Source organism: Parabacteroides gordonii MS-1 = DSM 23371, from assembly GCF_000969825.1.
Lineage (GTDB): Bacteria > Bacteroidota > Bacteroidia > Bacteroidales > Tannerellaceae > Parabacteroides > Parabacteroides gordonii.
The window spans coordinates 3,458,777-3,516,447 of record NZ_KQ033919.1 but is presented as its reverse complement, the minus strand read 5'-3'; the positions used below and the strand labels follow the sequence as shown (position 1 = coordinate 3,516,447).

General features: G+C 45.2%; 35 protein-coding genes and 3 tRNA genes (1 of these 38 cut by a window edge). 14 read left to right on the top strand and 24 right to left on the bottom strand.

The window, feature by feature from the left end:
- A protein-coding gene (locus HMPREF1536_RS13215; RefSeq protein WP_028729732.1) for a hybrid sensor histidine kinase/response regulator transcription factor crosses the window boundary here: on the top strand, positions 1-1,813 show its 3' end. 2,213 nt of this gene lie to the left of the window's left edge; 1,813 of the gene's 4,026 nt are visible here — the last part of the coding sequence; the start codon falls outside the window, past its left edge; it ends in the stop codon at positions 1,811-1,813.
- Between the two features lie 73 nt (positions 1,814-1,886).
- Here the strand turns inward: HMPREF1536_RS13215 and HMPREF1536_RS13210 are convergent, their stop codons facing one another.
- From HMPREF1536_RS13210 to HMPREF1536_RS13185, 6 genes are all read right to left on the bottom strand, one after another.
- Entirely contained in the window at positions 1,887-3,092 is a 1,206-nt protein-coding gene (locus tag HMPREF1536_RS13210) for a glycoside hydrolase family 88 protein (protein ID WP_028729733.1), read from the bottom strand.
- A gap of 6 nt (positions 3,093-3,098) precedes the next feature.
- The gene (locus HMPREF1536_RS13205; RefSeq protein WP_028729734.1) at positions 3,099-5,033 is read right to left on the bottom strand and encodes a heparinase II/III domain-containing protein; all 1,935 of its coding nucleotides are present in this window, start codon (positions 5,031-5,033) and stop codon (positions 3,099-3,101) included.
- A 181-nt stretch (positions 5,034-5,214) separates the two neighbouring features.
- Entirely contained in the window at positions 5,215-6,966 is a 1,752-nt protein-coding gene (locus tag HMPREF1536_RS13200) for a RagB/SusD family nutrient uptake outer membrane protein (protein WP_028729735.1), read from the bottom strand.
- Positions 6,967-6,979: 13 nt separating this feature from the next.
- The gene (locus tag HMPREF1536_RS13195) at positions 6,980-10,306 is read right to left on the bottom strand and encodes a SusC/RagA family TonB-linked outer membrane protein (protein ID WP_028729736.1); all 3,327 of its coding nucleotides are present in this window, start codon (positions 10,304-10,306) and stop codon (positions 6,980-6,982) included.
- Positions 10,307-11,064: 758 nt separating this feature from the next.
- Positions 11,065-13,101, bottom strand: a complete 2,037-nt coding sequence (lacZ4, locus tag HMPREF1536_RS13190) for a beta-glucuronidase LacZ4 (protein ID WP_028729737.1) — start codon at positions 13,099-13,101, stop codon at positions 11,065-11,067.
- A gap of 362 nt (positions 13,102-13,463) precedes the next feature.
- Positions 13,464-16,007, bottom strand: coding sequence for a TonB-dependent receptor (locus tag HMPREF1536_RS13185; RefSeq protein ID WP_028729738.1), 2,544 nt, complete (start codon positions 16,005-16,007; stop codon positions 13,464-13,466).
- 202 nt (positions 16,008-16,209) lie between these two features.
- Between HMPREF1536_RS13185 and HMPREF1536_RS13180 the strand changes: the two genes are divergently transcribed.
- The 3 genes from HMPREF1536_RS13180 to HMPREF1536_RS13170 are packed head-to-tail and all read left to right on the top strand — an operon-like array spanning position 16,210 to position 19,123.
- Positions 16,210-16,842 (top strand): SagB/ThcOx family dehydrogenase, encoded by a 633-nt coding sequence (locus tag HMPREF1536_RS13180; RefSeq protein WP_028729739.1) that lies wholly within the window; start codon positions 16,210-16,212, stop codon positions 16,840-16,842.
- Between the two features lie 53 nt (positions 16,843-16,895).
- The gene (locus HMPREF1536_RS13175; protein WP_028729740.1) at positions 16,896-17,987 is read left to right on the top strand and encodes a metallophosphoesterase; all 1,092 of its coding nucleotides are present in this window, start codon (positions 16,896-16,898) and stop codon (positions 17,985-17,987) included.
- An 11-nt stretch (positions 17,988-17,998) separates the two neighbouring features.
- A complete protein-coding gene (locus HMPREF1536_RS13170) occupies positions 17,999-19,123 on the top strand; it encodes a metallophosphoesterase (RefSeq protein ID WP_028729741.1) in 1,125 nt (374 codons plus the stop codon).
- An 80-nt stretch (positions 19,124-19,203) separates the two neighbouring features.
- Here the strand turns inward: HMPREF1536_RS13170 and HMPREF1536_RS13165 are convergent, their stop codons facing one another.
- The 9 genes from HMPREF1536_RS13165 to HMPREF1536_RS13125 form a co-directional block, all read right to left on the bottom strand.
- Positions 19,204-21,894 carry a glycoside hydrolase family 2 gene (locus HMPREF1536_RS13165; RefSeq protein ID WP_028729742.1) on the bottom strand — a complete coding sequence of 897 codons (2,691 nt, stop codon included), beginning with the start codon at positions 21,892-21,894 and terminating at the stop codon, positions 19,204-19,206.
- Between the two features lie 10 nt (positions 21,895-21,904).
- Entirely contained in the window at positions 21,905-23,044 is a 1,140-nt protein-coding gene (locus tag HMPREF1536_RS13160) for a glycoside hydrolase family 130 protein (RefSeq protein WP_028729743.1), read from the bottom strand.
- 61 nt (positions 23,045-23,105) lie between these two features.
- The gene (locus tag HMPREF1536_RS13155) at positions 23,106-23,801 is read right to left on the bottom strand and encodes a DUF3823 domain-containing protein (protein ID WP_028729744.1); all 696 of its coding nucleotides are present in this window, start codon (positions 23,799-23,801) and stop codon (positions 23,106-23,108) included.
- Positions 23,802-23,823: 22 nt separating this feature from the next.
- Complete coding sequence (locus HMPREF1536_RS13150) at positions 23,824-25,671, bottom strand: RagB/SusD family nutrient uptake outer membrane protein (protein ID WP_028729745.1); 1,848 nt, start codon at positions 25,669-25,671, stop codon at positions 23,824-23,826.
- Positions 25,672-25,683: 12 nt separating this feature from the next.
- Complete coding sequence (locus HMPREF1536_RS13145) at positions 25,684-29,070, bottom strand: TonB-dependent receptor (RefSeq protein WP_028729746.1); 3,387 nt, start codon at positions 29,068-29,070, stop codon at positions 25,684-25,686.
- Between the two features lie 105 nt (positions 29,071-29,175).
- On the bottom strand, positions 29,176-30,102 hold the full coding sequence (locus tag HMPREF1536_RS13140; RefSeq protein WP_028729747.1) for a FecR family protein: 927 nt from the start codon (positions 30,100-30,102) through the stop codon (positions 29,176-29,178).
- Positions 30,103-30,166: 64 nt separating this feature from the next.
- Positions 30,167-30,739: an RNA polymerase sigma-70 factor gene (locus HMPREF1536_RS13135; RefSeq protein ID WP_028729748.1), complete on the bottom strand. Its 573-nt coding sequence runs from the start codon at positions 30,737-30,739 to the stop codon at positions 30,167-30,169.
- A 196-nt stretch (positions 30,740-30,935) separates the two neighbouring features.
- On the bottom strand, positions 30,936-32,696 hold the full coding sequence (locus HMPREF1536_RS13130) for a S41 family peptidase (protein WP_028729749.1): 1,761 nt from the start codon (positions 32,694-32,696) through the stop codon (positions 30,936-30,938).
- 47 nt (positions 32,697-32,743) lie between these two features.
- Entirely contained in the window at positions 32,744-33,721 is a 978-nt protein-coding gene (locus HMPREF1536_RS13125; RefSeq protein WP_028729750.1) for an adenosine kinase, read from the bottom strand.
- Positions 33,722-33,839: 118 nt separating this feature from the next.
- On the opposite strand from HMPREF1536_RS13125, the gene HMPREF1536_RS13120 reads away from it, so the two are divergent.
- The 3 genes from HMPREF1536_RS13120 (at position 33,840) to HMPREF1536_RS13110 (ending at position 34,129) form a co-directional block, all read left to right on the top strand.
- Positions 33,840-33,913, top strand: a tRNA-Asn gene (locus HMPREF1536_RS13120).
- Between the two features lie 33 nt (positions 33,914-33,946).
- Positions 33,947-34,020, top strand: a tRNA-Asn gene (locus tag HMPREF1536_RS13115).
- 35 nt (positions 34,021-34,055) lie between these two features.
- Positions 34,056-34,129, top strand: a tRNA-Asn gene (locus tag HMPREF1536_RS13110).
- A 294-nt stretch (positions 34,130-34,423) separates the two neighbouring features.
- Here HMPREF1536_RS13110 and HMPREF1536_RS13105 read toward each other — a convergent pair.
- The gene (locus HMPREF1536_RS13105; protein ID WP_028729751.1) at positions 34,424-37,066 is read right to left on the bottom strand and encodes a glycoside hydrolase family 78 protein; all 2,643 of its coding nucleotides are present in this window, start codon (positions 37,064-37,066) and stop codon (positions 34,424-34,426) included.
- 267 nt (positions 37,067-37,333) lie between these two features.
- Between HMPREF1536_RS13105 and HMPREF1536_RS13100 the strand changes: the two genes are divergently transcribed.
- The 6 genes from HMPREF1536_RS13100 (at position 37,334) to HMPREF1536_RS13075 (ending at position 44,499) form a co-directional block, all read left to right on the top strand.
- Positions 37,334-39,700 carry a TonB-dependent receptor gene (locus HMPREF1536_RS13100; RefSeq protein WP_028729752.1) on the top strand — a complete coding sequence of 789 codons (2,367 nt, stop codon included), beginning with the start codon at positions 37,334-37,336 and terminating at the stop codon, positions 39,698-39,700.
- A gap of 64 nt (positions 39,701-39,764) precedes the next feature.
- A complete protein-coding gene (locus HMPREF1536_RS13095; RefSeq protein WP_028729753.1) occupies positions 39,765-40,847 on the top strand; it encodes a sensor histidine kinase in 1,083 nt (360 codons plus the stop codon).
- On the top strand, positions 40,837-41,904 hold the full coding sequence (locus tag HMPREF1536_RS13090) for a sensor histidine kinase (protein WP_028729754.1): 1,068 nt from the start codon (positions 40,837-40,839) through the stop codon (positions 41,902-41,904). Before HMPREF1536_RS13095 ends, HMPREF1536_RS13090 begins: the two co-directional genes overlap by 11 nt.
- Positions 41,901-42,620 (top strand): LytR/AlgR family response regulator transcription factor, encoded by a 720-nt coding sequence (locus tag HMPREF1536_RS13085; RefSeq protein ID WP_028729755.1) that lies wholly within the window; start codon positions 41,901-41,903, stop codon positions 42,618-42,620. The genes HMPREF1536_RS13090 and HMPREF1536_RS13085 overlap by 4 nt, the downstream gene beginning before the upstream one ends.
- Positions 42,607-43,365, top strand: coding sequence for a tRNA (guanosine(46)-N7)-methyltransferase TrmB (trmB, locus tag HMPREF1536_RS13080; RefSeq protein ID WP_028729756.1), 759 nt, complete (start codon positions 42,607-42,609; stop codon positions 43,363-43,365). Before HMPREF1536_RS13085 ends, trmB begins: the two co-directional genes overlap by 14 nt.
- Positions 43,366-43,389: 24 nt before the next feature.
- Positions 43,390-44,499, top strand: coding sequence for an Mrp/NBP35 family ATP-binding protein (locus HMPREF1536_RS13075; protein ID WP_028729757.1), 1,110 nt, complete (start codon positions 43,390-43,392; stop codon positions 44,497-44,499).
- A 99-nt stretch (positions 44,500-44,598) separates the two neighbouring features.
- On the opposite strand, the gene HMPREF1536_RS13070 is transcribed toward HMPREF1536_RS13075, so the two are convergent.
- Both HMPREF1536_RS13070 and HMPREF1536_RS13065 read right to left on the bottom strand, forming a co-directional pair.
- Entirely contained in the window at positions 44,599-45,900 is a 1,302-nt protein-coding gene (locus tag HMPREF1536_RS13070; RefSeq protein WP_028729758.1) for an outer membrane beta-barrel protein, read from the bottom strand.
- Positions 45,897-46,448, bottom strand: coding sequence for an RNA polymerase sigma factor (locus tag HMPREF1536_RS13065; protein ID WP_028729759.1), 552 nt, complete (start codon positions 46,446-46,448; stop codon positions 45,897-45,899). The genes HMPREF1536_RS13070 and HMPREF1536_RS13065 overlap by 4 nt, the downstream gene beginning before the upstream one ends.
- A 333-nt stretch (positions 46,449-46,781) precedes the next feature.
- Here HMPREF1536_RS13065 and HMPREF1536_RS13060 point away from each other — a divergent pair, with 333 nt between their 5' ends.
- Positions 46,782-47,681, top strand: a complete 900-nt coding sequence (locus tag HMPREF1536_RS13060) for an Rpn family recombination-promoting nuclease/putative transposase (protein WP_028729760.1) — start codon at positions 46,782-46,784, stop codon at positions 47,679-47,681.
- 454 nt (positions 47,682-48,135) lie between these two features.
- Here HMPREF1536_RS13060 and hutH read toward each other — a convergent pair whose 3' ends face one another.
- From hutH to secDF, 6 genes are all read right to left on the bottom strand, one after another.
- On the bottom strand, positions 48,136-49,626 hold the full coding sequence (hutH, locus tag HMPREF1536_RS13055) for a histidine ammonia-lyase (protein WP_028729761.1): 1,491 nt from the start codon (positions 49,624-49,626) through the stop codon (positions 48,136-48,138).
- Between the two features lie 2 nt (positions 49,627-49,628).
- Positions 49,629-50,252, bottom strand: a complete 624-nt coding sequence (locus HMPREF1536_RS13050) for a cyclodeaminase/cyclohydrolase family protein (RefSeq protein WP_028729762.1) — start codon at positions 50,250-50,252, stop codon at positions 49,629-49,631.
- Between the two features lie 43 nt (positions 50,253-50,295).
- Positions 50,296-51,546, bottom strand: a complete 1,251-nt coding sequence (gene hutI, locus HMPREF1536_RS13045; protein WP_028729763.1) for an imidazolonepropionase — start codon at positions 51,544-51,546, stop codon at positions 50,296-50,298.
- Positions 51,547-51,549: 3 nt separating this feature from the next.
- Positions 51,550-52,455 (bottom strand): glutamate formimidoyltransferase, encoded by a 906-nt coding sequence (ftcD, locus tag HMPREF1536_RS13040; RefSeq protein ID WP_028729764.1) that lies wholly within the window; start codon positions 52,453-52,455, stop codon positions 51,550-51,552.
- Positions 52,456-52,459: 4 nt separating this feature from the next.
- Positions 52,460-54,457, bottom strand: a complete 1,998-nt coding sequence (locus HMPREF1536_RS13035) for a urocanate hydratase (RefSeq protein WP_028729765.1) — start codon at positions 54,455-54,457, stop codon at positions 52,460-52,462.
- A 183-nt stretch (positions 54,458-54,640) separates the two neighbouring features.
- Positions 54,641-57,667, bottom strand: a complete 3,027-nt coding sequence (secDF, locus tag HMPREF1536_RS13030) for a protein translocase subunit SecDF (protein ID WP_028729766.1) — start codon at positions 57,665-57,667, stop codon at positions 54,641-54,643.
- Between the last annotated feature and the right edge of the window lie 4 nt (positions 57,668-57,671).

Here is a 57,671-nt window from a genome sequence, read left to right as displayed (position 1 = left end):
GACCGTACGCGAAAAGCAATATGATCCCAAGGTCGAACCGCAAACGATCCGGATGGGCATCGTTATCCATTCGCCGTTCTACGCCACTCCGCTGTTCTACCTGTTGTATGTATTGGTTGGCGGCGGACTGATCTACGGTTTCTTCCGTTTCAAACAATCGCAGTTGCTTCTCCGTACCTCGCTGGAGTTCGAACGGAAGGAGAAAGACAGGATCGAAGAACTGAACCAGGCAAAATTGCAGTTCTTCTCCAATATCTCGCATGAGTTCCGGACACCGCTTACGCTGATCATATCGCAAATCGAATTGTTATTGCAAAGCAGTTCGCTGGCACCATCGACCTACAACAAGCTATTGAAGATATACAGGAACACGCACAACATGCGGACACTGATCAGCGAGTTGCTCGACTTCCGCAAACTGGAGCAAGGCCATGTGAAACTGAAAGTATGCGAACAGAATATCATCCCGTTCCTGAAAGAGATCTATCTGTCTTTCTATGAATATGCATCCGGCCGTTCGGTGACGTATCATTTCAGTACGCAGCAGGAAGATATCAGGTGCTGGTTCGACCCCAAGCAGATGCAAAAGGTCTTTTACAACCTGCTGTCGAACGCATTCAAATATTCCAAGCCGGGTGCCGACATCGAAATGGTGGTCGAGGAAGACGAACAAACGATCATTGTCAAAATCATCGACAACGGGATCGGTATCAGTAAAGAGGATATCGACAAGATATTCGACCGTTTTTACCAGGCAGGCAACAACACTCCGGGACTGTCGCAACCCAGCACGGGCATCGGCCTCTCACTGACCAAAAGCATCGTGGAGCTGCATCATGGTAAAATACAGGTGGAAAGTACGCCGGGATACGGAAGTATATTCATCGTCCGCCTACCCAAAGGCCGGGCGCACTTCAAGGCGGATGAATGCAAGTTCGTCGAGCCGGAGAATGAAATGATACGCAACGAAATACAGCCGGAGACAATTATGAACGACCTTCCCGAAGATACTTCCGAACTGTCGCTGGCCGAAACCGGTGCCACTTATACCGTCCTACTGGTCGACGATAATGAGGAATTGCTTCAGATACTGAACTCGCTTTTCTCTCCGGTCTACAATGTCCTGTTGGCGCGGAACGGCAAAGAGGGATTGGAAAAGGCGAGAAGCGAGAAGCCGGATATTATCGTTAGCGACATTATGATGCCGGAAATGTCGGGGACGGAGATGTGCCTGAAGATCAAAAACGATTTCGATATCTGCCATATTCCGGTGATCCTGCTCACGGCACTCGGTTCTGCAGAGCAAAGTATAGAAGGGTTGCAACGCGGTGCGGACGATTATATCAGTAAGCCTTTCAATGCAAAGGTGTTGCTTGCCCGTTGCAACAACCTGGTACGTAACCGCATCATCCTGCAAAAGAAGTTCAACGAACAAAGGGATTTCGATACACAATCGCTGGCCAGCAACCCGATCGACCAGAAATTCATGGATACGGTCAACAAGATCATCGAGGAGAACCTCAACAATATGGAGTTCGATATGAATACGCTGGCAAAAGAATTGGGACTAAGCCGCAGCTCGCTGTACGCCAAATTCAAAGCGCTGACCGGAATGACCCCGAACGACTTCGTCCTCAACTGCAAACTGAAACGGGCAGCCACCCTGTTAATAAGCCGCCAGGATCTCCAAATCGCGGAGATCTCAGACTTGCTGGGCTTCGGCTCCCCCCGCTACTTCACCCGCTGCTTCAAGGCACAGTTCGATACGACACCGGTGGAATACAGGAAAAAGCAGACTCCCGATAACGGATAGGCACCGAAAAAAAATGGACAGGCACCGCTTCAACGACAAGTGCCTGTCCATTTCCTGTCAGATAGTTATCTGTTTATTTCCCTTCTATCTCCTTTTTACGTTTCAATGCTTCCATAAAATAGTAGTCGGCATAGTTCAGCGGAACATCTATTTCCGAGTTATGCGGGATACTGCCTACCGAGTGCATCAACAGGAAGTTTCCGTTTGTACCCAGGGCGGCACGATAGGCCGGAGAAGCCAACGAAGTCATTATACTGTCGGCATAAGCCTTATAATCAGCGGGATTCTCGACATCCAGCGTACTGATCTCATATAAGGCAGCAGCGATACAAGAAGCAGCCGAGGCATCGCGGGGTTCGTTCGGAATATTCGGGGCATCCATATCCCAGTAAGGAATAAGGTCGGCCGGCATAGCCTTATGGTTCTTCATGAAATTGAATGTTTTCAATGCCTGATCCAGATATTTGCGATCGCCGGTCTCACGATAACAAACGACAAAGCCGTAGATAGCCCAGGCCTGCCCGCGGCTCCAGGCCGACTCATGCGCATAACCTTGTGCCGTGTGGCGGTGACGTACGGAACCGTCTTTCAGGTCATAATCGATCACATGGTAACAGCTGCCGTCCGGACGGAAATGTTCCTGCAACGTACGGTCGGCATGGGCGATAGCTATTTTGTAGAAAGAAGAGTCGCCGGACAGGCGGGTTGCTTCGAACATCAGTTCCAGGTTCATCATATTGTCGATGATCACCGGACATTCCCAGCCACGCTCCGACTGCCATCCTCGATCCACATTCCACGACTGGATCACCTGCGGAGCTTCACGGAAGCGGGTAGACAACGATTTGGCGGCCTGCACCATCACATCTTTATAAGAAGGATCGGCTGTCAGGCGCAACCCGTTACCGAAACTGCAATTGATGATAAAGCCGATATCATGGTGCCAGGTAAGGTTCTTGGCCTCTTCTATCGCCCAGGTATATTTCTGCGCCAGCGGAAGCAAAGCCGTATCGCCGCTCAGTTCATACAGATACCATACGGAACCGGGGAAGAAGCCGCTACGCCAGTCGGCCGGGCCACAGTAATACACGGAACCGTCGGTCTTCAATGTCACCGGGTTCATGAATTTACCACTGGCTTCGATAACTTCTATTTCTTTACCGATCTGGGCACGGGCGAAATCGACATTCTCGTCAACAAAGCTCTTTTCTACAGTTTTAGGTGTTCCCCCGCAAGAGATCAGGAATGCGGAGAAAGCTAAAGCGATCCAATTTTTCATTCTTTTCTATTTATTGATTTGTTTGATTGTGTACACATACGTTCCGGACAAGGTCTTTTTCTTTGCTGTCAGAGAAAGACGGTAAATCTCTTTTCCCCATACAGTAGATAAACGCGGATCGTCCAGCGCAATTGTCTCGATAGAGGGTGTAAAGCTATTTTTATCATATTGCAGATTTGCCTTTTCACCGTTCACTTCGATGGAGACAATACCCGGCGTTGCTATATCCACATTTCCCCAGGTCAGGAAATTAATGCGGTTGAAGTCTTTCAGTTCATCCAGAGAGAACGAGTCTTTGATCTTCAGTTCTCCTTTATTCAGGACATAGGAGCGAACCCATTTCTTTACCCCGGCTTCTTCCGGATAGGCCGTAGCAATATTGGCGAAAAACGTACTGCTCTTCGGATGGAAAGAAACGTCTGTTGCCTTATATTTCGAGCCGAACGCCTGGGGGACACCGTTTATCATCGGCAGGTTATGGTAATTGCTCTGCATCGTCCAGATCGTATACCGCTCGTTACTGAAGGTCTGACGGGTATAAGTGCCTACACCGGCATCGATAATAATCGGGGTCGTATGCTGATAAAGCGAGAAAGTTCCGGCATCGTTATGGTTATGGCTTTCGTTGTTATAGCCGCCTTTTGCCGCAAAGAAAAGGCCGGACTTATTGGCCATATAGCAGAACTCGGTTTCAGGATACCAGGTATAAGCAGGTGATTCGTAGACGGGCTCGACCTCTTTCATTTCTTCCGCATAGAGAAGACTTTGTAACGTACGGAAGATGTCTCTGCCGGAAGAAGGTGCCTTCTGCCCCGACAGGCTATTCAGGTAGGCTGCATACTGCATCATCACCTCGCTACCCACCGCTTTTCCGTAACGGAAGATGATCGGTGCATCCCCTCCCCCTTTGGCGGAAGCATCTGCAAAGTTTACAACCCAGCCGTTCCCTACGTACGAACGGGCGATGTATTCACCCATATTCCTGATTATCGGCTGGTCGAAGAGGCTTACTTTCCCCCCGGTTCCATCGTAGAGCAACTGGAGATAGTCATACATCTTCCCGGCGGCATGTCCCCAGTAGGAAGGGCCTTCCTCGCAAGCTCCGTCGGAGTGGGTATAGTTGATGAATTTATCGACAGAGGTCATCGTACGGTAAACGGCTTTCGCCAGTTTTTCCTTATCATTCTCCAATAGCAGGAAGCATTGCAGCACATTGAAATTACACCAGGGGTTCCAGTTATTCACCAACATACCCGGTTTGTAGTTGAAGGCCATCCACCAGAAGCGGTCTTCGTTCATATAAGTATCGAGAATCCGCTCCTGCAACTCATGGCGCAGGCGTTTGGAAATAACGGGGTTTACCTTATCGAATTCAGTATGGAAGAAGTAGTACGTCCATGAAAGCAGCGATCCCAGGTCGCCGGCTGTCAAGTCGATCACATGCTCTTTATAGTCGGGCAAGGAGCGTGTAGAGCGTTGCGCACTCAAATGGGCGGATAACACCCAGGAAGTCATTTCACAGGATTGATACACCCCATTGATCAGTTGGTCGATAAAACGCCCTTTTCCCTCGGCCAGCTCCGCCATCAGCAGGTCGGCAATAGCAGTATTATTACTGCCGAACGGATCTTCCATGATCCGGCGGTTGCCGCTACGTTCGTATTCGATATAATCGGTTGCCTTTACGACTTTCCATTCGTAACCGAGCTGTTTCTCGCCCCGTTTGATATAGGCATCTTTGTAGTTGCCCAGTAGTTTGTCCCAAGCGGCACGGTCGGTATAATCAGGGTAAGGAACCCATTGCTGATCGGTGATCAGTGTTGATTCCAATTCAGACAAACCAGCAGATTGCTGCAATAAGTTACGTTCCACATAGGCATACATTTGTGTGGTTGCCAGGAGTAACAGGCAAAGGATGATCCGGTACTTTCGTGTTTTCATAGGTATTGTATTATCTCTTTTGACAAAAATAGGAAGATTAATCAGAAAAGAGCAGGGCTTTTTGTCCATTTCATAGGCATAAATAGTCCAGAACCGTATGTTTAAGTAATAAAGAAGGCCTTAACTCCGAATCCGCAGATTCATCATTAAGACCTCCATAATATATATCAGAAGAATAAAATCAATCTACCCAGCCACTATTCTGTGTCAGGTTGTTGTTCATCTGTATTTCAGATCTCGGAATAGCCCAGTTATACAGATAATCGCCACCCCAGGTGTAAGAAGCCTGCATCGATCCCCAGATTTGTTTCAGGCCGGCATTCTTTTTGAACTTAGTTTCATGCCAGGTCTTCCAGCGCATTTCGTCGAAGAAGTTAACACCTTCACCGGCAAACTCCCAACGGCGTTCGTTACGGATACGTTCACGCATATTATCCTGACCGGATACCTGGGTATACTGGTTGCTGTTCAAAAGAGCGACCTTGGCACGGGCACGCACCTTGTTCACCCATTCTACCGCTTCACTAGTCTTGCCCTGTTCATTCAGACATTCAGCCAGCGACAACACCACATCCGCATAACGGATAATAGGGATATCGATCGGAGAATATTCGCGGTTAGGTATCTCCGAAGCCCCTTCGGCAACGAACTTACGGAACAGATAATAGTAACGGTTGTTCGTATCCGTCTTCAAGTCGAACGGATCGGCGGTATCAAATCCTCTGTACGGCCAACGAAGCGTATAAGTATAGGAAGTAGCACCATTCGCCCCGAAATATTCGGCATACGGAGTAATAACAGTAGCCATCAGGCGCGGGTCACGGTTTTCGTAGGCTGCTTTGATTCGTGCCTCATTACCTGTTGCCAGATATTTAGACAGGTCGGCACCGTCTTCCGCCATCTTAGCCTTTTCAGTCTCCGTCATATCATCACGTAGGAAATAAACAGATCTTTTTGCCAGATCCATTGAATTATACCCCGGTAAATAATCATCCCAGTTGAACGGCTTTCCGTCTGTACATTCGTATGTTTCAACAAAGTCCGTGCTTACCAGATATGTATTCCAGCAGGAACCGAAAGAACTACGCGTACCATAACGGAAAGAGAAATTGTTACCATAGCCACTCTCACCAATACATTGCAAAGAGAAGATCATTTCTTCGCACTGCTCGTTCGCCTCCTTGAACAACTGTTTGTATTCACCCTGGAACAAGCCATAGCCCAATTCCCCTACTTTACGGAGATCGGCCTCAGCTTTCGCCCATTCGTTCATCCACATATAAACTTTACCGCGTAAAGCATAGGCAGCCCCTTTGGTAACACGTCCATAACCGGCATCGCCGGCAGGATATTTATCCGGTAGGTCGGGTGTATCGATAGCCTCTGTCAAATCGGAGATCACCTGAGCCCATACCTCAGCTTCAGTATTACGACCTTTCACCAGTTCATCCAATTCAGCCGGTTCAAGATAGATGGGGACTCCTTTATACATCATGTTCAGTCTGTAATAGAAGAAAGCACGCATAAACTTGGATTCAGCAGTCAGACGGGAAAGCTTCTCCAACGACAGAGGTGCTTTCGGTAAATTGGTAATAGCGTCATTACAACGGCTGATACCTTCATAATTGATTTTCCAGTAACCGGAGAACTGTCCGTCGCCGGTAGTTGCATTCCCCCTCAACAAGGAGTAGTTGCCATCACGGTAATCGGCCGAAACACCATAACTGTCAAATTTGTGCAGGTCACCGGCCACGTTCTCGGAACGAAGAACATTATAGATACCTGTCACACCCATATCCGCCAGGTTTTCTGTCGTCCACATGTTACCGGACGCAATCGAGTCGTATGGGGTCAGATCCATCAAGTCGCTGTTACACCCTGTCAACAGAGCGATAGAAGCGCCTAACAAACAAATATTCTTTATTAATTTCATAACTCTCTACGCTTTAAAATGAAATGTTAACACCAAATGCAAATTGTCTCAATGAAGTATATTCAGGGGTAGCTCCCAGTTCAGGATCCTGTCCCGGATATTTCGTAATATTGAATACGTTTTCGATAGAAACATACGCACGAAGGTTATCCGTGAAAAACTTCTTGGAAATGTGCGCCGGCACTGTATAACCGAAAGTAAGGTTCTTTAATTTCAGATAGTTACCATTGTACAAATACAAGGAAGATGTTTCCACATTCTGATAACCGCTTTCACCATTCACTAGACGTCCGTACTTAGCGGCCTGATTGGTGCGCGGATCAGACGGATTCTCCGGATTATAGAAATAATGGTTATTGGCAATATCAGTACCCAGCGCCACACCTACACGTGTAGTCGGTGAGTTATAACCGGTAGACGCCCCCCAATACAACTTGAATCCGGCAGCACCGGCCCAGTTCATAGAGATATCAAATCCTCTCCATGCGGCAGACATCTGAAAACCGAAGTTGAATTTCGGGTCGGAAGAGACTCCCTGGAATTCCTTATCGTCCGAACCTCCGTAGATGCCGTCACCGTTGGCATCGGCATAGATATAGTCGCCATACCAGATCTTATCCTTCGCAACCGTCTTGTTCGGCATAAAAGTATGGCCTGCATCGATCATCGCTTTCAGCCATTCCATATCGCTTTCCGTACGGATCATACCGTCTGTCGGGCCTCCGTTCACTCCGTCGGTCGCATATCCTTTTCCGGAACCTTTATATGGATTACGTACGTAGTATTCTTTCATGATACGGTCTTCAATAACCGGATTCACGGCAGAAGTACTGGAAGCTACATCTCCGATATTACTCTTCCATTCGCCGTTCTCATCATAACCGGCTACTAATTCTCCTTTATATTTCTTTATCTTATTTGGCGTGTAAGAAAAGTTTCCGCTAACGGAATAGCTGACTTCTTCAATCTGGTCTTTCCATCCCAACGACAGTTCGACACCTTTCGTGCTCATCTCCGCTATGTTCTTACGGGGAGCCCCTTTATTACCGGCTGTCAGATAAATAGAAGGCGTAAACAAGATACCGGTCGTATTCTTAACAAACGCATCCATCGTGAACGACAGGCGGTTGTTCAACGCATTCAGGTCGATACCGACATTGGTCATTTTCGATGTTTCCCACGACAACATAGAGTTGGCAATGGAAGTAGAAGCCAGACCGGAGATAAGTTTTCCTCCGAACGGATACTTACTACCGCCGTAGGTAGACTGATATTCATATTCCCCTACATCATCTCCCCCGTTATTACCTACCGAACCGTAAGAGACACGAAGCTTCAGGTTATCCAGCCAGTTCTTGGTGTTTATCATAAAACTTTCTTCCGAAATACGCCAGGCAGCCGAGAAAGAAGGGAAAGTACCCCAACGGTAATCGCTATGGTAACGGGCATTACCGTCATGACGCAAATTCGCTTCAAACAAATATCTGGACTTATACGCATAATTGATACGTCCGAAGAAGGAACGGCTGGCACGGTCGAAAGCACCACCACCCACACTGACCATTTCCGTAGCAGAACCGGGCGTATGGATACTCGAGTCGATCAACCCTTTCTTTGTTGCATTACGGGTATCCCGTTTGTAGTAATACTCTTCATAACCTGCCAATGCGCCCAGATCATGATCGTTATTGATCGTAATGTTATAACGCAATATGTTCTGCAATGTATAGCTATAATCAGCACGGTTATAGAAATAAGTAGTCATTTCAGACGGTTCGGTTGCCGGAGACATAATAGTGCCGTCGCTAAACTTCACCTTTTCATACGGATTCGTCCAGGTCTGGTTATCTTCCCAATACCGCTTATAGTTCAGGTTGAAATCCCATGACAACCCTTTTATCGGAGAAATACGCGAATACAAGGTCGTGTTGAAGTTCGTCTTCTGCTTTTTACCATCCTGTGCATTCAGGAAAGCCAGGATACTGTTGGCAGTGGCACTTTCTTCCGAAGCTTCCGGGTAACCATACTGTCCGTTCAGTTCCGGATACAGACCGGGAGTTGTCTGGCGCAGGTAGTTGTTGGCATTGTCGAAGTTTCCGGCTTCTTTATCTTCCTGGGAAGCAAAGGTACGCGTTCCCACTGTCAGCCATTTAGTGACATCCGCCTCTATATTGGCACGCAGGGAATACTTTCTGATACCGGTATTATCTACCAGACCCGGATTATCCAGATAACCGGCAGACATCAAAATACGAAGCTTCTCCGTACCACCGTTCACAGATACATTATGATCGTTTATCAAACCATGCCCGAACAAAGCTTTCTGCCAGTCGGTATTCGGATAAGCGATGTAATTAGGTACGCCGTTCTCGTTCAATCCATTCGGATCTTTCGACTTTTCGCGCCACAGGTCAATCGTGCTCTGGGCAAAATGGTTCGGCTGGCCGATGTTTTCGAACGACTCGTTCAGCCATTCCATGTAATCGGCATAATCGGTCACCTGGTCAATCAGGTTCGTCGGCTGTGCATAAGAGATACGTCCTGAATAAGAAACGGACAGCTTACCGGCTTTCCCTTTCTTGGTTGTGATCAAAACGACACCATTCGCTGCACGTGATCCATAAATAGAAGAAGAAGCGGCATCTTTCAGGACTGAGATCGACTCGATATCCTGCGGATTAACAAGGTCCATAGATCCTTCGACACCATCGATCAGCACCAGCGGATCCTGATTGTTCAACGTACCGACACCACGGATACGGATCTTCGAACCGTCGCTACCCGGCTGTCCTGAATTTTGCATTACCTGCACACCGGCACTCAATCCGGCCAGGGCATTCGATACATTCGTGATCGGACGCGACAAAGCCTGATCCGCGAAATCGACGGAAGAGACAGAACCGGTCAGGTTCACCTTCTTTTGTGTACCATAACCCACGACAATCACTTCGTCCAAAGCCTGTGAGTCTTCCTTAATCTGAATAGTAAAAGAGGTTTGGTTGCCTACCGGGATTTGCTGCTCCGTGTATCCGATAAAAGATACCACCAATACAGCGTTCGGAGAGACATCTAAGGTGAACTTACCGTCCATATCGGTAATCGTTCCGTTCGTTGTTCCCTTCTCTACAACGTTGGCACCGGCAATCGGGCCCATGGCGTCTTCAACTGTTCCGGTTACCTTCTTTGTTGCTTGTTGTGGCGAAGCGACAAAAACACCGGACTCCGGTACTTCTTTCCCCGGATTAGCAGGATCGGCCGAAGCCACTCCTACCGATGTCAGGAACATAGTAGTCCCTATGAACATCTTAGATAAATAAAAACGATTAAAATCCTTTGTCATAATAACACCAGATTTAGTTAATGAATAAAATGTGTTTGCGCACACCGATACCGGTCAAATACCGCCGTGCATTACTCTTGGTTTTGTTCGTTACTATGCATAAAAGGAAATAGTTCTTAGTGAACTCAATCATTTTTATTCCTATACATCGGTTAAGAAGCATTATCAATTCGAAGAGTGCCCTAAAGACAAAATAATCATAGTTTCAAGGTGATTCTAAGACGTATTTATTCAGCATTATAGATGGACAGAAAAGAAAAAGACAACCTATGCTTTGGCTTGAAAAATTAAGGTATTATCACATTTTCATCGGTTGATAAAAAGGAACTGAAGGATGATTTGGAAGATAAAAACAGACAATCTTTTCTACCCGGTATCCGAACGCAGGTAGAAAAAGCGGTAAATTGAAATAAACAGGAGATAATAAACCATTAAGCAGGCTATCTTGTAGATTATTAGCAAGAAAGATACGATTATTCATTATGTTAAAACTCTATCTGTGGACAATTAGTGCACATCAATCAGACTAATTTATGTGCTCCCCAACTCCATGATACCTTATTTTTGCGTCCGTAATGTTCGACTTGTTAAAAGATCATAGTTCACTAAGAACTATGATACCAAATAAAAAAGGAGCAAGGCATCATTTATCAGAAACCTTACTCCTTAAGCGTTTACGGTCAAAAGGAAGTATGCTACAAATATATAAATCTCCTTACTTTCTTGACCGGGATATCATTTGAGTAGAAAACACCTCTCTATTTACAATTCCAGATCACCTGATCCGTTATACTGTTTTTCTTCTGTACAGACCGAACTTCAATCGTATTATCGCCTTCCGTCAGGTTTACGCTATTCCAGATGAATGTGGCATAATTGTCCGGCCCCTGCCTGCCAATGCTTTTGCCGTTTACGAACAGTTCCAGTTGCGGCAGGTTGGAGAAGACCATTATATCGGTCACTTTTGTATCGCGGTCGCGGTGGCGACGGTTAGCGATATAGACGAACTGGTCGTCTTTATTCCAGTTTGCTTTGTAATAGTAGAAAGCATCCTTTTTCACCTTACGGTCGAAAGTAACCAGTCCTTTGTCGTTGATCCCCGGACGGTCGCCTTCCGTGCGGTGAGCGGCTCCGAAGTCAAACAGGTTCCAGATAAACGAACCCCAGACAAACGGGCGTTCGGCAATCGCTTCCCAGTTTCCCATGTGATAGAACGTCTGGAAGTTCTCCGGATGCCACCAGCCAGAAGCAACGCCCGGCTTAACAGAATCCTGCTGGTGATAGATACTTGCCCCTGCCCCGTATTCGCTGATACCGATCTTATATTCCGGATGCGCGGCATGGTTAGCATCCAGCCATTTTCCCATATCGGAAGGCGAACCGCCGTACCAGCCGAAATACTGGTTCCAGGCAATCACATCGGTGATCTTGCTGATATCGCTATCGTACGACAGGAAGCTGGCAGCCGTAGTCGGGCGTGTCGGGTCTTCCTGGTGTGCCAGGTCGTTCAGTTCCTTTATATATTCGATCGGGTTATCACCGATAGTCTTCAGTTCGTTAAATAATCCCCAGAAACAGATCGACGGGTGGTTGTAATGCTGGCGGATCAGCTCCTTCAGCTGTTCTTTTCCGTTAGCACGGAAAGCAGGCAGGTCGTTATAGCCTCTGTCCAGATAACCGCCCGGACCGATAAAAGGTATTTCCGCCCAAGTCACAATTCCATATGTATCCATCAGGCTGTAGAAATAAGTGGCTTGCGGATAATGTGCCAGGCGAATGGCATTCGTTCCCATCTCAGCAATGATCGCTGCATCCTCTTCGTGATGTTCCTTATATAAGGCGTTCCCTCTTTCGGCGCGATCCTGATGACGGCACACGCCATGCAACTTCAGATGTTCCCCGTTCAGGAAGAACCCTTTTTCCGCATCCACATGATAAAAACGCAGGCCAAGGGGTTGAACGACCTTGTCGATCACCTTTCCGTCTGCCATCAACGTAACTTCCGTCCGATACATGAACGGATCTTTCCGTCCGTTCCACAGGTGAGGATTCTTTATGGAGAAGTCGAAACCGGCCGTATGCGTCTGTTTGGCGTCGACAGTAATGTTCATATCCTGTTGTTGTACGATCTTATCGCCATCCAGTATCTTTACATTTACCTGCACCGGTCGCCCGGCAGACGAGCCGTTCGACAGCAGTACTTTCGCCCGCACATCCGCCTGTTCCTTCGTCACCTTGTTCTGTATGAGATAGACACCGGGAGATGCATAATCGGTCAGCGAGATGTTGACAGGATCGGTAATGATCAGATTAACATCGCGGTAGATACCTCCGTAAAAGTTGAAATCGCCCACCAGCGGCATAATGTCCAGTTGCAGGGCGTTGTTTACTTTCACAAGGATTTCGTTGTCGGCACCATATTTCACATGGTCGGTGATCTCGAACACAAACGCTCCGTAACCGCCACGATGCTCACCCAGACAAACCGAGTTAACGAAAACGGTAGCGATGGTGTTCACCCCTTCAAAGCGCAGGAAAAGACGTTTGCCTTCCCACTCCGGCTTAACAAATAGTTTTTTATCGTAATTGCCCATTCCGCGATAATAATCCTGCGTACCGATGAGGGCATCGCCGCTGTTCCATGTATGGGGCAGGTCGACACGCCGACCGCTGTTACGCTGTACCTGATGCGAGAAGCGGAAGTTCCAATCATTATTCAATAATATTTCTTTACGCGAAGCAAAGAGAGATGTACTAAATAGCAATAGTACCAGACAAAAGACAGTGTTTCTCATATTACTTATTTCTAATTCGTATCACAAAGATAGGTTCTAAAACGGAATTCTATTGGCACAAATAGTCTAAGATGAGGTATATTATTGTCCATCCCCGATGATTTAGGGCTTTTCATTGAGGGAACTGCTCCTCTTATGTACGTATCGGCAGTTTGTTTCACTATGAAGAAACACTTGTTTCTCCCAGGTGAAACAGTTGTTTCACTAGCATGAAACACTTTCAGGGTGCATACTTTTACCACTCATTACAGGCATCCGGTTGAAAAGGAAATGGCTATGGTTAAAATTAGTTGCCGGGTAAAGCAAAAAAAGGTCCGGCAGGAAAAGCTGTCGGACCTTTGAGTTTATATCGCCGGAAGAGATTACATAGCTTGTTCTCCGCCACCACCTTGGTTGTTTTCGCCACCACCTTTCGAGTCGTCATTGCTGATACCACGGCGTACTTTCTTGATCTGTCCCTTCATCGTACCGAAGCGGTAAGAGATGCTGAAACGGAACTCGCGGGCACTGCGCCAGTTGGTTGAGACATCGCGGAAATCAGCACCAGTTGTCGTCGTTTCCATCTTCATAGTCTTCCAGAACGGGTTGTTGGCTCCTACTGAAACAGACAGTTTCTTTTTCAGGAAATCTTTGCTGACATTCAGGCCGGCAAAATAGAAAGGAGACCTCTCTCTCTGCAATTCAATCCACGGACTAAAATAACCTCCATGTAAGTTGATACGGAAATCTTTCGGTAAGGTAAACTGTGTTCCGGCAAAAACACGTCCACTAACACCATCTTTTTGGAGATTCAAAGTAGGAGCTTTCAAATCTGTATAATCAATCCCCCCGTTCATATAGATACGGAACCAGGTATTCGGCGACCAGTTTCCATACAAGAACATGCCTACCTGTTGCTTCTTTCCGATGTTGTCATAGGTATTCCACATAGCACCATTATACTGTGAACGGGGATCATCAGGTTTAAAGTCTGCCACAAATGAATAACTTTCAATCGGATTATTAACAAAAGTATAGCTTAAGCTGGCATTGATACTGAACTTCTGAGTAAACTTACTGAAGTTCAGGTTCACGTTATTACTCTTTTCCGAGTCCAGATTAGGATTACCCTGAGATATATTCTGTGGATTAGCATCGTTGATATACGGGTTCAAATACCAGATACCCGGTCGCTGAATACGCATATTATATCCTAACCGGATCTGGGTCGACATATCTAATTGATAAGTCAATGTTGCATTCGGAACCAGATCAAAATAGTTTGAGTCGAAATTCAAATCCGGCTTCAAGGCATACTTGGCATTCAGGCTTGTGCCTTCACCACGCACACCAGCTTTGATACCGAACTTATCCAAACGCACCAGATAACCCAGATAAGCTGAATAAATATGCTGCGTATGACGGAACTGACTGTTGTCTTTTTTCTGGTCTACCCAAATATCAGTCGCGTCGTCATAGATCTGTTCCAAGGTGTTACTCTTATTCTGGCGATTGATATATTTCACGCCGGCTTCAAGGGTTTGCTTCTCGAAAAGAGGAGTTGTATAATCTACCTGTCCGGTATGCTCAATGGTCGATGCATCGTTGATGTTCCATTTAGGATAATCTTTTTCCAGATAATAGGATACAATATCAGAAAGCTCTGTACGGCTTTCATTATCATTGGGTGATTGGCTGAAACGATAAGAGACTGTCAGCAATTCATCTTTTTTGCTGGTGGAGTGCTGGTAGTCGACATTCAAATCGGTTGAACCGAAAGTTCCTTCCGATACACTATTGCGGTGAAAACTATAGACTGGTACAACCAGTTCATTAATATTACCTCCTATCGGATTCAAGATCGCATCTAGTTCCGATAAACTTTTATTCTTACCTCGGAATAGATTAGCACCCACACTGATCAAATTCAAAGTATCTATTTCATAACTAGCTTCCAGATAACCATATTGGAACGGACCTTTATTCTTAGCACGACCATCTTCTATCAACTGGGTAGGCTTATCTCCGACCAACCAGTCTTTCTCCGTGAAACGTTCACTGTGCGAATCATTCCAGGGAGAGTTACGGTTGTTATAACCATAGTTGGCAGTAAGTCCCAGGTTTCCGACCTTCAAAGAGACATATCCACCGCCACCAAAGCTGCCCAATGTACTCGCATTGGCACGAACCGTACCTGTATATCCCTGCATCGCATTCTTGCTTGTGATAATATTGATGATGCCACCCACACCTTCCGCATCATACTTTGATCCCGGGTCAGTGATCACCTCGATATTTTTGATCGAGCTTGCCGGCATACTTTTCAGTACATCGGAAGCGTTCTCACCACTCAACAGGTTAGAAGGTTTACCGTTCATATATATTTTATAGTTGGAAGAACCTTTCAACTGAATCTTGTCTTCGCCATCCACTGTGATCATCGGGACTTTGCGGAACATCTCCAATGCATTATTAGTCTTTGCTTCAGGGTCGTCGTCCAGGCTATAGGTTATTTTATCGACCTCCACAGTCACCAACGGCTTCTGGGCAACAACAGTTACTTCATTCAGTTGCTGGGAGTCATCATTCATGAACAACTTACCTAAGTCGAGGCTCTTCTTGCCTTCAGACACAGTAAAATGTTTCACAGCAGGAACTTTACCCAACGATTGCATAGACATAACATACTTTCCGGGCTGTTTCAGTGTAGCAGTAAACTTTCCGTCATCATCACAAGCCAGCAGTTTGATCGCAGTCTGCGGAGCACTTGCCAAAGCGATACTGAGTGTGGCATAGGGAACTGTTTCATTAGACAGGGAATCGACCACCTGTCCCTTGATCGTGTAGTCAGCGGCATTCTGTCCTTGTGCACATAAAGGCACAGTCATCATCAACACCAACAATAAGTAGAGCAGTTTTTCTTTCATCAAATTTAAAGAATTTAGAAGTTATCGATTGATACATTTATTTAAATACTTTCTTTATTTAGTGTAAACTCGTTGCAAAAGTAAAAGAATCTACGAACCGTTCGTATTTAGCAGGATTAAAGAAATGTAAAAGATGTATTTTGCTGTTTGATTAGATGAATTTCTTTTAAATTTGTAAGACTTACTATTAATAAATATGGATATGAGAAAGATTTCATTGATTTTAACCGCTTTATTATTTATCACCGCAATGAATGCACAGGATTTAAAAGTTATTAAGCTCAATGCTCCCGACAAAGCTCGCGGAACAGCTGTTATGAAAGCATTTTCCGACCGTCATTCCGACCGCGAATATGCTGCAAAAGAGATCAGTATGCAGGATCTTTCAGACTTATTGTGGGCTGCCAACGGCATTAACCGCACAGACGGCAAACGTACGGCTCCTTCCGCGCTGAACAAGCAGGATATAGATGTTTATGTAATCCTGAAAGACGGCGCTTACCTGTATGACGCCCAAACACATGCCTTGAACCCTATAGCCAAAGGCGACCATCGCGCAGCGGTAGGCGGCGGACAGGATTTTGTGAAAGATGCACCGGTTTGCCTTGTCCTGGTATCCGACCTGTCTCGCTTCGGAAAGGTTTCCGACCAGACCAAACTGATGGCTGCTATGGACGCAGGCATTGTATCACAGAATATTAACCTGTGTTGTGCAGGCATAGGTCTTTCCACAGTTCCCCGGGCATCTATGGATCAAAGTGCACTTAAGAAGATTCTTAAGCTCTCCGACAGCCAGGTACTACTGATGAATAATCCGGTAGGATATCCGAAATAAAGGTATTTGCACAATCCCGGTACGTTCATTATCTTTGCCGAAAATTTGACATAATGCCTACAATTTTTATCGCCCTCTTCAGCTGTTATCTGGCTGGGAATATCTATATATTTATCAGAGGGGCGCAGGCTCTTGTGGCCCAACCCTTTGGTGTAAAGGTGCTTCTGACGGTGTTATTCTGGAGCGGAGCTCTTTCGTTTTTGGTTAGTATGCTGGCGCGAAACGTCAAGTATCCGGACGTACTGGCTCATACGATCCATGAGATCGGGACAGGTTGGCTGGTCTTTACGTTGTATATGACGCTCTCGTTGTTGGCGTTTGATGTTTTCAAACTTTTCAACGGGGGCTTCAAGTATGGGTTCTATATCTCTTTTTGGCTGACTCTCTGCCTGTTAAGCTATGGCTATTATCATTATCAACATCCCAATACAGAAGTTATCAACATAGTTATCAACAAGTCTGTCAACAATAATCAACAGGCGATGAAAGTGGTTTCTATCAGTGATGTTCATCTGGGATATGGTACAAACAAGGCACAACTGAAGAAATATGTGAATATGATCAATGCCCAGCAGCCGGACTTGATCCTTATCGGTGGAGACTTGATCGACAATAGTGTAACTCCTCTTTATGCCGAGAATATGCAGGAAGAGTTATCTCAGCTGAAGGCCCCACTGGGAATCTATATGGTTCCCGGTAACCACGAATACATCAGCGGAATAAAGAAAAGTGTCGATTTCATACAATCTACTCCTATACAGCTTTTGCGTGATACAGTTATCACATTGCCAAACGGACTGCAAATAGCCGGCCGTGACGACCGCCATAACCCCTCCCGCCTATCGCTTCAGGCTCTGGCGCAGAACATTGACCCGAACAAACCTGTTATTCTTTTAGATCATCAACCGTATGACCTGCAGGAAACAGAAAAGGCGGGTATCGACCTTCAGTTCAGCGGACATACACACCGCGGACAAATCTGGCCGATGAGTCTGGTAACAGACCGCCTGTTCGAGCAAAGTTACGGATACAAACAATGGGGTAACAGCCACATCTATGTATCTTCGGGACTATCGTTATGGGGCCCTCCTTTCCGTATCGGGACAAACAGTGAGATGGTGGTATTCAACATCGCGTTCAAGTAAGACAAGAGGATATGAAAGTCTTTATTCAATCGATTGTAGCACAATTGCTGCTGAACCCTTATATTTTCTGGCGGGGATATCAAGCAATACCGGCTAAGAAAAGCTGGCGCATTCCTTATACGTTGTTCTTCATCCTTGAACTGGCTATCTATTTCTTTGGTTTTATTTTCCGGAATGAGTTGCCGGACAATGTTATGACAACCATACAATATATCTGTAATACCTGGTATATTGCATCCATATATATCACCCTGTCCCTTCTCGCTTTGGAAGTGATCCGGTTATCAAACCGTTTTTTCCATTGGTTTCCCTCGTGGCTCACCACCCATTGGAAGCAAACAAAGCTGACCTTATTCTTTATCATCCTGGCAGGGGTTACCGGATTGATGATAAAAGCTTACCTGACTGTTATCCACCCGATTGTCAAAGAGGTGTACGTTACATTACCTAAAGGTTCAAGTCAGCGCGACAGCCTGACCATCGTGATGATGAGCGACCTGCATATCGGAGAAGTGATCGGTAAAAAACTGGTTCAACGCTATGTGGCAATGAGTAATGCACAGCATCCGGATATGGTATTGATGGTAGGAGATATCATGGATTATGAATCCCGTTTTGCTGAAAATGCACATATAGAAGAAGACCTGCAACAGCTGAAAGCGCCTTTGGGTGTCTATGTTGTCAACGGTAATCACGAATATCGTGCCAACCGCTTCGCCAAATACCGCTGGTTGAAAAAGACCGGGGCAACCTTATTGGTCGACTCTGTAGTGCAGCCCGACTCTTCTTTCTACCTGATCGGAAGGGATGATAATATCAACAAGAAACGTAAGGCCTTACATACCCTGATGGCCGATATCGATACAACCAAACCGATTATCGTCATGGATCATCAACCCTGGTCGTTTGCCGAAATGGCAATGAACGGTGTAGATCTCGGACTCCACGGGCATACCCATAACGGGCAGCTATGGCCTTATCCCCTGTTAATGAAGCTGATCTACGAATGCCCTTACGGCTATCATAAAAAAGGGCCGACCCAGTTTTATGTATCGTCTGGAATCGGTATAGCCGGCCCTCCTTACCGGGTCGGGACAGTATCGGAACTGGTGGTTTTACATATCAGGTTCAAGTAACCCTCACGTTTTTCCATAATATCCCGGATGAAGACATGTCAACAATAAACATATCCTCATCCGATCTTAATAAGTTTATTCTACCTTTTGATTGTTTGAGGTTTTACATTCCACCCTTTCACAATGAACTTGCCATTGGCAGGTAGATTCTTTAAAGCAGTTTCTATAGTTACTTTCTTAGACTCTCCCGGAAGTAAAGAAAAGAAATTATCACTATAAAAACTGGGTCTCACAGGCCTTCCATTTTGATCCAGATATTGTAACTGAACAAAGAAAGCTAGTGAAGAAGAGGGATTATGAATGTTCAACTCCATTGCTTGCCAGTCTCCTTTCTTTTTAATCCCGGACTTTACTTTAAGTGTTACTTCTTTCAGCTCCGCCAAACTCTCAAAACCAGAAGTAGCCGGCCCTGTCAATGTTTTAGCCCCTTCATAATTATCTTTCGAACGCCAATAAAAATTATCCGATATGATCTTTCCCTTATCATCGTACAAGTGAAGCTTTATGAAATGCACCTGAGAGATATCTCCGGGAAAATCGATAGTAAAAAGATCATTAACGACACCATCCTCCGGCACATCGATTTGTTGAGTCTTTTCCCAGACCCTTTTACTCTTTATATTATATACTTCAGCAGTCACTTTATACCCTTTAAATGAACGATAATAATCATTGTACACCGATACAGTATTCTTTAAATAATCAAACTGGACATGTAGCGGCTCCAGGGCATTTTGTGTATGATAAAGCGAAGCAGTCGGTTCCAGGGAATAATCCCACATACGGGCACAAACCTGACGAACCGGACAATTATGATACCAAAACAACAATCCCGAAGCGTAACGATCGCCATAATCGAACTTGTTATAGTTCCAGACTTCCCAAATAGATTTGGAATTAATTGCTCCTACAAATTGTCCTTTCGTTGCAAACTCTTCAATTGAAGAGGAAAGACCATAGTTGTCAGTCAGCTCAGTATACATCGAGGTCATCAAATGAAAACCACCTCCGTCATGATAATCCCAAACCTCCTTATTGATAGGCCATAGGTCTGCTTCATCCATTACTTCACGCAAAGTTTCGACTGTAGGAATTGTCGGAGCACCGTATTCCGGGTTGAAACCATCCACACGACTACCTCGCTCGGACGCTGTATTTTCATAATGTTGCATCGGATTGACCTGTTTATAAGGACTTCCATCGTGTACCCCGTCACACTCCGATTGCATCTGGTATCCTCTGGTTCCATCCAGTTTCATGATCAGGTCTTTCGCTCCCGGCATCTCGGTACTTTCATTTGAAGATACATAATAAGCTAACGACGGATGGTTCCGCAAGCGTTTAACCGTAGCCTCAACATTACTGAGATAGACATCGGTATCATGCGGATGCTTTGTGTCTCCGGTCATCCAAAATTCTTGCCATACCAGTAGCCCCATCTCATCACACAACTGAAAGAAGTAATCAGACTCAGCAATGCCACCTCCCCACATACGGATCAGGTTTATACCCGATTGCTTGGTATAGCGCAGTTCCGCATAAGTTCGTTCATCCGAAGAACGAAGCATTGCTTCCGGTATCCAGTTTGTCCCCCGGATAAAGATCTTTTTCCCGTTGACATAAAACTGGCGGGATCGATCCGGTGTATTCTGATCGGAAGTTATTTCACGGATACCGAAACGAGTCTTTGTTTCATCAGACACTTTTCCGTCTACCGTAACAGTCAGTTTGAGTTCATACAGTTCCGGATTCCCTTTGAAAAGCGGCCACCACAAACGCGGATTATCAATAATGAGTTGCGGAAAGTCTTCCGGTGTAAAACAAACTTCTTTTGTTTCTCCCCTGAACAAATCCAACTCTTTACTGAATGTAATGTTCTCACCACAGATCTCTCCTTTAACAGTACACTTCACTGCTCTTTGTGTCGGATTTATTACCTCAACGCTTACCGTTTCTTTTGCCCGATTATAATCCGGTTGGGATAACTCCGATTTGATAAATGGATGACGAAGGACAGCTTTGTCCGTTGCGTAAAGGCAAAGATTCTTCCATATCCCCGTATTACGGTCGCGGATACCATCATTGAAAGTAAAGTCCCACCCTACACTCATCAGCATAGTCGTATTCAATCCTATATTACCATCACCACCATTATGGAACTCACCAGCGGCTCCCCATTGTTTAGGTTTGATAGTACCCGGCATGTCTACAGGATAGACCTTAATTGCCAGTGCATTCTTTTGACCGACACGAGCAAAATCTGTCATATCGATATAATCAGGTTTAAACATTCCTAACATATTACCCAACAAATACCCGTTTACCCATATTTCAGCACGATAATTGATGCCATCGACCTGAAGCCAAATGATTTTACCTTTATAACTTTCAGGTACATCAAACTCCGTTCGAAACCAGTAAGTATAGAAATCTCGTCCTGCCTTAGCCAGATCCGGAATAATATTCCGATCCAGTTTGTTGTTCATTCCATAATAAGGTTCCGGATAAACTTTGTTGTAAACAAGTGAGTTCAGGACTGTCCCCGGAACGATAGCTGGCATCCATTGCTCGCTCTGATAGCCAGGTTGAGAGATTTTCTCTGCCGGATCTCCGATTTCATCAGCTTTATACATTTGCCAGGCAAAATTACCGTTATGTCCGGATTCCGAGTCCAGATATATTTTATCCGAATTACGGTAATAGTTAGGAGTCTGTGCCTGGATCAGGCAAAATGATAGAAATAAAAATATTCCAGTAATAATGTTCTTCATAATTCATTGTTTAGTTCGGGATCTGATCTCCGGGAGTTTTCTTTGCCGGATCATAAACAGCTACACCGACCTGAGAATCCGCACATCCGTAATAGAGAAACCATTTATTCTTAAAAAAGACCAAACCTTCGATGAAAACAGTTCCGTCTACATATTGCCCGCTCTTCTCAAACGAAGCCATCGGACGAAAGAAAGGGACATCTAAGCGTTGCAGGACTTTCATCGGTTCTCTGGCATCCGTCAGAATCTGACCGGCACAGTAAGCACCTGCCGTAAAGCGTTTATCACGTTTATCGTCGTTCGTCTGGTTTTTACCATTGTAAAGCAATACAATGCCTTTATCAGTCACCACCGCAGGCGGTCCACATTCAGTCAAAGCACTATCGAAATATCGGTCGCGTGGTTTGATTACGGCTGCCAGTTCATTTTTATCATCCAGCACAGGTGTCCAGTTTACCAGATCCTCGGATGTAGCAGCGGCTACCATATGTTCTCCCCAGTACATGAAATATTTTCCATCTATTTTTGCAAGAACCTGTTTTCCCTTTTCTACCTTAGTTACCATCGAGCCTGATTTGCACGCCATATCTTTAAAACGCCCGTTATAAGCTTTAGCGAAAGCAGGGCCATGTTTTTCCCATTTGATCAAATCACGGGAAGTCGCAATACAAAGGCGTGGCACTTTTCGGTTCCATGATGTATATGCCATTACATATAAACCATCTTCAGTCATAGTTACCCGGGGATCTTCACATCCTCCCGGCCACTCATATTCCTTCATATTATCCTTATCCGGATACATTACAGGAGAACTTCGGCGTTGCACATGGATGCCATCTTCCGATTCTGCCAGTCCGATACGTGAAGTCCGTTTCCCAATCCCTGTAGCTGAATTGTCTTCTGCACGGTAAAGAATACAGATTTTATCCCCTTTGACAGTTGCTGCCGGGTTAAAAACATCGCTTTCTTCCCATCCTATTGTCTTTCCCTGCATAGGACAATCAAATTTACTTGAAGGATCGGGCGTGATAATCGGATTAGCTTTCTCCGGTCTGACAAATCCACCTAAAGCCCAGTCGGGCAAAACATTTTGGCTATATCCTATAAAAGGTAAAACAGCCAGACTGATAAGTAAGATACTTTTTTTCATGTTCTAAAGAATTAAAGACACAGATATCTGATTCACCAAACAGATATCTGTGTCAGGTTATTTATTGTACAATAGTTTCAATGATAGTACTATAATTGATCACTCCCTCGGTTTTAGCACCAATGCGGACATATATTTTATTACCATTTCCCTGTATTTTGTACAGATTGTCTTTATAGTTTTTATCATTTTCCAAATCAAAAACTATAGTTCCTTCTTTCTCGTTGACAGTCTGCTTACCTGCCTGGTTCGCACTTCCGTTGTCAACCCCAGGAGCAAAGTTCCAGTATCCGTAAACTTCAGATACATCATAATTGCTGCTCGTCGGTATTACCCTGTATGTAACAGTAACTTTTTTACCCGCAACCTGGGCTGACGCACTGATTCTTGCAAAAGGGGTTGCTTTCAAATCCAGAGTTGTCTGTCCTTTTACCGTAACAAACTCTTCACATGGGGAAACAAACGGGCCGTTAACGACTATTTTATAATCACAGTTGAACAACTTTGAGTTTTCGTATGATCCGTCCATTTGGGCATAGAAATCGACAGACTGCGTAGCATCTGTATTTTGCTCGAACATATTAATAATGATACCCGTAGAACCCTGGACAGGTAGTGGGATCGGTTCGTTTGTTTCTGCATCCAGAATTTGTCCTTTGATACCTCCGTTAGGAGACTCATAATTATCCAAATCACTCAGACAGCTTGTCAAACAGAATGAGCAAATGACCATTAATAATAAACTTATCTTTTTCATATCAAATTTCTAAATTAGGTGATTAATTAGTAAAGCCCGGATTCTGAATAAGATTCGGATTTGAATTCATATCTTCCTGATTAATCTTTGTATAATAATTCTTTTCCAGGAAAATACGCAATTGTTTAGGAGAGTTGTAGCCTCTTTCAAATACATATTTACCATCACGAATATCATACCAAGGGTACAAGGCTGTTCCTCTGAACCCATTCAAGCCCCCCTTTGCCACATCCAGATGAGCTATCCTCCAACGTTTCATATCCCAGAAACGATGACCTTCAAAGGCCAATTCAACTCTACGTTCGTGACGTACTTTCTCCATATTAATACTAGCCAACAAAGCAATACCGGCACGTTCACGAATCTTATTGACAGCATCTAACGCCTCCGATGGTTTATTCAGCTCCATTGCAGCTTCTGCCAAATTTAGATAAATTTCTCCTAAGCGGAAAACAGGCCAAGGTGTTTCTGACTTACCCATATTCATATCGGTTAATGTCTCATCCCAAAATTTCTTCTGATAAAAACCGGTCTTGGACGCATCCCCAGCATCAGCACCGCCATCTTTACCTGATGTGCTATATGTTACTCCATTGACTTCAACCGTGTTACCTCCATCCGGTTGACTTGTTGCCTGATGTTTTTCATTATCAGAAACGATAATACCTCTTTTCCATTCAATTCTGGAACCTTGACAAGGAGATCCCGGTAAATACACAGATGCAAAAAGACGAGGATCTTTATTTGCAAAAACATCATAAGGATCATCAAAACGAAGTTGTTTCCCATTTTCCTCTAGCGCCAACGTACCTTCGGATCCGTCCACATAATCATAGGCTTCGATCATTTCCAAAGTCGGAGCAATACCACAGCCCCAGCCTCCGGCACGGTAAGAGAACGGGGCATTCCGTTTGTCCCAGTCATGCCCTTTACCTCCCGCTACATTGTATTGTTTCTGGAAAATATATTCTCCGTTATCTCCATTCCCTTTCAAGAATATATCGCAATAGTTCTGTGCTTTATTATCCGGTTTCTTATTATACAGTTCATAAAGTCCTGAAGATATTATCGTTTTCGATACATCATAAGAAACCTGAAAAAAACGATCGGCATCCGAAGAAGATATTCCAACAAGACCATCTAATTGGACGTTGCCATAACGTGCTATTGAACCTGCATATAATGCAGCACGGGAGCATAACGCTAACGCCACATACTTATTTGCCCGGTATTTAGCATCCGAATTTCTCGTATCAGGAAGCTCCAATGCAGCCTCCTGACATTCTTTAATAATAAAGTCATAAATTTCGACTTCTTTATTACGAGGCACCATCAATGCTTCCAGATTATTTGGGTCGTATTCCTGAGGTTCATTGATAAGAGGAACGCCACCATAACGTTTCACTAATGTGAAATAGTGCATGGCACGTAAAAAGCGGGATTCTGCCAGAAGTAGTTTCTTTTCTGAATCAGATAAAGCTGTCGCCTCCTCCAGTTGACTGATAAAATCGTTACAGTTTCGTATATTTTTATAACGATCAGAAAATTTCTGCTCGAACAAGGCATCTTCATACGTATAGGTTGCATTTCCATTATCGAAAAGAGGGTCTTTCTGGAATGAACCCTGTGCCTCGTCAGACATAGAAGAAGCATTTTGTAAACGCCACGCATCACGATACCAATAATTAAAATCTTCTACATTCAGTCCATCGTATAGATTAACCATCACACCATTGATCAGTTTAGGATCCTGCCAAACCTGTTCAGGTGTTATGATATCGAAGGATTCTTTTTCAAGATAATCGGAACAAGCCGTTGTACTCAATAAAAGCAGTCCACATCCAATATTTCTTATAATTGTAGTCTTCATCGTTTCTTATTTTTAGAATGTTAGGTTAACACCGAAATTAAATGTTTTCATTTGCGGATAATAGCGGAACATACCGTCTTTATTCTCCGGATCCATATACTGCATTATACCGGTGCGACTGGTTATCGTTGCTGTATTAAAGCTATTCACGTATATACGCAAATTCTCAATGCCAGCTCGTTGCATCCATCTTTTTGGGAAAGTATAACCTATCTCGACTGTTTTCAGACGTAAATAATTGGCTTTCTGTTTTGTCCAGGTATTGTTACCTGCATTTGCAGAGAAACCTGTCGGACGAAGTGCCGGCATATAACCCGGAATCCATTCACTTGACATATCTGAAGGATCTTCTCTATGCCAGCGGTCTAACCAAAGAGTTATACCATTACCTAGCCCCTGCTGAATAAACGGAGACATAAAGTCACCGCTCGTAAACACTTCATGCCCTGCTGCTCCCTGAAAGAAAAGAGTTATATCAAATCCCTTATATTCTCCGTAAAGATTCAAACCATAATACATACGAGGTGTATTTCCATGTCCGATAGGCTGGTCGTCTTTCCCGTCAATGATACCGTCGTTATTCCAGTCTTCAAACTTCAGATCACCCGGCATTAACGATTTATTACCATTGCTATCCTGAACCGGAGAATTCATGATCTCCTCCCAACTCTGAAACTGTCCGACCACTTTCTTACCCCATTGTATGTCCTTATAACGGTTATTACTGTTATTCCTCCAATCGTCATACATATTGGCAGACGCTGCACGTTCTACATGCTCATTATAAATACGGGTTGTGGAAAAATTCGCTTTTATATCATAAGTAAAATCTCCGATTTGCTTACGATGCCCTACTACAATTTCAAATCCCTGATTCTTATCGGAGTTCAGGTTTTCTACGGGAAGTTCCTGACCGAATGTTGTTGGTAATGTGAGCTGACGCTTTGTCAATAGCCCCGTTCGTTTACGAACGAAATAATCAAACTCCACGCTGACCAAGCCAGATAAGGCTGAAGCTTCAAACCCGACATTAGTTGTCTTGGATTCATACCAGGTCAAAGCCAGGTTAGGCATCCCCCTGTCTTTAGCACCGTTTGTCACTCCTCCCGAACCCAGCACATAATTTCCTGATGGATATAAGTAACCTGTCAAATATTGGTAAGCTCTATATTTGCCATCTTTCTCATCATCATCTGTATATCCGGTAACTCCTTCATCTCCTACCTTACCATATGAACCTCTTATTTTGAAATTGTCAACCATCGGTAATGTTTCTTTAAAGAATGCTTCTTCAGATACACGCCATCCTAAAGAAACAGCAGGGAAAAATCCCCAGCGGTTATCCGGTGCAAACTTATACGAACCATCATAGCGGAAACTTACTTCTGCCAGATATCTGCTATCGTATGCATAGTTGACACGACCTACCAAACCCGCGTGAGCAGAAACACGTGCAGTTCCGCCATTGTTCATGTTCGTTTTATCACCGGCATCCATCTGATCGATAGCTCCAACCGTGAACTGGCGATAAGCTTTCAAAATATCAGTACGGTCATTATTGAATTCCCATAATACTAATGCACCTATATCATGTTTGCCAAATGTGTTTTTATAGTTCAATGATATCTGACCATTGGGTCTGAAGTAATTATCGTTTTGAGTTGTTAACTCCGAAATAGTATGGCTTCTCGATTTATTATATATATCCGCTGTTGCATCATAAGTATATTCATAATATTCTTTATACCATTTACGGCTATACAGATTATTATAATCGTAAGAAAATAAAGCTTTAGCAGACAATCCTTTTACCCAGGGTAACTCCCAGTTCAATGCTATGGAACCATTAAATTCACGGCGATCACGACGATCATAGCCAACATTGTCAATGTCCGATAAATGAATAGGATTTCCATTATCTCCCGGATTATTCCAATAATCAGGATTATCATTGGAATAAATGGGGAATATCGGCTTTGCCATTTGAATCGTACGGCTTAGAGGATCCGCTTCATAAGGTTTCATACGTGTATCCAAGCGTCCGCTTAATTGCAGGTCTACCGTAAAACCTTTTACAATTTCGGCACTGATATTGGAACGGACATTATACTTTTTATAATTAAATGCTTTCGACTTATAAATTCCCTCCTGATCCGTTAATCCTAAAGAAAAGAAATACTTTACCTTTTCCGCACCGCCGGAGACACTCAGATTATGATAAGTGGTCGGGGCAGTTTTACGGATTACCTCATCATACCAATCTGTTGTACCAATCCCTTGTCTGAAACGTTCCAGGTCTTCCTCCGAGTAAGGAGCTGCGATCCCGATATTCTGTTGGGCCTCATTATACAAAGTCGCATATTCATATCCGTCGTAATATTCCGGATAACGGGTTATATTCTGTATGCCGACATATCCATTATAATTGATCTTAGGTTTACCAATCTCTCCTTTTTTGGTCGTGACAAGAATAACGCCATTCGCTCCCTTGAAACCATATACTGCAGCCGAAGCATCCTTCAAAATACTGATTGATTCGATATCGTTTGCATCAATCTGTTTAAAATCACGTTCTACCCCATCTACAATTACCAGCGCATTACCGTAACCACGGATATCAATACTGGCATCATCATCTCCCGGCGCACCACTTCTTTGTACGGCGCGCAAACCCGGTAATTTACCTGCCAATGCATTACTTACATTAGGTGTTTTAACCGTAGCAATATCTTTTGACTGGAGAGAAGCGACTGATCCTGTTACCGATGCCCGTTTCTGGACACCATAGCCAACTACTACCACTTCTTCCAATGCTTCTGAATCTTCAGATAAGTTAATATTTAATACTGATAAGTTACCAACAGGAACTTCTTTCGTTGTAAAACCAATATAAGAAACCACCAATACCGGGTTCTTTTGTTGAAGGTTCAAGGTAAATTGTCCGTTAACATCCGATATGGTGCCGTTCGTCGTTCCCTTTTCCACGATGTTAGCACCTATAACCGGATCTCCGTTTTGATCAACAATATTACCTTTAACCGGTCTGGTCTGTTGTTTTGTTTCCGTGACAGAAGCTGGTGAAAGGACGATATAAGTTCCTTCTATCTTAAAGGTTACACTGTTTCCCAACAGATTCTGCAGCACGTCCTCCAATGATATATCATTGGCTTTAACGGATACTTTACGGTTAACATTTACGTTTTTATTATAAATGAACAACAAATTTGTCTGGCTTTCAATATCGTTCAATATATTTTCTAACCGGACATTACTTTTATCAAGGGTGATCCGTTTGTTCTGTGATTTCACCATTTCCGCCTGTAAACAGATGGCACTGGAAAAGAAGAACAAAAAGGTCATCTTCAAAATACGAGATACACTGAATTTTCTTTTCTTCATGTTTGTGATAGTTTAAGAATGATATTAGATTAATTATTTACACAGGGCCATACTTTTCCCTTATTTCGATTTTTAAATCATCTCATAGGCTATATAAATTAAATGTTATTTAATATGGATTTCCTCTCTGTTCTCCCTTTCAAATATGAAATGGGCGTCTTGTTGTAATGCTCTCAACACCTCTTCAATCCCATCGGAGATACGGAATTTTCCACTACATGCATAGTTATCGAGCCCGGGATTGTCGATAACTATACGGATACCATAATTCTTTTCCAGTTTCTTCATCAAAACATCGAACTTGATATCCTTAAATGTAATAACCCCGTCTTTCCAACTATAAGGACTGAAATCGGTGATGGGAGTGACAGTCAGTTTTCCATTATCCAGCCTGACTGCATTATTGGGTTCTAACACAACTGATTCATCTGATTGTAATTTGTCGGAAACTCTTACGCTACCCCGTAACAAGGCGGTCGAGAAATCATCTTCATCATAAGCTTCGACATTAAACTCAGTACCTAAAACTTCTACTTCACAGCGCCCGGTATTAACTATAAACTTCTTGTTTTCATCTCTGGCCACATCAAAAAAGGCTTCTCCTTTCAAATGTACTTCACGTCTGTCTCCATTAAATGAAACGGGATAAGAAAATTCAGAACGTGCATTCAACCAGAGATGGGTTCCGTCCGACAATGTTACTTCCACCCTTTGCCCGGCAGGGACTTTAATAGTATTAAAGGCAATATCCGATAAAGGTTCGTTTTTGACAAATATCGATATATTTTGCAACAGAAATAAAGTAACAATAGCAGCAGCAACACTTCCCACCCATTTCCAAAGAAAAGCAGGGCGTTTGCGAACACGCGGACCTAACCGGAAGTCATTAAACAGCAGAGCATCATAAAGAGCACGTTCCTTATAGAACATTTCTTTGTTCTCTTCACTGTCATTCACCCATCGACGGATCTGCGTCAGTTCTTTATCTGTCGCCTCCCCACTAAACATTTTATATAATAACTTCTGCTCCATTTTTTCCTGTTTCTATAATAAGGGCGAATGAAGGAGCAGATACCCTAAAGAAAAAATGTTTTTTTTAATTATAGAAGAAATCGAAGACAGAAAGTAAGGCTGGCAGATAGTCCTTTAAATCCTTACGCAAAGCGGTTAAAGCTTTGCTGATATGAAACTCAACACTTTTTACAGAAAGGCTCGTTTCCCGGGCTATCGTTTGATAGCTTTTCCCTTCATAACGGCTCATCATAAAGATACGACTTGATTTTTCAGGTAATTTATCTAATGTTTTTTTGATTAATTCCTGTACCTCTGCGCTGAATAAAGCTTCCGGTTCGCAAGCTTCCAGGCTGGATATGCGCATTTGAAGCTCCCATTCTTTATTGGAAAGTAAGTTTTCCGCTATGTTGTTCCATGTACGTTCTCTCTGCAAATGATCCAGGCATTTATTCTTGATAATAATCAATATATATAAAGGAATATCTTTAACATCTTCCAGCCTGTCACGGTTTTCCCAATAGTACATCAGACTTTCAGCAACCAGATCTTCAGCAGTTTCATGATTATAGGTATATGAATACGCGAACCGAATGTAGCGTTCACGATGATTCATGAAAATATAATTGAATAGTTTTATATATGCTTTCTCATCCATGATATGCTTCTATTAGGTAAGTATTACACAGCCGGTTAACTGAATTAATAATTGAATTGTACTCTTTATTTTCAAAGTAGAACACGGGCAAAGATAAACATATTTGAAAAAAATCTAAAGATAGCGCATAAAAAAACTCATGCAGTCGGATTCAAAATCAACAGCATGAGTTCTTTTATATACTTGTAGTATGTAGTTACCCTACGGTTTGATCAAACACATAAGCAATATTTCCACTTCCGGTAGACGACTTAGTGTTGTCTTCAGCCGGTTTACTGTCTCCTTTTTCCGGAGTACTCAATGTCTTATTATATAATTCCTGATCACCGAGGACTTCCAACGCTTTTTCAAGCACTTCGTCATCCTTCAGGCTTTCCAGCAATTCTCCTTTCTGGAAATAGTAGCGTTTTACGATCTCTGAAGCCATCAACTTCTTGATTTGCTCTTTATAAAGCTCGAAATCCCTGTCCAAGTTCGGAGTCAGGCGGGCTTCCAGGTCGTTGAAGATCGTTGAATCGCTGTTCATGTAGCCTTCAAACTTGGCTATCTCTTTCAGATTCTTCAGGACTTTTTCGCTCTGACGGTCGTAAGTGAAGTTCTTTTCTTTTGCATAGTTCTTGAATGCTTCGAAGTCTTCGTCAGATACAGTAAACTCTTCTACCGAAGGAATTGTCTTATGCTTCTGCGCCCAATTGGTAACAAAGTCAACCAACACAAAATCCGTAGCTAGGTAATACATCATCGTCGGCATTTCTTCCTCTTCTATTTCGAACTCAGGACGAACGCCTCCGCCGTCACGGACTGGGCGGCCTTTAGAGGTATAGAATACCGATGTCAGGCTGTCGGGAATGGCATCCACACTACCGTCCGCTTTCCGGTGGCTGTAGTCCATTTGCTGGATACAACGGCCGCTGGGAATATAATATTTACTCATCGTGATCTTCACACTTCCGTTGTAAGGCAATTCACGGGTAGACTGAACCAACCCTTTACCAAACGAACGTTGTCCGACCAGTACGGCACGATCCATATCCTGCAACGAACCCGAAACGATCTCGGCAGCAGAGGCAGAGTTGCCATTGATCAGGACAGCCATCGGCATAACCGTATCCAGCGGTTCATTGGCCGTACGATAAGTACGATCCCATTGGCTGATCTTTCCTTTAGTTGAAACAACTTCCTTTCCTTTCGGAACAAACATGCTGACAATCTGTGTGGCACTTTCCAGCAGACCACCGCCGTTATTGCGCAAGTCGAGGATCAGCGATTTGATATGATGATTTTTCTTCAGGTCTTCGAAAGCATTCTTCACTTCCTGGGCACTCTTGTCAGTAAAACCTTTCAGGTAGATATAACCAACGCTATCGCCACGTACACCGTAGTAAGTAACCTGGTCTACAAGTATTTGCTTACGGATAAGTTCCACTTCACGCGGTTTCTTTTCGTTCGGACGCTGTATCTTCAGTCCCATTTTCGTATTGGGCACACCTTTCAACAGGTTGCTGACTTCGTCGGAAGATTTATTCGTTACATCCACCGTATCGATAGCCAGGATACGGTCACCCGCCTGAAGTCCGGCCAATGCGGCAGGCATTCCTTCAAACGGTTCGATAATATAGACACCACCTTCCTGGCGTCCGCGGATATAAGAACCGATACCGCCATATTCGCCGGTAGTCATTATTTTCAGCTTATCCATTTCCTGTTCCGGATAGTACTCGGTGTAAGGGTCAAGGCTACCAAGCATACTGTTGATGCCCCGGCGAACAGTCTTTTCCACATCGACAGAGTCTACGTAGAACATTTCAACTTCTTTTATCAGCGCATTGAAAATATCGAGGTTCTTACTCACCTCAAAGCGGTTATCTTTCTGAGCCTGTCCCGGCATAATACTCCCGAAGAGGAGCAGTAAACAAAACAAACCTATCAATCTTTCTCGTCGTATCTGCTTATACATAGAATATTTAGTTAATTAACGATGTAAATGTATGCATAAAACACATTTCAGGATAATATCGTATCTACTTTTAACTTTATTTGTTCCCATTTATCATCCGGGATCTGGGCACCGATCACATCTATTATATACCCGGCCAGGAGTGATCCGATGCGGGCTGATTGTTCCAAACCGGCACCGATAGACTGGCCATAGAGGAAGCCGGCTGCGAAATGATCGCCTGCCCCCGTTGTGTCGATGGGTTTACCTCCTTCTGCCGGAACAGCGATCACCTGTCCGTTGCTACCTACCAACGCACCCTCTTTGCCCAGCGTAACCAAAGAGACTTCCACCATTCCGGAAAGCACTTTGACGGCTTCGTGAGCGGTCAGCCCGGTAAAGGCTTCAGCCTCGCTTTCGTTAGAGAAAAGAATATCCACATATTTAGGGATAATATCATCCAACAAGCCTTTGAAAGCATTGACGATATTAAAATTAGATAAATCGAGCGCTACTTTCAGACCCAGCTTCTTGGCTTTCTGCATCGTGGTACGAACCAGTTCCTCGTTTACTAAAAGATATCCTTCTATATAAATACAATCATATTGGCTAAGGATTTCTTCTTTTATCTCATCCGGTGTAATAGTCGGAGCCGGCCCGAGGAATGTACCCATAGAACGCTCGCCATCTTTCGAGATCAGCACCGTACAGCTTCCTGAAATACCCGGTGTCTTTATAAAGTAAGGAGCCACACTGGCATCTTTCAGCGCCTGTTCATAGAATTCGCCCACCGAGTCGGTTCCAATTTTACCTATAAAACCGGTATTTGCACCCAGGCACGCCATTGCACGCATGGTGTTACAAACCGAACCTCCCGGCGCCTGGCTTCTCTCCAGACGTTCCTGTGTTTTACGGATAGCGATCATCTGTTCCTGGTTGATCATATCCATTGCACCCTTCTTTATACCGACTTCAGCCAATACTTCATCACTATCCAGTCGCAATAAAACATCCACCAAAGCATTTCCTAAGCCTATTGTATTCATTTTTTCAATTTTTTTCTGCAAAGATATTGCATATTTCAAAAAGAACCTCTACTTTTGCAGTGCAATTTCAGAAAGGGGTATACGAAAGCATACGGAAAACTTCTGAAAGATTGAAAATTCTTCCTTAGCTCAGTTGGTTAGAGCATCTGACTGTTAATCAGAGGGTCCTTGGTTCAAGTCCAAGAGGAAGAGCAGAAAGACATCGGGAAAGACTGAAAAACATATTCTTCCTTAGCTCAGTTGGTTAGAGCATCTGACTGTTAATCAGAGGGTCCTTGGTTCAAGTCCAAGAGGAAGAGCGAAAAGACATCGGGAAAGACTGAAAGACATATTTTCTTCCTTAGCTCAGTTGGTTAGAGCATCTGACTGTTAATCAGAGGGTCCTTGGTTCAAGTCCAAGAGGAAGAGCAGAAAAAGAGATACTTCATAGAGGTGTCTCTTTTTTTTGTGCCCGGTTTCCTTTCAGTTTCCTCCTTAGGAAATTGCAGTTTCTTCGGTAGGAAACTCCAGTTCCCCGCCTAAGAAATTATAGTTTCCTGCGGTAGAAACTGCAGTTTCCACAAGAGAGAACTACGAGGAAACTGTAATCAACTGACAACTACCACAGTAAGCATAAAACAGAAATACAGGTAAGAGCTTCCTATAATTCGATATAAAAAGAAAGAGGCCTGACTAAAAAAGCCGGCCTCCTCACTGCAAATATTACTTTGAAAGGGTTAAAATGAGATCGTGTCTGCCTGCTTCCAGTTCGATCACCTTATCACCTTTTATATTGTCCGGAAGATAAAGGGTTGCCGTACTATTGGCTGGGACGATCACTTCATAATTAATCTTTCTCCTATCCCACTTCCATTTGGAAACGATCCGGCCATAAGGGGATTCATGTTGTGCTTCGAAATGCTTCAGTTCTTTTACGAAGTTTGGACGCAGCAGGATATGTTTAAAACCGGGTTGCTCAGGATCGGGGAAGATACCTCCCAAGCCTTTATAGAACCATCCGCCTATTTCCCCGAACATCATGTGATTGTCTGAAATATCGCGTTCGGCTTTCAAGTCCCAGTTCTCCAGTAAAGTCGTTGCTCCGTTGACAATCCACCAACCCCACGAAGGATAAGTATCTTGCGCGGCTACCTTATAGGCCGTTTCCGCATATCCGTTTTCGCTTAATGCGTTCAGGATTGCTTTGGCTCCCAATACACCGACATCAAGGTGAAATCCGGCTTCTTCCACTTTCTTTGCCAGATTTTGTGCAACTTTAGCAATCATATTGTCGGGAACTATTTTCCATTGTAAAGGAACACTTAATTCCGTCTGACTGCCGTTGGCATAAATGCCTGTTTCCTTATTCAGGTATTTATCGTTCACCGCATTCTTTATCTTCTCCGCCAATGCCGTGTAATAAGCCAGATCTTCCTGTTTGTTAAACAGCTTGGCTGCATTAGCCAAGATCCGGGTATCTACATAGAAATAGATGGAAGATGTCAGCTCCTTATTTGACTGGGACTTGACAGGCACCCAATCGCCACGTCCCCAGGTAGTCAGATGGTTCGGGCTTGTGCGGTCTACGTAATCGACATAACGCTTAATGTTTTCATAGCAGTCGACCAACAGTTTACTGTCACCATAAAACATATATAGCTCCCAGGGGATAATTGCAATCGTACTTGTCCAGTCTAATCCGTTATCCGTGCCGTATCCCCATCCTCCTGTCGGGATAATATCAGGGAGAACACCATTAGGTTGTTGTTCGTCGCGATGGTCTGCCAGCCATTTCTCATAGACTGTAATGCCATCATAATTATACAAAGCCGTTTCTATGGCAAAATGACCGTCGCCTGTCCAGCCGTTCTTTTCACGCTGCGGACAGTCGGTCGGATAGCCCATCAGGTTTGACAGATAAGCGTTATTGGTAGCCCACCAGAGTTTATTGACAAGTTCGCTCGATGTATTGATCTTTCCCACAGAAGGGACATCGCTGTGCATGAAATAAGCAGTCAGGCTGTTTTGATTGAGTTCGATCGGCTTATCGCTGGTTACTTCCACATAACGGAAACCTTTATAATTGAATTTTGCCATAAACTCATCTTTACCACCACTCAAGATCAATATATCTGTCTGGAAAGGATCTTTCACCTTATCTCCCCTGTAATAAACATCGATATTGGACATATCGATACGTCCATTATCAAAGAGCCGCTCTCCGTGCATGATCCTGACCTCTGTTCCTTCCTCTCCCGAAACATTTATCCGGGTTACTCCCGACATATTCTGTCCGAAATCGAATACATACGTCTTTTCATTTATCTTATTGATTGATTTTGCGGGAATAGTCAGAACATTACGGATCGGACGGGCTTGCTGCGCTACAATGTTTTGGGAAGGGGCGCCCCTGTATCCCACTCCATTCCACTTAGAGTCATCAAAGTTCGGCATATTCCAGCCGGCCTGTTCAAGACGGGCGTCGTAATGCTCTCCGGTATAGATACTGTTGAAGATCAGTCCACCTGAAGAAGTTTTCCAACTAAGATCGGTAGGAATGGTTTCGACACTTCCATCGCTGTAAGTGATACGGAGATCCATACAGAATGCAGGCCGGTTACGCCAGGGAGCCCGGTCGAAATCCCACACGGCCTTCGATTGGTGGTTGTACCATCCGTTACCCAAAAGCACTCCTATGGCATTATCTCCGTTCCGGAGCTGGCCGGTTACATCGTAGGTAACATACAGATTACGTCTGTCGAAACGGGTGTACAACGGATCGAGGCGGTGGTCACCAATCTTCTCTCCGTTGATATACAATTCGTATAGTCCAGCCGCAGCGATATAGGCGCGTGCCGATTTTATCGTTTTACCTGCAGCAAACTTCTTGCGAAAATAAGGGGCAGGCTGATAGTCTTTGTCTTTTCCGTCGCCAATCCAGGCTCCTTGCCAGTTCTTTATGCTCATCATGCCTGTCTCAAAAGAATGGACGGACGAAACGACTTCCTTTTCCAGCAAATCATCACTTATTACTTTCCAGTAATATTTCGTACAAGGCTCCAGTGGCTTCCCGGCATAGGTAACCAATATATTTTCGGAGATTAGCTTTCCGGTGTCCCACATATCGGCAGTTCCGCCGGCCACCTGTATCGAGTCTTTGCCAACCAACACCCGGTATGCACGTTGCCGCGCCCCCTGCCTGCTATCTTCCATCTTCCACGAAAGACGGGGAGCGGGATTATCTATTCCTATCGGATTTTCAAGATGGTCACTTTGCAGGCCGGTCAACCGGACGGCTGATTGCCCGTTAGCATTGGAAAAACTAAAGAACGTTGAAACACAAAATGTTAGTATCAGTCTTTTCATTCGTATGTTATTATTAAAACAAGTATCGTTATATCTCTATTCTACATTATCCGTTAGATCGTTCCAAAGGTCTGCATTTTATGAAGAACGTTAGTTATAAAAAATGACTTTTGACCTAATAAAAATGATATTATTTCCTAAATACAGGATTTACCTTGTCTACAATAAAAAGGATTCTATCTACAAGAGAACCCCTTCCGTCTACAAATAAAAAAGCCCTCTTCCTACACAAGTATCTTCGCTGCATAATCATAAAACAAGACAGTTATGAACAAAAGAGACTTTTTATTATTCTTACTTCTCTCTTTATTATCAACATCCATTTGTGCTCAACAAAAGGGAAACACCCAGCCGGTTCAAAACATACGCGGAACAGTTATCGACCGGGCCTCCGGTCATCCGATGCCTGATGTAACGATCATGCTTTCAGATATGCCGGGCACAGGCACTACAACCGACGAGCGCGGACAATTCGTTTTGCCGGAGATCCCGGTAGGGCGGCATAACGTACAGGCTTCTTTTCTCGGATACGAACCTGGTATCTTCAGCGAAATACTGGTAACATCCGCGAAGGAAGTATATCTGGACATCTCACTGAAAGAAAACGTCAACGAATTAAGCGAAGTCGTTGTCCGCCCACAGATCAACAAGGAACAGCCTCTCAACAAAATGGCGGCTACCGGTGCCCGGATGCTTAGTGTGGAAGAAGCCAGCCGTTATGCCGGAGGACTGGATGATCCTGCCCGCCTGGTGAGTTCGTTTGCCGGAGTAGCAGCCAACCTGTCCAGCAACGGAATATCCATCCACGGGAATGCCCCTCACCTGCTGCAATGGAAAATGGAAGATGTGGAAATACCGAATCCGAACCATTTTGCCGATATATCCATACTGGGCGGCGGTATCTTATCATCACTCAGCAGCCAGGTTCTGGGTAATTCCGACTTCTTCACGGGTGCCTTTCCCTCCGAATACGGGAATGCCGTTTCCGGCGTATTCGACATGAAACTGCGTAACGGGAACAACCGGAAAATGGAGAATACCTTTCAGGTAGGTATATTGGGAATAGATGTCGCTTCGGAGGGCCCTCTAAGCAAGAACCACCAGGCTTCCTATATCTTCAACTACCGCTATTCTACTACCGGACTACTTAACAGCATTTATCCCGGCCTCGACATGGGCGGTACGCTTAATTACCAGGACCTGAATTTCAAATTCAACATTCCGACACGTAAAGCCGGTACTTTTGCCGTGTGGGGTACCAGCCTGATCGACAAATACGAAAACGATTTCGAGGACGATCCGCTGGAATGGGAACATACCCGGGATAATTTCCAGTCGACAGCCAAACAATATATGGCTGCCGGAGGGATAAGCCACCGGTACTTCTTTCCGAACAATGCAATGTTGAAAACAACTTTAGCAGCCACCTATTCCGGTATGAATGCGACAGAAGATGCCCATGCAGCCGATCACACCGTCAGCCCGTTCACCTATCAGAAGAACAACACGACGAACCTGATCCTGACATCTTCCTACAACCGGAAATTCAGTGCACGCCATACCAACCAGACAGGTTTCACCTATACCCGTTTGTTCTATAATATGCGTCTAAACCTGGCTCCTTTTGAAACGGCCCCGCTAAACACCCTCTCAAAAGGAAAAGGACAGACCGACCTGATCTCAGCCTACACCAGTTCCTCTTTCGGTATCACAGACCGGCTTTCTGTAAATGCCGGCTTGAACAGCCAGGTTCTGACGCTTAATAATAGTTGGACTCTCGAACCCCGGTTGGGAATTAAATGGGCGCCGACCACTAAGTCTTCGTTTGCCTTGGCATATGGCTTGCACAGCCGGATGGAAAAGATGGATGTCTACTTCGTCAATTCCAAAAGTACCGGAAAGGAATCCGTAAACAAAGACCTCGACTTTACCAAGGCTCACCACCTGATGCTGACATTCGGCTATAAATTATCCGACAATCTGCTTCTTAAAGTCGAACCTTATGCACAATTCCTGTACGACGTTCCGGTTATTGCAGACAGCTCCTATTCCGTATTGAACCGGAGAGAGTTTTATGTGGAAGAGGCTCTCATAAACAAAGGGAAAGGACGTAATATCGGGGTAGACATCACGCTGGAACAATATCTGAGCCGCGGATTCTATTACCTGGTTACAGCCTCTGTTTTCGATTCGAAATACAAAGGAGGAGACGGCGTCTGGCACAACACACGGTTTAACCGTCGGTTTATCCTCAACACATTGATCGGCAAAGAGTGGATGGTAGGTTCCAAAAGACAGAACATATTAAGTGCCAACGCCAAATTCACCCTGCAAGGAGGAGAGCGTTATTCTCCCCTCGACCATGCAGCAAGCCTGGCACATCCCGACAAAGAAGCACAATATGACGAAACACGGGCTTATTCCGAACAGTATCCGGTCATGTTTATCGCAAACTTTACGGTCAGCTACAAAATAAACAGAAAGAAAGTAGCACACGAGTTCGCCATCAAGGCATTGAATGTGACAGGGACGGAAGAATATTACGGTTATCACTACAATCTGAAAAGCGGTGTGATGGAACGGAACGGGAACAGCATTCCTATCAGCAATATCAGTTACAAACTAGAATTCTAACCGGTATGCAAACAGATACCAAATAAAATAGTAATTTCGGACAGTCTAAAGAGTAAGCCGCTGTATGGTCGACAACAAAATAAACAAACAAACTTTCTTATACCAGTTCCTAATTGAACCCAGATACAGGATAGCCCGTCATATTTTATTGCTCGCGGCTGTAACAGTTGTATCGCTCAACCAGAACGTCTATACCTTTGGGGCCAGACTAGAGCAACTGGGAAATCAGGTCTACCTGGCCGGGATATGTACCCTAATCTCCTATTTCATTGTAGGCTATCTGCACCTTTATCTGTTGGTTCCCAGGTTGCTGCTAAAGAAAAAGTATCTGGTCTATATCCTTTGCTCTTCCGTGTCCGTCTTATTGCTCATTTTACTACGATATGTACAGGAATACTGGATATTCACCTCATCCGGTATTCCTCCCGTTAGAGGTTCTTACTTTAATATGGTAAGCATCCTGGATAGTTTATCGGATTATATGCTGAACATGATCTGTATTACCGGTATATCCATGACTGTCCTGTTAAAACACTGGATGACAGAAAACCAGCGTGTAAACCAACTGGAAAGGAAACAGATACAATCGGAAGTGGATAACCTGAAAGAGCAGGTGAATCCCTCCCTGTTGTTCAACACGCTGAACCGCACAGGGGTACTATCCAAAAGCGAACCGCAAAAGGCTGCCGATATGGTGCTCAGGCTAAGCCAACTACTCCGCTATCAACTGTATGACGGGGCACGTGATAAAGTTCTGCTTAATTCCGAGATCAACTTCCAGACTCATTACCTGGCTCTGGAAAAGTTTTATTCGGACACTTTCGACTATCAGATCGTTTCCGACAAAGCATTGACAGGCGTCCTGATTCCCCCCCTGCTGCTTGTTCCGATCATCCAGTATGCCTTGAAAAGGACGGTGAAACAGGAAAAACGTCCTTCCATCCTGTTGCAAGCCGACCGGGAAGGAGAAGAGATACATATCACCTGCCGATTCGACGATCCGACAGAACCGGACATGAAAGAACTGGACAGCTTAAAGACCCGCCTCGAACTTCTTTATCCGGATAATTATTCCTTATCCGTCACGCAGGAAAAGACGACAGGTACAAGTACCATTACATTAAAAATGAATACACATGGCAACTAAGACAGACCATATAGTACCCGATTTTCTGCTAAGTCCTCAGAAAAGGGTTTACAGGCATCTCCTGCTGCAACTGATCGTCTTCTTTATTACGATCAATGTGTTCTGGGATACACCGGATGAACTGATTATCACCCCGCCCAGAATCCGCTCCTGGATCGGTTATTTCCTGATGATCGACATGCTTATCTATGTCAATGCCTATGTACTGGTACCGCGATTCCTGCTCAAAGGCCGGTTTCTCCGTTACCTGCTCAGTTCAACAACCCTGATCCTGTTATGTATCATCATACTCGGTACACTTCAAACCCTTTTCGAAGATACCCGGTTCGAAAGCATTCCACCCAGCCCATCGGTGATGTGGCTGAATATCATTTCTTCGACAGTCTCCTGCGGATTACTGGTTGCCGCCTCATCCGCCCTCGTCATTTTTAAACACTGGATCAGCAACAACCAGCGCATAGACGAACTGGAAGCCGCCACCCTGCAATCGGAACTGAAATTCCTGAAAAGCCAGATCAATCCGCATTTCCTTTTCAATATGCTGAACAACGTCTACGTATTGATTAAAAAAGGACGCGACGAAGCGGCAGAAGTTTTATTCAAGCTGGAAGACCTGCTGCGTTACCAGCTTAACGACAGTTCGCAGGAAAAGATACAGCTCAGTTCGGATATTCATTTTATGAATGATTTCCTGAATCTGGAAAAGATACGCCGGGATAATTTCAACTATATCATATCGAAAGAAGGTGATATAAATAAGGTATGGCTTCCTCCGCTCCTGTTTATCCCTTTCGTTGAAAATGCAGTAAAGCATAATACGGACAGCGAGAATGCTTCGTTCGTACATCTTTCTTTCATCGTACAGGACAACCGGTTGCTATTCCGGTGCGAAAACTCCATACCGCTCCCGGAAGAGGAGGTAAAAGAGACACGTATCGGTGGCCTGGGACTGAAGAATATCAGAAGACGCCTGGAGTTATTATATCCCGGCCGTCACTCGCTGGAAATCATTGAAATGAAACAAAGTTACACCGTTAATTTACAATTGGAACTATGAATTGCATAATCGTAGACGACGAACCGCTGGCCCGTGAAGCAGTGGAGATGCTGATAAATGAGACCGGACAACTGACGCTGGCCGGCTCTTTCAACAATGCCGCCTCAGCAGCAAAGTTTATCCATGAACACCCTGTCGACCTGATCTTTCTGGATATCCGCATGCCAAAGGTTACCGGACTGGAATTTGCCCGTACCATCCCGAAAAGCACTTTGGTCATATTTACAACGGCCTATGCCGAATATGCCATCGACAGTTATGAAGTGGATGCCGTCGACTATCTGGTCAAACCGATCATTCCCGAAAGATTTCAGAAAGCGGTTGAAAAGGCAATGGCTTACCATGCCCTTCTGCTGACCGGAGAAAAGGAAAACATTGAAAATGTAGAAAGCGAATTTATGTTCGTCAAGTCCGAACGCCGTTTCTTCAAAGTAAATTTCAAAGACGTCCTCTTTATCGAAGGCTTAAAAGACTATGTGATCATACAGCTTCCCGACCAGCGTATCATCACCAAGACCAGTATGAAAGCAATCCATGAACTGCTCCCTAAAATATTCCTGCGGGTAAACCGCTCGTACATAGTAAACACCCAGCAAATCGCCTCCTTCGACAACAACGACATCTACATCGACAAATACGAAATAGCCATCGGTAACAACTACCGGGATATCTTCTTCGACGAATTTGTATTATCTTTGCAGCATGGGAAAAAATAAGTTAGCAAAGTTTGACGATATGGCGGGTTATCCGCATGTTTTCCAGTATCCGTTTGCCGTTCTCCAGGAGAAAGGATTTGAGCTGAAAGGACACTGGCACAAGGAGTTTTTCAAGAATGATAACCCGATCGTACTCGAATTGGGTTGCGGTAAAGGTGAATATACGGTGGGACTGGCACGGCTCTTTCCGGACAAGAACTTCATCGGTGTAGATATCAAAGGTGCCCGTATGTGGACAGGAGCCAAAGACTCTATGGAGTCGGGTATGACAAATGTAGCCTTCTTGCGCACCAGTATCGAACTGATCTCCCATTTCTTCGCCCCCGGAGAAGTTGCTGAAATATGGATCACATTCCCCGACCCGCAAATGAAAAAGGTCAACAAACGACTGACTTCCACTCGCTTCATGAAGATGTACCGCGAAATACTGGCCGGAGATGGCATCATCCATCTGAAGACGGACAGTAACTTTATGTACACCTACACCTGCGAAATGGTGAAAGCCAACCATTACCCCGTCCTGTTCAGCAACGACGATCTTTATCACTCCGACCTGGCAGACAATATCTTGTCTATCAAGACATATTACGAACAGCAGTGGCTCGACCGCGGACTGAACATCAAATACATCAAATTTGTTTGTGAGGAAAGGGAAGAACTCATCGAACCGGACGTAGAGATCGAGCTCGACCCCTACCGGAGTTTCAACCGGAGCAAACGCAGTGCACTGGCTTCCGGCAAATAAGACAACCAATTATACAATTATATTATGGCTATATATCCTAAACTGATCATGGACGCACTCGCTAAAGTGCGTTACCCCGGAACAGGTAAAGACCTGGTAGAGATGGGCATGGTGGAAGACAACATACGGATCGAAGGCAATAAAGTAAGCTTCTCTCTCCTATTTGAGAAACCGAACGATCCGTTTATCAAATCGGTAGTAAAAGCAGCCGAAACGGCAATCCTTACTTATGTAGGCGAAGAGGTAGATATCAAAGGGAATATCGAAGTAGTAGCCCGCCAGGTAGCGCGTCCCGAACCGGACAAACTGCTTCCGCAGGTAAAAAATATCATCGCCGTATCTTCCGGTAAAGGGGGAGTAGGTAAAAGTACGGTTGCCGCTAACCTGGCAGTCGCTTTAGCCGGACTGGGTTACAAGGTAGGTTTGCTGGATGCCGACATCTTCGGCCCTTCGCAACCTAAGATGTTCAATGTGGAAGATGCCCGTCCTTATATGGAAGAAGTAGATGGCCGCGACCTGATACAACCCGCCGAGAATTATGGAGTGAAACTATTATCGATCGGTTTCTTTGTCAATAAGGAAGATGCCGTTCTGTGGCGCGGCGCTATGGCCAGCAACGCCCTGAAGCAGCTTATCGGTGATGCTAACTGGGGCGATCTCGATTACTTCCTGATCGACCTGCCACCGGGAACAAGCGATATCCACCTGACTCTGGTACAGACATTGGCTATCACAGGCGCTATCGTTGTCAGCACCCCGCAAGAGGTTGCACTGGCCGACGCCCGTAAAGGTATCAGCATGTTCACCGGAGAAAAGATAAACGTACCGGTATTGGGACTGGTTGAAAACATGGCCTGGTTCACTCCCGCCGAACTTCCGGAGAACAAATATTACCTGTTCGGAAAAGAAGGAGCCAAACGTCTGGCAGAAGAACTGAATATCCCCTTACTGGGTCAGATCCCTATCGTACAGAGCATTTGTGAAGGGGGCGACAATGGAACGCCTGTAGCCTTAAACCCGGAAACAATCACTGGCACCGCTTTCCGCGAACTGGCAGAAAACGTAGTCGAACAAATCAACTACCGCAACGAAAACCAGGCACCTACGCAAAGAGTGCACGTAAGTAAAAGCTGACAACTGTCACTTATCAATAGAAAAAGAAAGAGCAGGGCTTCCAAAGGAATAACCCTGCTCCTCTTTTTTCCTGTACAGGAAATCAACCTCACCTATTCATCAAAAAGCAAATCTAACTCCGAATTGCACCGATGCACAGAGTGGCTGCTCTTTCCGGATCGTCTCAACCACACTCTTATCATCAAAATAATAAGCGATACCGGGTTCGGCATAGATACTAACGGGTTTAGAAATATCATATTGTACACCCAACGAAGCCAAAGCGGACAACTGCACCTTGTTCACATCAAGATCAGTCTTGCTTTTACGCTCCCGGACGTTATTCAGGTAATAATTGGTATTCAGGCTACCGTCCACACACATTTCGGCCATTCCTCCGGCAGAAGCATAAACCGACAAACGGTCTTTCTTCCACAAGGTATAATTCACTTTCAAAGGAATACCCAGGTAATGCAAACGCTGCTCCTGCGAATAGAAGTCCACTTCGCCGGCCGAAAGTTCCGACGACAGGAAGGTATAAACCAACCCGCTCTCCACCGATAACCGGTCGTTGATCTTCTTCTTCACCGTAAGCCCCGCCGAAAGAGGGAACTTATGCTTTATCTTCGTTCCCGTAGGCTTCTGATAGTTAGCCACTGCGATCTGTTCAAACATGGAATAGTCACCCGGATCCCGGAAGTTCGACGCATTCGAAGCCACATTCTTCATGTAATCTTCAAAAGTTCCCGAACCCGGGTTATTATTCACACTTACATCCGAACGCGTTGCCGAACCATTCAACATCTGTAATCCTCCCGTAGCAGAAGAATGACGATCAAACATATTTCCGGCGTATAAACCGAATGTCCACCCTTTGCCGGACGAAGACTTCTTCTTCGGCAACGGCTCATAATTCCTCTCCGGAACATAGTCGTACTGACCGCTATGTTCCACAACCGAACGGCTGTTAGAATTATTTGCCACGACATCCCCTTCTCCCACCTCTGCATGGAAATAAGCAGAGATAGACATATAAATTTCCGACACCGTTTCAGTCAGTCCCGGTAATTCCGGTTCTTTCTTTTGCACGGTAGCCACCAGTTGTTTTGCTGCCGGTTGCGGTTTCACATCCTCCGCCGGAACAAAAGCCGGAGTAGGCATACCACTTCCTTGTTCAGCAGGAAGAACGATATCCGACAAGACCGGTTCTATCTCCTTATCTATCCCCATAAAGTAAAGAGACGAACCTAAAACCGCCAAAAAAGACACTGCTGCCGCCAACCAACGATAAGGGAAGCGACGGACCTGCGGAGTAGCAGAGAACGCTGCTTCGAGCTTTTCCCAACCATCCTCCGGCAACGGTAGCTGATAATCAATCTCCCGCATCCGGTATTCCTGTATTAATTTATCTTCCATTTTCATCTTCCGGCTTCTTTCTGAATGTAATCATTTACTTTCTTTACCAGCATTGCTTTTGCCCGACACAGTTGCGACGATGATGATCGTTCGTTTATATGTAAGAGCTCGGCAATCTCTTTGTGACTTCGTTCTTCAAATGTATATAAGTTAAACACTGTACGGTAACCCGTCGGTAACTCCTGGACGAATTGCATCAGAACCGACGTTGGGATCTGTTCGATCTCCTCCGGCGGATCCTCTTCTGTTTCAGCAATCATATCAAGGGGGACTATTTGTTTGAGTACATCCTTCTTCCGAAGATACTCGAGTGCCGTATTCACAAAAATACGGCTCATCCACGCTTTTAGGCTCCCTTCCCCACGATACGTAAAACCGGAGCAGGATGAAAAGACTTTCAGAAATCCGTCATGCAACAGATCGTAAGCCACGTCCATACCTCCTGTATACCGGTAACAAATGCTTAACATTTGTTTGGCATAAGTATCGTAGAGTTCTTTACGGGCTGCATTCGCACCCCGCATACACTGCCTTATCAGTTCTTCTTCACCCATCAACGCCGCGCGTGTTTATTATGTAAATGTATTGACTGCGGAAATACTGCATGCGATTTTTATTTTTTTCTGCAAAGAACCGAAATAAAGTGCAGATTTCCTCTAAATGTTTCACCGAAAGTGCCTTCATCGCCTTCATTATGTCTTTGGCTATTAATTAACAACCGATCACAGATGAAGCCATTATACCCTTTTGCTTTCATAGTACCCTTCATCGGGTTCATTGAAGTTATAATTACATCTTTTTTATTATTCGTACACCTTCTTTCAATAATATTCTTATCTTTGCCCCATCACCTGCTATTAGGTGTTAACCATTACATACCATAAGCTATGGAACATTACGTTAACATTATGCTCGACAGCGGCTTCAAAGCTGTATTCGGTAACAAACAAGTAGCCATCGATTTCATTAACGCCACTCTGCAAGGCGAGCGTCTGGTTAAAGATCTCATCTACATTGATAAAGAGATACGTCCTGAAACGATGGATCAACGTACAATCATTTTCGACTGTCTTTGTGAGGATACAGACGGGACAAAGTTTATCTTAGAAATGCAGAATTGCCCCCAACGTTACTTCTTTAACCGCGGATTTTATTACATTTGTCGTATGATCTCCCGTCAGGGAGAAATAGGATCGGAGTGGAAGTACGAATTGCTGCCGGTATATGGTATCTACCTGTTAAACTTCAGCTTGCCCGACTTCCCTACCTGGCGTACGGATATAGTACTGGCGAATGAAGTAACAGGTAAATCTTTTGGTGAAATCAAACTGAAACAAGTCTATATTTCGTTTGAGTTATTTAATTTACAGAAAGAGGAATGTATCACTCCTCTGGAAAATATGATCTATGTATTGAAGAATATGAATCTATTTGATATGTCTCCCTTTAAGGAGAAAGACGAAGCCTACCGCCGCTTGCTCGATGTGGCAAACGTGAATGCGATGACTCCCCACGAACGTGCCGTGTACGATGAAAATCTGAAGAATTACCGCGATTGGCGCTGCACTACAGAATATGCCATAGAGAAAGCTAACGAGAAAGGATTGAAACAGGGCATGGAAAAGGGCATGAAAGAAGGATTGGAAAGAGGCATGAAGGAAGGCATGAAAGAAGGTCAGCAATTAGCTAACCACCAGATTGCTAAAACGATGAAGCAAAAAGGGTATGACCTTAAAGAAATATCGGAATGCACAGGACTCTCTCCCGAAGAAATAGAAAAACTATAGACACGGGAAAATACCGATGCCAAAAGCTAAGGACTTAATTCACTACAACTAAGTCCTTAGCATAAGACTATTAAACATTTAGGTCTGCTATTTAATAAGTGAAAGGCTTGCCATACAAAAAAGTAAGGCAAGCCTTTCATATTTGCAATCTAGGCCTTACGTATTTGTAAAACAGGCCTTACTCTTATGAAATTAAGGAGTAAAGAGATTAATAGTAATGACGTGAGGGCTTAGCTATCATGAGGAAAGAGCTTAGTGTTCGTTAGCTAATTGTTTTATCAGAAGGTGAAAATAGGGAGATATGATATGGATAATGGAGATCGACAAAGAATAATGAAGGCGTATGAAGGCTACATGAAAGCCAAAAGAGCAAGTGCCTTCATCGGTGTCCGGTTGTTTATCAAGGAACAAAGGACACGATGAAGGCATGAAGGCTAGTTCTGGGATTCTCTCTTTACAGCGGGTGCCTGCGCAGGAAGGCAACCGTGCGGTGGATTTCGGTGTACATCACGATGTCGTCCTCTATAAAAGGAACTTCTTTGCGGAAGTCTTTCAGGAACTTTTCAAGGACGGGGGATGTTTTGGCCGGACGACGGAATTCTATTCCCTGAGCGGCATTCATCAACTCGATGGCCAGGATAAGATCGAGGTTATCCATGATCTTGAAGAGTTTGATCGCGGCATTCGCACCCATGCTGACGTGATCCTCCTGTCCGTTGCTGGATACAATCGAGTCGCTGCTGGCGGCATAGCAGTACATTTTGTTCTGGCTCACCATGCTCGCGGCTGCATATTGCGGGATCATAAAACCGGAGTTCAGGCCGGGATTGGCAACAAGGAATTCGGGCAAGCCGCGAAGTCCCATGATCAGTTGAGCCACACGACGTTCGGAGATATTACCCAGTTCGGCCAGGGCAATAGCCAGGAAATCGTACGAGATCGCCAAAGGCTGGCCGTGGAAGTTTCCGCCGGAGATGATCTTGTCCTCGTCCGGGAAAATGGTCGGGTTGTCTGTCACCGAGTTTATTTCGGTCAGCAGTACGCCGGAGACATAGTTGATAGCATCCTTCGTCGCCCCGTGTACCTGCGGGATACAGCGGAAGGAATAAGGATCCTGCACATGTTCCTTCTTACGGTTGATCAACTCGCTTCCTTCAAGATATTCACGGAAAGCGGCACCCGTTTCTATCTGTCCCGGATGAGGACGTATCTGCTGGATGCAATCCATAAACGGATCGATACGCCCGTCGAACGCTTCCAGGGATAAGGCGGCAATCATATCAGCCCTTTTCGAAAGGCGGAAAGCACGCATCAGGGCAAAGACACCGTTAGCGCTCATAAACTGCGTACCATTCAGCAAGGCCAATCCTTCTTTACTCTTCAGGCGAACCGGTTTCCAGGCAAACTCATCCAGCACACTGATAGCTTCACGTTTCTTTCCTTTATAATAGACATCCCCTACACCGATAAGCGGGAGAAAGAGGTTTGCCAACGGAGCCAGGTCGCCGGAAGCACCCAGCGAGCCACGGTCGTAAACGATCGGCAAGACATCATTGTTGAAGAAATCGAGGATGCGCTGTACGGTAATGACCTGCACCCCGCTATGTCCGAGCGACAAGGCATGCGCCTTCAGCAACATCATCAACCGGACAATAACAGGACTTACCTCGTCGCCCACGCTACAGGCATGGCTTTTCACCAGGTTCTCCTGCAAGGTGCTGAGTTCGTCGGACGAGATATTCTTGTTACACAACGAGCCGAAGCCGGTCGTGATACCGTAAAGCGGCCCATCCTGCTGCTCGATCTTCCGGTCGAGGTAGTCGCGGCAGTTCTGGATACGGGCACGCACTTCGGGTGTCAGTTCGAGCTTCATATTCTGCGTAAGTATCTGCTCTATACTTTCGAAAGTAAGAGGCTCGGAACCTACATAATAGACATTACCCATAATCATAATATTGTTTTAACCCAATCAAGCAGCTTCGTTTCGATACGGATCGCTTCGGCTTCCAGAAAGTCGGCTTTCTCCTGCATCCGTTTCACAAATGCTTCATCCTTGATCGAGCCCAGGTTGATACGGACATTCAGCAAAGCACCCAGTACACAGGTACGGGCAGCCATCATGGCGACACAGGCATCGGTAACGGCATTGCGGTTCCCCTTATGTGCCACATAGATAATCGTTTCCATCACCGAGGCCACCTCTTCGGCGACCTGCATGGGAACCAGGGCTGCCTCTTTGGTCGCATCCTGGATAGCTTGGCTACGTTCGGCAATCTGCTCTTCCGTCTCTTTCGGGAGTTTGAAGGCGGCAAACACACGGTCGTAGGCTTCACTATCGCGGTCGATGTCGCGGACAAGCCGTTCGCGGATAAGGGCGGCTTCGGTAGCGATCGTTTTCATCTGTCCTTCCACGTCGGCATATTTCTTTTTCCCGATCGTCAGGTTCGCCACCATTTCCGTCAATGAAGTAGCAATGGCCCCGTTCAGGGCGGAGATGCTTCCTCCGCCGGGAACAGGCGCGTTACTGGCTGTTTCGGCCAAAAATCCTTTTATTGTCAAGTCTACCAGCATAGTATAATTTATTTAAGGTGTTAAACAATGAATAACCTATTTCTCAGATCATATAGATAATACCGTCCTTGATGACCGTATCCACAATATTCATTCCCACATTGTAAGGCAGGAACTTATAAGACGGATACTTCAGTAAAACCAGGTCGGCTTTCTTTCCCACATCGATACTACCGATCTTGCCCGCACGTCCCAAAGCGGCTGCCCCGTTTATAGTGAGTGCGGTAACGGCTTCTTCCACTGTCAGTTTCATCTTGATGCAGGCCAGAGCGAACAGCATCGGGATGGAACAGGAGAAACTGCTGCCGGGATTATAGTCGGAGGCCAATGCTACGGCACAGCCGGCATCTATCATTTCACGCCCGCGGGCAAACGGTTCGTCCAGTGAAAAGGCGGTAAGCGGAAGCAAGGTGGCGATCACTCCGCTGCGTGCCATCCGTCTTATTCCTTCGTCGGAAGCATGCAGGAGATGGTCGGCACTAACTACTTTCAGTTTAGCGGCCAGTTCGGCACCTCCCAGCGAGACAATCTCGTCGGCATGCATTTTCAGTTTGAAACGTTGGCTTCTGGCTGCACGGAGCAGGCGTTCGCTTTGTTTCAGGGAGAATACGCCTTGTTCGCAAAAGACGTCACAGAAAGTAACGGTTCTCTCCAACCGGAGTTCGGGCAGTACCTGCTCGATCATATAAGTGATATAGTCGTCCGTTTGATGGGTATATTCGGGTGGGGTAGCGTGAGCGCCGAGATAGGTGGAGACAACATCCACCGGATGCTCCTCGTTCAGGTCGGCCATGACGCGCAACTGCCGCAACTCCGTTTCGAAATCGAGACCATAGCCGCTTTTCCCTTCTACGGTGGTGACGCCCATATCGAGCATTTCGTCCAACCGTTCGTAACCGATGCCCCACAGTGTCTCGAAGTCGCATTCGCGGGTAGCGTTGACCGTGTTGACTATACCGCCGCCACGTTCCATGATCGACATATAACTGTCTCCTTTCTGCCGCCAGGAGAACTCTTCTTCCCGGTAACCACCAAATACAAAATGGGTATGACTGTCCACAAAGCCGGGCAACAACGCTCTGCCGGAGGCATCTATCTCCAGATATTCATCCACATCCACCTGCCGCAATATATCTTTCGTCCGTCCGACATGTGTGATTATACCGCCGGAAACGACTACCGCCCCGTCTTCAATAACATGCAGGTCGGACATTTCCGCCCCTCTTTTCGCTTCAAAACCGGAACAGGTTACGACCTGCGACGCATTTCTTATAAGTAATTTATCTCCTTTCATGTTTTATTCCATTATTCTTGCTTCCAGTACCTGATTCATTGTAAAGTTCTCCAATCCCAGATAATAAGAAGCTGTATCTATCAATGCTTCCATCGGAACAAGCCCGATTATCTCACTACCGACTACCGGCACCCCGTAACGGCGTGCTTCTACCTTTACCAGCTCGAAAGCACGGTAGAGGGCGGTACGGGTATAGTCCGTCATATTTATGGAGACTTGCGTGATACCCCGTTCTTTCAGTTCCACCCCCATTGCCTTGCAATAACGCAAGCCGCCGCCTATGAAGCGTATCTTTTTCGCAATATCGCTGGCTATCTCCAGATTGGCCGTACCGAGGTTCACGTTATAAGCCACCAACGGCATACGGGCACCTACGGCAACTGTTCCGGCTGTCGGGTGACGTTCGGCCGGGCCGAAGTCGGGTTGCCACTCCGGTAGTTTGATCTTCTCCGCCATTCCTTCGAACTCGCCTTTCCTGACAGCTGCCAGGTTTTCGCGGTGAGGAGCCGAAGCCGACTTTTCATACAGGAACACAGGCACATTGTACAATGCGGCAATCTGTTCGCCTACTTCTTTCGACAAAGCCACTGCTTCCTCCATCGTACATCCTTTGATCGGGATGAACGGCACGACATCGACCGCTCCCATTCGCGGATGCTGCCCGCTATGGCGGGTCAGGTCGATCAGCGCAACTGCCTGCCCTATGGCTTCCAGCAACGCGGCCTTCAAGGCTTCCGGCTCACCGACAACAGTTACCACCAGACGATTGTGATCTTCGTCATTACTATAATCTAACAGTTTTACTCCTTGTTTGGCTCTGAATGGCTCTATTATTTTTTCTATCTTTCCCAAGTCCCTTCCTTCGCTAAAATTGGGGACACATTCCATAATTTTACTCCAATTGCTCATAACTTCAGGTATTTAAAGAGGTCTTTATTATTTGATGTATCAATTCTTCCTCTGGAATATAAGGAAGTGTTATATGATACTGATCTTCATTATTCTGATTGAACACTTCGCAAGTCTCGATCGCATGCGGGTTGCGTGCCCATGAACGGCGCGCAACGCCACCCATAACATCCCACAGCATGGCGGAACGTAAAATGTCGTCTACCCGCTCGCTTCCGTCGAGCACCATACCGAAACCGCCGTTTATAGCTTTGCCGATCCCTACGCCTCCTCCGTTATGAAGGGCGACCAGGCTCATGCCACGGGCTGCATTCCCGGCAAAGCATTGCACGGCCATATCCGCCATCACATTGCTGCCGTCGTAAATGTTGGATGTCTCCCGGAAGGGCGAATCTGTTCCGCTTACATCGTGGTGGTCGCGTCCCAGCATGACAGGGCCGATCTCACCCTCGCGTACCATCCGGTTAAAGCGTAGAGCGATCTTCAGCCGTCCTTCGGCATCCTGATACAGGATACGGGCTTGTGTGCCGACTACCAACCGGTTCTTTTCGGCATCGCGTATCCAGTTATAGTTATCCCGGTCTTGCCCGCGACGATCCGGATCGATGCAGTCCATCGCTGCATGGTCTGTCTTTATCAGGTCTTCATGCTTACCGCTCAGGCATACCCAGCGGAAAGGGCCGTAGCCGTAATCGAACAATTCGGGGCCCATAATATCTTCTACGTAAGAAGGCCAGATAAAACCGTCTTTCTCGTCAATGCCGTTCCGGGATATTTCTTTCACTCCGGCATCGTAAATCGCTTTCATAAAAGAGTTTCCGTAATCAAAGAAGTAAGTACCGGCGGCAACCAGTTTCTTTATTATTTCATAATGCCGGCATAGAGAACGGTTCACCAAGGTGCAAAATGCATCATGATCACCCGACAGCAGGCGAGTTCGTTCCTCAAAAGAGATACCTACCGGACAATAGCCGCCTTCGTAAACGGCATGGCAGGAAGTCTGATCGCTCAACAGGTCGATATGAATGGATGCTTCCCCGGCATACTCCAACAGGTCGACAATGTTTCCGTGATAAGCGATTGAAACAGGTTCCCTGGCCGCCTGTGCTTCTTTTGCCAGACGGAAAGCTTCCGCTTTATCATCCGTAACCAACTGAACCCACCCTTGCGAGCGTCGTGTCTCTATTCGGGACTGGTCTACTTCGGCAACAATACAGGCGGCTCCGGCTATAACCGCAGCTTTGGGTTGTGCACCACTCATGCCGCCCAGTCCGGATGAAACAAACAAATGTCCCCGAAGATCTTTATCCTGCGGTATGCCCAGTTTCAGGCGTCCTGCATTCAGCAATGTATTGAATGTTCCGTGAACGATACCTTGCGGGCCGATATACATCCACCCTCCGGCTGTCATCTGGCCGTAATTGGCCACTCCCATCTGTGCGGCAATATGCCAGTCTTTCTGGTTGTCGAACATTCCCACCATCATCGAGTTGGTTATGATCACGCGGGGAGCTTCCGGCTTCGAACGGAATAGTCCCAGCGGATGGCCCGACTCGATAACCAGGGTTTGCTCCTGTGTCATCACCTCCAGGTATTTCCTGATGAGCCGGTATTGCATCCAGTTCTGGCAAACCTGTCCGGTTTCACCGTAGGTTACCAGTTCATACGGATACAAGGCGATGTCGAAACACAGGTTATTATCTATCATCACCTGAAAGGCTTTCCCTTCCAGGCAGTTCCCTTTATATTCTTCAATGGGACGTGCTTTCAGGTCTCCTTCCGGACGGTAGCGGTACCCGTATATCCTTCCACGGGTCAACAGTTCGTCCATAAATTCGGGAGCAAGCGTTGCATGAAGTTCTTTGGGTACGTACCTTAAAGCATTTTTCAATGCCGTTTCGGTCTGCGCGGGCGTAAGCGTATAACCGCGATCAGGAGCGCGGCGGATACCGGCAACAAAAGATGGATATTCCGGCAATTGGCGATCAAGATGTATTTGCATAACTGATGACTTTTTATCTGTTACTTACAATCTGTCAGAAAAACATCGTATAAGTGGCCTACAAGGTAACTATTTCCTTACGTCCGAACAATTTCACTTATATGTTTAGAAGCATAATAAAAGCAAGAAAAAAGGCCGCCTCGTGATGAGGCAGCCTTTTTTATATCTTATGATCAGCTATTTTTACTTAGCTAATTCAGCTGCAGCTTTCTTATTGATCTTTCTCTTCTGCAATTCGTATGCGATCGGAGTAGCAATAAACAATGTTGCATAAGTACCCACAACGATACCCAACAGGATAGCGAACGTAAAGCTACGGATCGTGCTACCACCCAGGATAAAGATACACAGTACAACAACCAATGTCGTTAATGATGTATTGAATGTACGAGACAATGTTGAGTTCAAAGCATCATTGATCACCTGGTAACGGTCGCGCTTCGGATACAGACCGATCGTTTCACGGATACGGTCGAATACAACCACGGTATCATTGATAGAGTAACCGATAATCGTCAGGATAGCCGCGATAAATGTCTGGTCGACTTCCATTGAGAACGGTAACAGTTTCCATAATAATGTATAGAAAGAAATGATACACAATGTTGTTACTGCCACTGACGCAAATGCTCCTACGGAGAATGACCAGTCGCGGAAACGAAGCAGGATATAAGCAGCCATACAGAACATCGCGAAGATAACGGCCATGATAGCGCTATTCTTGATGTCGTCAGCCATACTCGGCCCTACCTTCTGTGAACTCTGGATATAAGTTGTTGTAAACTGTTCCAGTGTTGTTCCCTGCGGAAGCAACGGTTTAACGCCTTCGAACAATAATGATTCGATTTCCTGGTCTACTGCAGGATCTGCATCATCAATCTTATAGTTCGTTGAAACACGAACCTGATCCGGAGTACCGATAGTGATAACGCTTACAGCACCGTCCAGTTGGGCATCCAACATATCACGAACTTCGTCAGTCTTCACATCCTGATCGAAACGAACGATATAGTTACGTCCACCGGTGAAGTCGATACCGTTGTTCAAACCGATCGTCATCATAGATACAGCCCCCAACAGGATGATAACAGCAGGAATAATATAACCTACCTTACGTGCACCCAGGAAGTTGATCTTCGGATTGGTCAACAGGTCTTTTGTGATTGAAGTTACAAACGTTACATTCTTCAGTTTATCTTTAGCCAGTAATGCTTCGTAAACGATACGAGTCAGGAAGACTGCAGTAAGGAAAGAAGCGAACAGACCGATGATCATCGTAGTTGCGAAACCACGGATAGGACCTGTACCGAAGTAGAACAATACAACACCAGTAATGATAGATGTCAAGTTGGAGTCGAAGATAGCAGAGAACGCGTTGCTGTAACCGTCGGCAATAGCCTTACCTAACGATTTTCCGGCACGAAGCTCTTCTTTCGTACGTTCATAGATCAACACGTTAGCATCCACCGCCATACCCAGCGTCAACACCATACCGGCAATACCCGGCAAAGTAAGTACTGCCTGGAAAGAAGCAAGGATACCCATTGTAAAGAAGATGTTCAATACCAGTGCACCGTCTGCAATCAGACCCGGGATAATTCCGTAGAATGCACACATATAGATCATCAACAGGATCAAAGCCAGTGCAAATGAGATAACACCTGAGCTGATAGCTTCCTGACCCAGTGACGGACCGACAACGTCTTCCTGTACGATATGTACTGAAGCAGCCATTTTACCTGATTTCAAGACGTTTGCCAAGTCCTTCGCTTCTTCCGGAGTGAAGTGACCTGTGATAGAAGAACGTCCACCAGTAATTTCGTCGTTTACGTTCGGAGCGGAATAAACCATATCATCCAAAACGATAGCGATAGACTTACCGATATTTTCTTTTGTCAAACGAGCCCATGCTTTAGCACCTTCTGCGTTCATGCTCATGCTAACCTGTTGTTCTGAACGACCAACCTGCTGAACGAAGTCAGCGTTAGCATCCGTTACTACGTCACCACCTAAAGCAGGTGAACCGTCACGGTTAGTAACCTTGATTGCATATAATTCGAAGTACTGTTCTTTTTCATCCATTGCCTTAACACCCCATTTCAAAGAGAGGTTACGAGGCAATACGTCTTTTACCTGCTTCATAGCCAGGTATTCGTTGATCTTAGGAATGTCTCTTACATTAGCCACACCCACAGAAGCACCACGGCCTAACTGACCGTTATACTGGTTGATCTGCAGCAAGGCAAACAACGGATGCTGTTTAGCAAACTCTTCCATTGACTGGTTTGCCTGCGCTTCCGGTTTATCCTGAGCGATCTTAGCCAACAAAGAGTCAGCTTCGTTTGTATTTTCACCTTCGGCAACGGTTGTTTCTGTTACAGTCGTATCATTGCCATCAGCAGATACACTTTCTGTTTCAGTAGCAACGGCTTCGTCGTTGTGTTCTTTCAGTACAGTAGCCAAAATGTTATCGGCAGCAACCAACTGCTGATAAATTTCCGGCAACTGATAAGTTTCCCAGAATTCCAGGTTAGCACTACCCTGCAACAATTTACGAACACGTTCCGGCTCTTTCACACCCGGAAGTTCCACCAGGATACGACCTGCTGTTTCCAGACGCTGAATGTTCGGAGATACCACACCGAAACGGTCGATACGGGTACGCAATACGTTGAATGAATTATCGATAGCACTTTTCAACTCTTCTTTCAATACAGAAACAACTTGAGCATCTGTGCTCTGCGGAGTAATTTTATCTTTCAACTCAAAAGTACTGAATATGGCAGACAAACGTGCGCCACTGTCCAGGTTCTTGTACTCTTCTGCAAACAGATCGATAAAGTCTTTCTGACTGGTTGCCTGGCGAGCATAAGCCGCTGTTAAGGCTTTGTTGAAGTTCTCATCCTGATTATTGTTTGAAAGCGAACGGATTACGTCGGCCACATTCAATTCCAGAACGACGTTCATACCGCCTTTCAGGTCAAGTCCTAAACTAATTTCCATTTCACGGCACTGCTTGAGCGTATAGCCCAACCACACCTTTTGAGTAGATAATGAGTCTAAATAAAGACTCTCTTTCGACGGATCCCCCCCTGCATACTCAGCGGCTTTGTTGTTGTAGTATCTTGTTACAAATGAGAACGATAGATAGAACAAACATACAAGCGTAAGTAACACCGCGAAGACCCTTACAAATCCCTTGTTTTGCATTTGA

Excerpts from the sequence above, each read along its gene's own strand:
- HMPREF1536_RS13210 (WP_028729733.1), bottom strand. The coding sequence starts at position 3,092 with ATGAAAAATTGGATCGCTTTAGCTTTCTCCGCATTCCTGATCTCTTGC.
- HMPREF1536_RS13205 (WP_028729734.1), bottom strand. The coding sequence starts at position 5,033 with ATGAAAACACGAAAGTACCGGATCATCCTTTGCCTGTTACTCCTGGCA.
- HMPREF1536_RS13200 (WP_028729735.1), bottom strand. The coding sequence starts at position 6,966 with ATGAAATTAATAAAGAATATTTGTTTGTTAGGCGCTTCTATCGCTCTG.
- HMPREF1536_RS13195 (WP_028729736.1), bottom strand. The coding sequence starts at position 10,306 with ATGACAAAGGATTTTAATCGTTTTTATTTATCTAAGATGTTCATAGGG.
- lacZ4 (WP_028729737.1), bottom strand. The coding sequence starts at position 13,101 with ATGAGAAACACTGTCTTTTGTCTGGTACTATTGCTATTTAGTACATCT.
- HMPREF1536_RS13185 (WP_028729738.1), bottom strand. The coding sequence starts at position 16,007 with ATGAAAGAAAAACTGCTCTACTTATTGTTGGTGTTGATGATGACTGTG.
- HMPREF1536_RS13180 (WP_028729739.1), top strand. The coding sequence starts at position 16,210 with ATGAGAAAGATTTCATTGATTTTAACCGCTTTATTATTTATCACCGCA.
- HMPREF1536_RS13175 (WP_028729740.1), top strand. The coding sequence starts at position 16,896 with ATGCCTACAATTTTTATCGCCCTCTTCAGCTGTTATCTGGCTGGGAAT.
- HMPREF1536_RS13170 (WP_028729741.1), top strand. The coding sequence starts at position 17,999 with ATGAAAGTCTTTATTCAATCGATTGTAGCACAATTGCTGCTGAACCCT.
- HMPREF1536_RS13165 (WP_028729742.1), bottom strand. The coding sequence starts at position 21,894 with ATGAAGAACATTATTACTGGAATATTTTTATTTCTATCATTTTGCCTG.
- HMPREF1536_RS13160 (WP_028729743.1), bottom strand. The coding sequence starts at position 23,044 with ATGAAAAAAAGTATCTTACTTATCAGTCTGGCTGTTTTACCTTTTATA.
- HMPREF1536_RS13155 (WP_028729744.1), bottom strand. The coding sequence starts at position 23,801 with ATGAAAAAGATAAGTTTATTATTAATGGTCATTTGCTCATTCTGTTTG.
- HMPREF1536_RS13150 (WP_028729745.1), bottom strand. The coding sequence starts at position 25,671 with ATGAAGACTACAATTATAAGAAATATTGGATGTGGACTGCTTTTATTG.
- HMPREF1536_RS13145 (WP_028729746.1), bottom strand. The coding sequence starts at position 29,070 with ATGAAGAAAAGAAAATTCAGTGTATCTCGTATTTTGAAGATGACCTTT.
- HMPREF1536_RS13140 (WP_028729747.1), bottom strand. The coding sequence starts at position 30,102 with ATGGAGCAGAAGTTATTATATAAAATGTTTAGTGGGGAGGCGACAGAT.
- HMPREF1536_RS13135 (WP_028729748.1), bottom strand. The coding sequence starts at position 30,739 with ATGGATGAGAAAGCATATATAAAACTATTCAATTATATTTTCATGAAT.
- HMPREF1536_RS13130 (WP_028729749.1), bottom strand. The coding sequence starts at position 32,696 with ATGTATAAGCAGATACGACGAGAAAGATTGATAGGTTTGTTTTGTTTA.
- HMPREF1536_RS13125 (WP_028729750.1), bottom strand. The coding sequence starts at position 33,721 with ATGAATACAATAGGCTTAGGAAATGCTTTGGTGGATGTTTTATTGCGA.
- HMPREF1536_RS13105 (WP_028729751.1), bottom strand. The coding sequence starts at position 37,066 with ATGAAAAGACTGATACTAACATTTTGTGTTTCAACGTTCTTTAGTTTT.
- HMPREF1536_RS13100 (WP_028729752.1), top strand. The coding sequence starts at position 37,334 with ATGAACAAAAGAGACTTTTTATTATTCTTACTTCTCTCTTTATTATCA.
- HMPREF1536_RS13095 (WP_028729753.1), top strand. The coding sequence starts at position 39,765 with ATGGTCGACAACAAAATAAACAAACAAACTTTCTTATACCAGTTCCTA.
- HMPREF1536_RS13090 (WP_028729754.1), top strand. The coding sequence starts at position 40,837 with ATGGCAACTAAGACAGACCATATAGTACCCGATTTTCTGCTAAGTCCT.
- HMPREF1536_RS13085 (WP_028729755.1), top strand. The coding sequence starts at position 41,901 with ATGAATTGCATAATCGTAGACGACGAACCGCTGGCCCGTGAAGCAGTG.
- trmB (WP_028729756.1), top strand. The coding sequence starts at position 42,607 with ATGGGAAAAAATAAGTTAGCAAAGTTTGACGATATGGCGGGTTATCCG.
- HMPREF1536_RS13075 (WP_028729757.1), top strand. The coding sequence starts at position 43,390 with ATGGCTATATATCCTAAACTGATCATGGACGCACTCGCTAAAGTGCGT.
- HMPREF1536_RS13070 (WP_028729758.1), bottom strand. The coding sequence starts at position 45,900 with ATGAAAATGGAAGATAAATTAATACAGGAATACCGGATGCGGGAGATT.
- HMPREF1536_RS13065 (WP_028729759.1), bottom strand. The coding sequence starts at position 46,448 with ATGGGTGAAGAAGAACTGATAAGGCAGTGTATGCGGGGTGCGAATGCA.
- HMPREF1536_RS13060 (WP_028729760.1), top strand. The coding sequence starts at position 46,782 with ATGGAACATTACGTTAACATTATGCTCGACAGCGGCTTCAAAGCTGTA.
- hutH (WP_028729761.1), bottom strand. The coding sequence starts at position 49,626 with ATGGGTAATGTCTATTATGTAGGTTCCGAGCCTCTTACTTTCGAAAGT.
- HMPREF1536_RS13050 (WP_028729762.1), bottom strand. The coding sequence starts at position 50,252 with ATGCTGGTAGACTTGACAATAAAAGGATTTTTGGCCGAAACAGCCAGT.
- hutI (WP_028729763.1), bottom strand. The coding sequence starts at position 51,546 with ATGAAAGGAGATAAATTACTTATAAGAAATGCGTCGCAGGTCGTAACC.
- ftcD (WP_028729764.1), bottom strand. The coding sequence starts at position 52,455 with ATGAGCAATTGGAGTAAAATTATGGAATGTGTCCCCAATTTTAGCGAA.
- HMPREF1536_RS13035 (WP_028729765.1), bottom strand. The coding sequence starts at position 54,457 with ATGCAAATACATCTTGATCGCCAATTGCCGGAATATCCATCTTTTGTT.
- secDF (WP_028729766.1), bottom strand. The coding sequence starts at position 57,667 with ATGCAAAACAAGGGATTTGTAAGGGTCTTCGCGGTGTTACTTACGCTT.